Here is a 57,671-nt window from a genome sequence, read left to right on the forward strand (position 1 = left end):
GTATAGCCAATCAACTCGCCTGTTGTCTTATCAATAACCGCTCCACGTGTATATTTAGTTGTTTGGGTAACTTTAGTTGGTGCCTTTGGCGCATTTGGATCATCACTGGCAGCTACTTCATAACTAATTTCTCGACTGACACTTTGTGTCAAATCTGCTTCCGTAATCGTTGGCATCTTTGGCCCATCTGGATTAGCTGGATCCACTGGATCACTTGGATTGGTTGGTGTGGTTACGGTGACTCCATTAAAACTGTAAACAACATTAATACTTGTATTTGTATCAGTTAACGTTATTTCGTCAGCCCCGGAAACATATGTGTAATGATCGATCATCTTTTGTTCAGGTGTTACTTTATCACCTACATAATAACCGGTTCCACCAATAGTTCCATCTTCAACACCATCAATTGCATTTCCTTGCTCATCAACATAATGAACTGTGACTACCCCAGCTGCTTCACGTGCACTGTATACAAATGCAACTGAGTTATCACTATCAGAATCGCCTACAATAATCGTTGTCGAATTTTTTCCACTATCATTACCAGTGATAGAGTATCCCTTTTGGATATCTGGTGTGATAACAATCTCATCACCAAATTTAGCAGCAATAGAACCATTTGTTGCATAACAGCCCGTTATTGAATCTCCCCCATTAACTGTATAAGCAAATCCAGTATCACCAATATTACCAGTAGCTGTCACGGTGACCGTTTCATCATTAGCCACATAAGTGATGGTAATATCATCGGGAACTGTAGGAGTAGACAAAGTAGCACTATCAAAATCACTAGAATCAACGGGACTATAACTCCCGTCATCATTTTTCTTAACAGGAGTAGTGCCAATCATTGCGGTAAAGCCTGTAATGGCAGCAATAGCAACATTCTTAACGCTTTGAAGAGTGTATGCTGTCTCGTTTGTGACAGCATTTGTCACTGTCGCATAGGTTGCCGTTTGGGTAACATCTTCAGGCGTAGCAGAACCGGCACCTTCAAAGTGTACAGTCCTATTCACAGTAAAAGAACCATAAGTTAACTTGGGATTAACTTCCATATAAGGTTGAGTAGTCGCAGAAGGAACTGTCGAGTCTAAAGTAGCAGATGCAAAACTTAGAACGCCTGTTGTTGGCGAAACATTGAAGTTAAGACCAGTCGAAGTTGCTGTAATAACCCCACTTGCAGGATCACCACTCTCCACATATTTGTCCGAATCTAAAACATGTATAAGTGTGGAAACTGGTTGACCGGAGATTGCAGGACCATCATAACTTATCTTATCAGTTGCTGCATCATAACTTATAGTACCTTCACCGACATCAGTAAATGAACCATCAGTATTTTTAGTGAAGAACTCCGTCTTGAATGAAAAACTCTCCGGTGCATAATAGATAGTTAAGGTCGTTTTATCCTTATCCACATACGTGCCTGTAAGAGAACCAGTTTTATCAACATCAAGTTTAAACACATTAACTTGATTTAAAATGTCACTGCTAATTGTATCTTTCTCTACACCAGACACATAGTTAACCGTCAAATAGTCACTCGGAGTAACTTTGTATGTTCCACCGGTTACTCCCTTGAGTGTTGCACTGTCACCAAGTTGTTCACCAGTTGCTTCGTTAATGTACTTAACAGTAATTGCTTGTGGGACTGCTGTATAAACAAAATTAGCAGTGTTATTTGGACTAATAGTATCATCGATATTCTTATCATCTACTGTAATAGTCTTAGTTATCTCACTTTTATCTGTTCCAGTTAAAGAATATCCAGCCACCGTTAACGGCGTAATGACTACTACATCCCCAACATCTGCATCTATTAAAGCTGAACCATCAGTATACTCTCCTGTTTGAACTGCACCGTCATTTACTGTGTACGTAAAATCAGTACCATCTGGAGCGCCAGTCTCAGTAACCTGAACTTGGGCCGCAACTTCATCAGCTGTATAAACGACATCCACAACACCACCATCAACAACTGGAACATCGGGTATTGCATCAGTATCTGCATAAGTTGGTTTTGTATACCCATTCACATCGGGAATCTTTGTCGTATCAATATCTTGTCCAGGAGTCCCTGAGGCTGTTACAGCATTCGCAATACTCGTATAGATCGGAGCACCCGTTGTTGCATCAGTACCACTTTGATAAACTGGTTGAATCGTATAGTCTACTGGTGTCGTTGCAAATGTAAATGTTACCGTGCCACCCGAAGCCTCATAAGGAATCGTGTATGATTGAGTCGTCTTATCATAATTAACAGTAGTCGTATCAGCACCAACCACTACATAACCGGTATTATTTGTTTTCGCTGAAATAGTCAAAGTCTGGCCTGCATCCAAGTCGAATGTAACATCCGCAGCCTTCACACCAGTTCCAGTAGAAACAACAGTTCCGTTTTCATAAGTAATTGTATAATCATAGGTTGCGTCAGGATTTGCATTCACGAAATCCGCAGTTTCTGTACCGGCAGTTTGATCTGTATTTGTATAAGGTACATTCAAAATTCCACCATTTTCAGGAACATACAATTTCAGACCGTTCAACTCATCTTGAGTTGGTGTTTTATATCCTAACACATCTGGCAAAGTTGTCGCAGATACCACAGAACCTGGTGTTCCTTCAATATCACCAGAAACCGTTCCAATATTTTTATCGATCGTATTAATCACATTGCCGTCAGCATCTTTAATCGTCACTCGTGAAACTGGTTGAACCTGATAAGCAACTTGACTAGCATCATTCGAATTTAGTGCAGAATTATAGAAAGCAACTAAGTAAGCAATTGTCTGTGCACTCGTCTGAGTCTGATCATCATGAGGGTTGGCATCTGTTGAACCAGCATCATCAGTGGTTAAATCAACGACAGCCGCTGCTGACGTTTTTTTATCTGCATTATAGACTTGTATTGACCCATCACCTGTAACAGCATCTTTGCTGGCACGTGTCCATACAGCATTCAAAAAGTCATCATTATCGGTGTAACTTGATGACTGAATTCCTGTACCTGCAGCTTTGTCTTGCAATCCAGCCTCGTAGAATGGATAAATATAATGATAGGCATCCCAAATTCCCTGCTGATACATTTGTGTTTCAGTATCAGTTGTAAGGGTATTTGTAGTTGTTAAATTTAAGACCTTTGTTTCAAAGTCATTAATATCAATTTGGGATGGATCCGTAATATCCTTCATATAGCTAACAAATGCATCAGTATCATCATACATTGCTTGGATACCTTCAAATTTACCAAGCATTGCAGTTCCATAGAGAACTTTAACAAGTGCCTCTGAATAGGCTACATATAGATTGTTGAACAGTGAGAAATTCTTAAATCCAATACCATTACCATTTAAGGTACTATCGTTGTATGTTAGAGTGTTTCCATCGGTCGTCTTAGTTCGGTCAAACGCACCAACATAACGACCAAGAAAGCCACCAGATCCTGAATCCGTTAGTGTAAGTAAGTAATTTGTTTGATACAGCATCTTAATATGAGAAACAATACTCGTTAAATCAAACGTACCATCAATAGTCATCAAATCTTTGGCAGTCTGATAATTATCAGCACCTATTTGACTCAGAATTGAATCCAGACTCGTGTAATCTGTCAAGGCCGTAGTATCAGAAACTGTATCGATGGCTGGTAAAACAGTTTTTATTACATATGCTTCGGCACCTGGAACAATGGCTCCAATATAAAGTGAAACAATAGTGTTCACAAAATCAGAAAAGTTTTTAACTTCTGTTGTATCGGTGAACGGAATCTTCCAATAATTTCCCGCAGTACCAGTAGCTGCAGACGGGTTTTTAAATTCGTTCCCGCCAGATGTACTGACAGGTGATGATGTTCCAGCCGGATAAAAGGTGTGAAGAACGAAATCAGATGCCTGAGAAATTAACTGTGTCACATCCGAATTCTGACTTGCTGTATAAGCAGTTTGAGCTAAGGTTGCCAATTGTGCGGTACTTAAACCTTGCAAATAATCAATTAAATTGTTGACATAACTATCGTCAGAACCCAAAAAATAGTAGTAGTCAAAGGCGGCGGCATTGGCTTCAGCCTCTTTATCAGACTCGGAACCCGAACCATCAAACGTCTTTAATAAACTCAGTAGTCTATAATTCCCTTTATTATCGTTATACAATCCTTGGAAATAGCTATCTATTTCATCGAGTGTGGCCGCTTTACCATTTAACATACCAGTTCCAACAGCAGTCATCCATTCAAAATCACCCATAGTTACGGCATTTGCAATATTATACATGGCGTCATTGAAGACATCACCGCTTGAATCTCCGTCCCATGTTTTCGGACCTGTTTCCGCTGCAGCCTTAGCCGTAATCTCAACCGCACTCTTCAGTTGGGCGTCATCAATTGCTTGTTGTACCAAGGCCACATCATCGTAATCGGATGGTAACGCAATTAAGATGGTACCATCACTTTGCACGGTGACATCTGTACTTTCAGGTAATGCATCACTTAATGTGGCTATTTTTTCTTGATCTGTTTCACTAGTCACGGCTTCTGAACTAGCAACGCGAGGAGCCACGCGCGAATTTGCCGAACTAGCAGCACTCGTCGTGGTTTTTGAGGTAGCACTTGAAACATTGCTTGTCTGAAAAACAGCACTTGACGTATTAGTCATATCGCTAGTAGCAGTTTCGTCAGTCGCAGAACTCAATGCCTGTGTATCAGTCGCCGAAGTGGTCTGTGTATTGCTGTTTGAACTCGAAGCCGCTACTGAACTAACAGCAGATGAACTCGTATTTTCACTGGCACTTTGACTTGAACTCGTATCGCTACTTACTGAACTACTTGTCGCAGCAGCGGAACTCGTTGTCTCCGCACTGTTTGAGGCAACAGCTGCCTTCGTAGTCGTATTAGTTGCAGACGAATTATTTTGAGAAGTGGCCTCACTTTGGCTTGCAGCGGAACTCGCAAGTGCCGTAGATGAAGAACTATCTGCAGTTGTATCGGCAGACACAACTGGGGAGTTTAAATAGACACCCGCCCCAAAAATTAGAACAGTGATCCCGGCGAAAAACCAGTTTCGGCCAGCCTTATACATCTTAAAACGTTCTTTTCGTTGCGCACTATCCTGTAGCAGCTTTTGTCGCTTTTTATTTTGTTGCGAATTACTTAACATATTGCTCCTCCAATCTATCATTCAATAAATAATTGCAAATACTTGTAACCGCTTCGATTATAACACCTTTTTAGAAAAGAGTGAATGAAAAATAGGGCAAAAGCAAACCTACTTTTCACCGTCAACTTCACTAGCAACCAATTATATGTCTTAGAGCCCAAGATATATCAGGTTTATTCATTGCTATTCCTATAACACATAAAATTTTTAATACCATTATTTCATTTTTGGCTAAATTACATTCATGTATGCCTTTATAACTGCATTTTCATACAAAAAAGTAAGTTAAAATAGGATAAATTCGTTTGTATCCCAGTTCTAGGACATTTGGAGTACCAACCGTTTTTTTAATTTACCACCAACAATCCAGTATTTGATGATTTTTTCAGAAAAAAAAGAAAACTCAAATTGCGAGTTTCCTTTTCAAACTAATTTTCTATTTTTTTGAAGCTGTCTTACGACGTTTAGCCTCTTTTTCACGTTCGTTCGTATTCAAAATTTGTTTACGTAAGCGCACATGATCTGGTGTAATTTCACAATACTCATCCTCGTTGATGAATTCCAAGGATTCTTCAAGTGTTAAATGAGTTGGCGTCTTAATTTTAGCCATATCATCAGAACCAGCAGCACGAACATTGGTCTGGTTTTTACCACGTGTAATATTGACGGAAATGTCATTTTCACGACTATTTTGGCCGACAATCATTCCTTCGTAAACTTCTGTACCTGGATCTACGAAGATCGTTCCACGGCTTTCAATCCCCATGATGGCATAAGTGGTGGCTTTACCAGTATTAATTGAAACCAAAGTTCCGTTACGACGACCTGGGTTCCAGTTCTTGATCACTGGCATGTACTTTGCAAAGGTGTGGTTCATAATCCCATACCCACGTGTCATGGACAAGAAACCAGTTGAATAGCCAATCAAACCACGAGTTGGTGCTAAGAAAGTTAATCGTGTTTGACCATTATCCGTGGTCTCCATGTTTTGCATCTCGCCTTTACGTTGTGACAAACTATCAATGATTGAACCCGTATATTCATCGGGAGTATCGATCTGGACACTTTCGAAAGGCTCGCATAATTGACCGTCCACTTCCTTATAGATAACTTCTGGACGGGAAGCCTGTAATTCAAAGCCTTCACGACGCAAAGTTTCAATTAAAATGGACAAATGTAATTCTCCACGGCCAGACACAATCCAAGCACCTGGATCATCTGTGTCATCAACCCGTAAAGAAACATCGGTATGCAATTCTGATTTCAAACGTTGTTCCAACTGACGTGATGTCACAAACTTACCTTCACGACCTGCAAATGGCGAATCATTAGTTCTGAAAGTCATTTGCAACGTTGGCTCATCAATTCGCAATAACGGTAAAGCTTCCTGGTGTTCTGGGTCAGCCACAGTTTCCCCAACGAAAATGTCTTCCATACCAGAAACGGCAATCAAATCGCCAGCTTTAGCTTCATTAATTTCCAAACGTTTCAAACCAAAGAAACCAAATAACTTAGTGACACGGAAGTTCTTAACACTACCATCAAGTTTCAAAACTGAAACGTTGTCGCCTACCTTGATTTTGCCTCGGAAAATACGACCAATACCAACACGACCAACAAAGTCGTTATAATCTAACATGGCGACTTGGAACTGTAAAGGTTCGTCACTATTGTCAATTGGTGCTGGAATTGTCTTCACAATGGTATCAAATAAAGGCTTCATAGTGTGTTCCTGATCAGCAGGATCACTTGAATAACTAGATGTTCCATTCAAAGCACTTGCATAGACAACTGGGAAATCTAATTGATCCTCTTGGGCACCTAATTCAATGAAGAGATCCAAGACTTCATCAACAACTTCTTCAGGACGAGCACCAGGACGGTCAATTTTGTTAATGACTACGATTGGTGTTAAGTGCTGTTCCAAAGCCTTTTTAAGTACAAATCGGGTTTGGGGCATTGTCCCTTCAAATGCGTCAACAACTAACAAGACACCATCAACCATGCGCATGATACGTTCAACTTCACCACCGAAGTCAGCATGTCCTGGAGTATCCAAAATGTTAATTTGTTTGTCGCCGTATTTAACAGCTGTATTCTTAGAAAGAATCGTAATGCCTCGCTCACGTTCAATCGCATTGGTGTCCATAGCCCGATCCTCAATATGGGTATGTTCGTCCAATGTATCTGATTGCTTTAGCATTTCGTTCACCAAAGTGGTCTTACCATGGTCAACATGGGCAATAATTGCGATGTTTCGAATATCATCTCGTCGTTTCAAAAGTGTTTCTCCTTTTCCTGGGTATCTCCATAAAAAAACTGCAACTAGTTTGTCACAGTCAGACTACCTAATCATATTTACTATATCTTTATGTGTATCTTTAGTCGATACTAATACGTCATTTGATGATAGCATATCAACAGGGGTGCCGTCAACCTTTGTCACGCAAAGTTCCAACTGTTCAGCAAGAATTTTACCAGCTGCGAAGTCCCAAGGCATTAAATGGGAAATATACCCATTTTGTTTACCGGTCAAAACCTGAATAAACTCAATACCTGCACTACCAATAATCCGCACACCAGAACTAGCCGCATCAATAGCCTGCAAATGGTATTTATCGTGCACGAGCATCGGACCACTGACCCCTAGCAAGCCATCCCGTAAGCTTATATTTGGGGGAGATTCAAGTCTGCGTTCGTTTGCAAACACACCCAGCTTAGGACCACCACCATAAATTATATTACGCATGACATCCATAATATAGCCAAGGACTCCAACGCCGTCAATGTAGAGGCTGATCATCATGGCGAAATTATCACGTTGTTTGACAAAGTTTAGCGTGCCATCCAGCGGATCGATAATCCACACATGCCCCTTCATATCCGTCACGTGGTCACCTGATCCCTCTTCACCTAAGATCTTAGCCTGTGGATCAAACGCCCGAATTGCAGCTACCAGTCGTTTCTCATTGGCCTTATCTATGTTTGTAACTAGATCTTTACGACTTGTTTTTTCAGAGACTGATAGTGGGTCATGGAGATCTGCGATGACTGTTTGGCGGACATCACTAAGCCAGCCACGAATCAACTGATCAGTCTGTTTTAATTTTTCTCTTTCACTCATAATTCACCTTTTTACTAATGGTCCGACTCTTTTCTTTGATGTCGTTTGTGCAGCTTTAACTGCGATATACATATCGAAACCAGAACTTTTTAAAAATTTTTTTGTTAATTGTTTCTCTTCGGCTTTGCTTTTGACAATTTGTTTAAAGTCATGATACTGATTCAAAAACAACTGGCGATCAATGCCATTCACAAAAGCCGTTTCAACCGCCGTATAGAACGCCACCACGGTAGTAATGTCCTCGATTTCCCATTCCGGTTCCAAAGGGTATGCATAATTTAATTCCATCACAAGATCCTCTTTTCACACTCAGCTAGGTACAGTTTACCCCTTTTTAGATGTGTTTAAAAATGTTATCACTCGGTTTTATTAATTACAAGTATGGTAAAATAATTTTGAAGAAACATTTGGAGGTTTTTAACTTGATAAAAATGAAAGATATCACCCGTGATGGTGCCCCTGTTTTACGGACCCGCGCTCAAAAAGCCACTTTCCCGTTAACTGATGACCAACAAAAATTGGCAGATGACATGATGGCATATTTGATTAATAGCCAAGATCCAGAAATTGCCGAAAAATACCACTTACGTGCTGGCGTCGGACTAGCCGCCCCACAAGTTGGCGTTTCCTTACAAATGGCAGCTGTTTTGGTTCCTGGTGAAAAGGACCAGGCACCCCTTTTCAAGGAAGTGCTTGTGAACCCAGTGATTGTTAGTGAATCTGTTCAAGTCGCCGCACTTGAAGAAGGTGAAGGCTGTCTCTCTGTTGATAAAGAGATCCCTGGCTATGTACCACGGCATGACCGCATTACCATCAAATATCAAACGGTGGATGGTGAAGACAAAAAGATTCGCTTGAAAGATTATCCAGCTATTGTTTGCCAACACGAAATCGATCACTTAAAGGGTACTCTTTTTTATGATCACATCAATAAACAAGAACCCTTCAAGATTTCCGACGATGCTGTGATTATTGGTTAAACTTCAGCTTGCAAATCATGAATAACCAAGAAACGAGGCTTAAGTACAAATTCACATGTACTTGAGCCTCGTTTTTTACTCTACTTTTCTCAAATCTTCAATATACTCTCGTGTGGGTTCATTGACCACATTGGCCACATCCACATGTAGGGCATCATGATACAACCAAATATCGGTGACATAGAAAACTGGGTATTCATACTTACTAGCAATGTGCTCTTTTCGTGCATACGCTTCAATCAATTCATTAATCCGGATGCGCAGCGATTCCAATTGATCTTTTTTTAGGTCTGTGTGACCAAATGAAAATTCAAAAGCCAAAACGCCACGGCCCCATATATCAGAAACTAGCTTAGGTACAGCATTAGGCTCATTTGGCTCAACAATTTTCTTTGCTACTAACATTTCAGCAACGCTTACCATTGCTTGGTTCACAGCTTTTTTGCTGGCAGACTGAACCACTAACAGAGCTCGCTTACGTTTCCAACGACGTACGAGATATCCCGCGATTAAGGCAATGATAAGAAGTAAAATCACAATCTTTAAAATAATCATCGTCCAGCTCCTTACTTTGTACCCCCATTTTAGCATAATTTCCAGCATGAATCGCTTGATAGCCGTCCGATTCTATACTTCAAGCGGTCGGTATGCTAAAATAGTCTTGTTAGTCATTAGTGGCGCCTGCTTTTAGCTGGCAGGCCAACAAACTTTAAATTTTTTCAAAGGAGCACATACTATGATCTTTAAAGTCCTATACCAAACATCTGCAGAAACAACACCCAAGCGGGAGACAACTGAATCGCTTTATCTCGAAGCTGAGACAAAAGAAGATGCCATCCAACTAGTTGAAAACAACACGGATTACAACATTGAATTTGTTGAACCACTTGAAGGAAAAGCCTTGGAGTACGAACAACAAAGCGTAAATTACAAGTTAACTACCTTTTAGTTAGCCTTGTCCATTAAAGAGTCACAGACTGCCAAACAAAGATGTTTGGATAGTCTGTGGCTCTTTTTTTATTCAAAAACAAAAAAACATCGGTACCAAAGTACCGATGTCAATTGATTTTAAATTATTTAACTGTTCCTGCAAAGCTTGGAGCAAAGTAACTGCTGATTGTTTCGATATCAACATTTTGACCAGGCTGTGGTGCAGCAACGTATTGGTTATTACCAATATAAATGGCAACGTGATAAGTAGCGCCCTTGGCACCCCAGAATAATAGGTCTCCAGGTTGAGCTGCAGATACAGACTTTTGTGTAACTGAACTTTCAAGAGATACCGTGTAATGTGGTAAGCTAACGCCTTCTGCATGTTCGAAAACATAAGCAACTAATCCAGAACAATCCATTCCACTCAAGCTTGAACCACCCCAAACATATGGGATATTGGCATTTGCCAATTTAACAGCCAAACTCACAACAGAACCGGAAGTCAAATTACTATTCGTGGTGGTTGAAGTCTTCTGAGTTGTCGTAGCACTGCTGGCAGTTGCTTTGCTTGCTGTAGAAGAAGCTGTTACTGTCTTAGGCGCAGTTGCAGAGCTAGCTGCAGCGACGGTGCTTGCTTGACTAGAAGCTGCATAAACCGTCTTCTTTGCTGCTGTGCTTACCTGCTTAGGTGCAGTTGAGGCAGCACTTGAAGTTGCTTGTGCAACAACCGCTTTACTTGAACTTTCACTAGCTGGTGCCTGACTTGCAGGTGCTTGTGAAACGGCACTAGATGAAACTGCAGAAGAAGCACTTGAAGTACTTGTGCTAGCAACAGACTGGCTACTTGCTGAACTAGCACTAACTGCATCACTAGTTGCACTGACTTCACTGGAAACACTTTGAGAACTTGGTGCAACACTTGAGTCTTGACTAGCTGAACTTGCAACAGTGGCGCTAGTTGCCGTTTTAGCTTGGCTTGAGCTTTCAACTGAAGCTGAAGCAACTGAACTTTGCGCTACAGTTGAAGCTGCTGAACTTTGTGCAGTTGAGGCAGGTGCTTTATATTGAACCGTAGCTGCTGAACTAGAAACTTTAGCAGCATCACTCCCAGCAACGGGAACCTTCAATTTTTGGCCGACCAAAATCAAGTTGCTAGTCAAGTTGTTAGCTTTCTTAATAGCTGCAACTGAAACACCATGATCCTGGCTGATCTGCCAGAGACTGTCACCGCTCTTAGCCGTAACCGTTATGTACGCTTGAGAACTTACTTTACTTTCCTTTTCAACTTGAGTACCAGGAATTTCAAGCTGTTGGCCAACAAAGATTAAATGTGATTTTTGATCAATTTTATTTAGAGTTTCAATACTTTTAATTGAAACGTTATATTTTTGTGCAAAGCTCCAAACAGTATCATTTTTAGCAACCTTAACTGAATCAGCATTAACACTTTGTGTAGCTCCAGCAACGAACAAACCAGCCGCTCCAGCAACACCCGCTAGAACTACCTTTGCCTTCTTAGAATTACTGTGTGATTTAACCATATACCCCACTCCTTTAATTCATTTTCTAAAGCTATAAATACTCATTTTTTAAGACTTAGTATAATCTTATAGAATTTACTAGCTGTATTGTATCACGAAGTTTTTTAAAAAAATACCCCTTTTATGCATATATTTTTCAACCTAAATTAAAGAAAGCATGTGAAAGCTTGCTGCTAAAGTTGTTAAGGTATCCGTTTTCCTTAAAAGAAATTTAAACTTTTTTTTAGCAAAAGATCTAACAGAACGCCTGTTTTGGCTAGTGTTACAAACGTGTTACAGTTTTTTGCCATTATGACAAACACCCGTAACATTAGCTTGTTTTAGCAAATTATTCCAATAAACTTTTTATGTATAAAAAAATTCGTTTTATTTATTTTTATGTATAAAAATTCATTTACTGATTTAGAAAGCTTCTTAAAATTTTCGAAAAAAAGAGTGAATTCAACTTGTGAATTCACTCTTCGAACTTTTATTTTGTAACTTGTTTACGAGCTGGTCGCCAAATTCCAAGAATTGTACCGGCAACGACAGCACCAATCACAAGCGCTAACACATAGAACATCCAGTGGGTCGCCAACGGTGTTACCCAAAGACCACCATGAGGAGCAGGGACACTTACATGCCAGAGCTGTGTCAAACCGCCACCAATTGCGGCCCCAATGACACTAGAAACAATGACATGTAACGGGTCAGCTGTTGCAAATGGAATGACACCTTCTGTAATAAAGGAAATTCCCAAAACCCAGTTGGAGATTCCTGCTTGGCGTTCCTGTTCTGTAAACTTCTTTGGCCAGACTGCAGTGGCAATCGCAGTGGCTAATGGTGGCACCATGCCGCCAACCATAACAGCAGCCATCAACTTGCCATCTCCAGTTGAAGTATACGCTGCAATTGCAAATGTATACGCCGCCTTGTTGAAAGGACCTCCCATGTCGATCGCCATCATGCCACCGAGAATGGTACCTAGCAACACTTCATTTCCGGTTCCCATACCATTTAAGACGTGGGTAATCCAGGCATTTACTGCTGCAAAGATTGGATTAATGATAAAGAACATGGCCAATCCAACAATTAAAAGACTAATAATCGGATAAAGAAGCATTGGTTTTAAGCCTTCCAAACTTTTGGGAACACCTTTGAAGACTTTTTTAAGCCAGTTAACGACAACACCGGCCAGAAAACCAGCAATTAGGCCGCCAATAAAACCAGAAACACTGGTCGTTTTTAAGACATTAGCCGCGGCCGTATTGGCCATGAAGCCACCAACAATTCCGGGCATTAACGCGGGTAAATCGCCAATGGATTCGGCGATGTACCCTGCTAAAATTGGAACTAAGAAAGCAAACGCCCAATTACCAAGTTGGTTAGTAAATGTAAAGTAAATACTATTTGAGCCTGCAAAGCGTTCAATAATGAATGAGAACGCCATGATAATCCCACCACCAACAACGAATGGCAGCATGTGTGACACACCGTTCATTAAATCTTTATAGATTTCATTCCAGAAGCTGCCGCCTTGCGTATCATTACCAGCACTTTCTTGATCACCAGTCGCACGGTAAACAGGTGCGTTACCAGCTTCAATTTGGTCTAGTAATTCATCAGACTTATTAATGCCGTCAATAACAGGACGATTCAAAAGCTTCTTACCATCAAATCGGTTCATTTCAACTTTTTTATCTGCCGTAATCACAACACCATCAGCTCGGGCAATATCATCAGCCGTTAAGCGATGTTTAACTCCTTCAGAGCCGTTTGTTTCTACTTTAATTTCAATATTTTTCTCTTTAGCAGATTTCAGTAGTGCAGCTTCTGCCATGTACGTATGTGCAATTCCGTTTGGACAAGCAGAAACGGCAACAATATATGGTCGTTTCTCGTCACTGGTCACTTTTGTATCAGCTTTTTTCTTGGCTTCTGCCTCAGCATCTGCTTTATCTTGAGCCTCTTTAGCTGACTGGGCATCTGCAAATAACTGCTGAACCTCATCTGGTGTCTTGGCTTGTTTAAGTTGGGCAACCAAATCTGGATTAATCAAAAGACTTGATAATGCTGCCAGTGCCTGAAGATGGGTATTATTAGCCCCTTCTGGCGCAGCAATCATGAAGAATAAGTGGACCGGTTGGGCATCTAAAGCGTCAAAATCAACCCCCTGTTCACTTTTGGCAAACAGAACGGTGGCGCGTTTGACGGCTTTATCCTTGGCATGGGGCATAGCGATCCCATCACCAATACCAGTCGTTGATTCTTGTTCTCGTTTGATGATATCAGCTTTATAGAGTGCTTCATCATCAATAATGCCCTGCTCAAAGTATTTATGTACCATCTCATTAATGGCGTCATCTTTATTTTGAGCCTTTAAATCCATGATCATCACATCTTTGAGGAGTAGATCGCGAATATCCATGTGAATCCCTTCTTTCTAAAATTCTTCAATCTTGATTTGTGGTAATACTTCCTCAATCTTGGCTTTGGTTGCAATGTCAGCAGAAAATGCCGTAGCACTCCCACAAGCAAGACCGTATCGGAAACTCTCCATCGCATCATGAGTCGCATCAAAGGTCCCAGCAAAACCAGCAAGCATAGAATCACCAGCACCAACTGAATTTTGAACCGTTCCCTTAGGTGCAGCACTTCGGTAACAATGGTCTGGCGTAACTAGCATTCCGCCATCACCAGCCATCGAAATCATGACGTGCTGTGCACCCATTTCGATTAGCTTTTGCCCATAGGTTTTGATTTTTTCAAGACTATCAAGTTCCACATGGAATAAGTCAGCTAATTCATGATTATTAGGTTTTACGACTACCGGATGCGTTGGCAATGTTTTTTTCAAAGCTTCACCAGTTGTGTCAACCGCGTATTCTGCACCACGTTCCTTCACCTTTTGAATCAAATCAAAATAGAAGGTCTGGGGCAAACTACTTGGTACGCTTCCAGAGAAAATCACCATATCGTCAGCCTTTAACTGGTCAAATTGATCCAAAAAGGCTTGCTTTTCATCAGCCGCAATTGCGGGTCCCGCAGCATTCAGCTCCGTTTCCTGCTCAGCCTTTAGTTTGACATTAATTCTGGTATCTGCCGCAATTTTAGTAAAATGACTCTCAATGTGAAGTTCACGGAGCTTATCATGAACAAATTCACCCGTGAAGCCTCCTAAAAATCCCCATGCTTGATTCGGATAAGCCAACTCACTTAGAATTCTTGAGACATTAATCCCTTTGCCACCGGGAAACTTAAATGTCGTCTCCAATCGGTTTACTTCACCAAGATTTAAGTTGGGCAATTGAATCACGTAATCAATTGACGGATTCAAAGTCACCGTGTAAATCATTTTTCTGCCTCCATAATTTCTCCAATTTGCTCAAAACGTTGTAATACTTCGCTGTCCTGTTCATCTGTAATCAAAATACCAGCTTCTAAATCTGCTACTTTAGCAAACGAAACTTCATTTAGTTTACTGGTATCAGCTAAAAAATAACCCACTTCACTTTGCATCAAAACCGCGCGTTTAACGGCCGCTTCATTAGGATCAGGCGTTGTAAACCCAAATTTAGGGTGAACACCATTAACGCCCATAAATGCACGGTTAAAGCGAAAGTTCTTAATTGTTTCAACCACGTCAGCGCCAACAATCGCTTTAGTCGTATTCTTGAGTTCGCCGCCCACCAAGTACGTCTTAATATTGATATCGGCCAATTGTGAGGCTAACTGCACACCATTTGTGACCACCAAAACAGACCGCAAATTGGCCATATATGGAATCATCGCCTGTGTAGAAGTCCCGGCATCTAAGTAAATGACTTCATCAGCTTCAATTTGGTCTACTGCCAATTTAGCAATTTTTTGCTTACCTTGAACGTTTTTGGACGCTTTCTCTAAAACGCCAGGTTCGTTTTGCAACGTCGTAATGGCTTTAGCACCACCGTGAATACGGACGAGTTTTCCTTGATCCTCAAGTTCTTGAAGATCACGTCTTACTGTTGAAATTGAACAATCTAGCAGTTGTACTAACTCCTGTAGCTTAACAATACCGGATTTTTTCAGCTGCTCTAAAATTGCATTTTGCCTTTCTTCTGTAAGCACTTTCATTTCACCTGCCTATAGTAATATATCATTCAATTCAATCAAAATCAATCATAAAACGTCAAATTCTTCAAAAAAATCGTTTATTTTATATAAAAATTCTAGTTAATTATCAATTTCTGAATGGATACTTTGTTTGATAGTTTGCGGGCGTTTTTCGCGAACGTGCACACCCAATACATCAATGAAGAATGCCACAATCGGAATTCCCACAATTAATCCCCATGTTCCAAAAATTTCTTCACTAACAATTAAAGTGACAAATGTCACAAAAATTGGCAGTGCAGTGGCATTGGCCATTAAGCGTGGATGTAAGAAATAAGACTCAAAGGCGTGAATGACTATTACCAATAGCAAAACTTCTAAAACTGTCACGAAGCCATTCACCGAAAAACCAATAATCGAAAGTGGAATTAAGGAAATCAAGACGCCCGCAACAGGGATCAGCCCCAAAACAAACACAATCAAGGCCAATACCAAGAGGCTCGGCATCCCAATCAACCATAGTCCCAGTGTCATTAAGACTGTATTAATTGAACAAATAATCAGCTGGGTTTCAATCACAGTCCCCAAAATGGTAATAAATTTCGCAGCAAGCGTGTAAATATTAATGAAAACCTGTTGATAGCGACTATGCAAAAAAGCATGTCCAAAATGTTTTAGATGTGTATAGGTCAAATTAAAAATAAAACTTAAAAAAACCGCCAAAACAACGTGTTCAATGCCACGTCCCACATGTCCTAGCTTAACCAGCCCACTTACAGCAAGTTCTGAGCCGTGTTTTAAGATAGAAGAATTATGAATTCCCTTTTGCAACCAAGCGTACACTTGTTTATCGAAAACTGGGTGTTTATCAATGGTAGATTCAATCATTTTAGGTAGGCCACTAAACTGATCTGCTAGTAATGGCGCAGCTACGACCACCACCATCACAAACAACCCAATGGCCACAATGTAAAGTAGCACCGTTACCATTGGTTGATTCAAAGGGAGAAACTTGCGCAGGTTACGCGTCCCAACATGCCCTAGAAATGAAAATATCACCACAAATAAAATTAATGATAAAAATGGCTTCAAAAAAAATAAGATCACAATAATGATAGCTAACGTGGTATATAACGCCACATCATCCCGTTTAAAAAAGTTCACAATACGATCCAAATGACATCCCTCCAAAATAGTTGGTTTTAACATAACATGAACCGTCAAAGAATCAAACCGACTCTCGACAAATTTTACTTTAAAATATAAAAACCTCCCCAAATACTTTCAATTAAGCTAAGAAAGTATTTCGGAAGGCTTCGATTAAATTCGGTTAATCTTTAATTGAGCTTCTGAATAACGGCTCTAAAGGCTCGTTATTGTGAATCATTTTAATGGCATTACCCACTAAGGGCCCTACCGACATTTGAACTAATTTGGCAAACCTTTTGGATTCATCAATCCGAATTGAATCAGTCACCACAACTTTTTCTAATTGAGAGTTTTGGAGAATTTCAGGTGCATTCTTTGAAAAAATAGCATGGGTGGCACACCCATATACTTTTGTGGCTCCCGCATTCTTCAAAGCCGTCGCCGAAATTGTAATTCTTGTTCCGGTATCAATCATATCATCTACCACGATGCAGGTCTTACCTTCAACTTCTCCAATAATTTCGGTTGGAATTTCATCAAGTGATTCACTTGACTCCACGTTACGATTATCAATAATCGCAATTGGAGTTCCCAAAAGTTCCGCCATTGTTCGGGCACGTGAAACGCCAGCATGATCTGGTGAAACAACCACCAAGTTGTCCGTAATTTGATGATCTGTGAAGTAACTAGCCAATAATGGTGCCGCTACTAAATGATCTACTGGAACATCAAAGAATCCTTGAATTTGGGCAGCGTGCAGATCAATCGAGACGACCCGGGTGATTTTGTCCATTTCCAAAAGATCCGCAATTAATTTAGCAGTAATGGGTTCTCTTGAACGTGCTTTACGATCTTGACGTGAATATCCATAATAAGGGATCACCACGTTAATCTGGCTTGCACTGGCACGACGCAACGCATCCACCATAATCAGTAATTCCAGCAACATATCGTTTACGGGTTCTGAGATGGACTGAATGACGTACACCTCATCTCCCCGAATACTTTCATCAATATTGACCTGTATTTCGCCGTCACTAAAGTGCTTAACGGTGGCTTTTCCTAACGTAACCCCTGCTTCGCGTGCAATTTTTTCAGCTAGTGGGCGGTTCGAATTTAACGCAAATATTTTCATGCGTTGTTTAGCACTATCTGCTGTCATGACATCCTCCATTAAAAACTCTCAAATTTATCTCGTTACTATTATCGCAGTCTCTGAGAAAAAGCGCAATACCTTTAAGCCTTCATAAAGCTCGCTGGTGTAATCCCTTGCATACCGATCATCGGATCAATTTCTTTATTCAGTACTTTCTGAATAGTCAACTCATTGTCCGGCACATGTACTTCTTGCTTCGGTTGGGAAACAGGCGTCTCGGTTTCTTGAGAGAGTTCCTCTTTTGTTGCTTGGACTTTGTTAACAGTCGTTTGACCGGATATCACGGTAATCAACCGTTGCGTTAGGGTTGTTTTCCGGTTAACCGCTAAATTGTTGACGCAACGTTCAAAAGCTGTTTGATCCCCTAGCAAGATAAGCAAAGATTCTGCACGCGAAACAGCCGTGTACAACAAGTTTCGCTGCAACATACGTGCGTACTGCTGAACCATAGGTAAAATAACCATTTTAAACTCACTACCCTGTGACTTATGGATGGAGGTGCAATAGGCTAGCGTAATCTGCAACCAATCTTTACGCGTATACGCCACCTCATTTTCATCAAAATCAATCACCAGTTTATCCTGCTTATCAGTATTACCCTTATCTTTAGCTAAAATAATCCCTTTGACGATCCCCATATCCCCATTAAACACATTATTTTCTGGAACATTCACAAGCTGTAACACCTTGTCTCCAATGCGAAAATGTTGTCCGCGGAATTCCACTTCTTTTGTTCGGGCTGATTTTTTGGGATTCAAAATTTTCTGTAAGGATTCGTTCAGCCGATCAATCCCGGCAATGCCACGATACATAGGCGCTAAAACTTGAATATCTTGTGACGTGAACCCCTTTTGTTCTGCCTTTTTAACGACCTGTGTGATCACACTATCAACCTGATTGGGTGCACAGGCAATAAAGGAGCGATCTTTTTGATTTTGCGTAAAGTCATCCGGTAAATGACCTTCCTTGATGGCATGTGCTAAGGGTACAATGCTGGACTCATCATCCTGACGATAAATTTTAGTCAGTTCTATTTTGGGAATCATTTCACTTTTGAGCAAATCATTGAAAATTTGTCCAGCCCCCACTGAAGGTAACTGGTCTTTATCACCTACCAAGATCACTTTCATGTGATCAGGGATCGCACGGACTAGGGTACTAAACAAGGCGGTATCAACCATGGACATTTCATCCACAATCAACAAGCCACCATCAAGATCTTTGGTTTCCTGATCCGGATTAGTTTCTCGTCCCGTGAGCCCCAACATGCGGTGAATAGTACTAGCAGGTAAGCCCGTGACTTCACTCATGCGTTTTGCAGCTCTACCAGTAGGTGCGGCTAACAATATCGGAAATGGCGTATCATGATAGTCATTAACATCTAACGATAATTCATTTAAGCTGGCAAACGCTTTTACAATTCCATTAATAATAGTCGTTTTGCCTGTTCCAGGACCACCGGTTAACAGAAATAGTTTGGCTTGCATCGCTTTTAACAAGGCCTCACGCTGCGAGTCATCATATGTAATGCGAAATTGTTTTTGTGCGAAATCGATTGCGTGTTGAATTTCGGGTTGTTTAAAAGAATGGCTTTCATGCGCATCTTGTAAACGTTTGATGTGCTCTGCAATTTGCCACTCCGCCTCAAACAGACGTTTTAAATAGATACGTTTTTCTTCTCCCACAACCTTACCTAACTTTGCTAAATTCAAGAGCTCATCAGCTACTTTTTGTGGATCAATGGCTTGGTTACGACTCCCCTCCAGTAAGGCTAACGTCGCTTTTAGCAATGCTGAAGCGTCTGTATACGTGTCGCCATTTTCTCGACTTAAGTCACTTAACGCCGTCAAAATGGCACCATCGATCCTTGCTGGCGCATCAAATTCGATCCCCAACGTTTCGGCAATTTGGTCTGCTTTTTTGAATCCAATACCGTCAATATCTTCAATCAGCTGGTACGGATTCTTGTGCAAGACTTCCAACGTATCCTGTCGATAATGGTTATAGATACTAGCAGCTAATTGGCTCCCAAATCCGTAACCGTTTAAGCCGATAATAATTTGCTCCATCCCATTATTTTCTTTGAGTTTGGCAATTAAGTTAGCCGCAATTTCTTTTTTCAAATGGAGTGGCTGCAAGACACTGGTGTCTTGAATAATTTTATCAATAGCATCGGTTCCCAGTAAGGCGACAATTTTTTCGGCCGTTTTTTGGCCCACGCCTTTAAATTCATCACCAGCTAAATAAGCAATTAAGCCTTCTTTTGTCGTGGGAGTGGCATTTTCATAGTTGATGGCCTGAAACTGGGTGCCGTATTTCGGATGCGTCACCGTTTTCCCGACAAAACGATAGGCCTGTTCCTCTTTAATATCGGCAAAACTGCCCGTGACAACAATCTCGTCTTCATGCCAATCAATATTAGTTTCACTAACTTTAACTAACAATACCTTATAGAAACTGTCTGGACTGGAAAAAAAGACGGCGGAAACTTTTCCCACCACAAATGGACGCTCAGATACCCCACTCTTTGACTCATTCGGCTCCTCATCAAATAAATTAAGCGATTCGCTTTGCATTAGTCCTCATCCTTTTTTTCTGGTTTAGCATCCCTTGTCTGAATAAATCGTTCGATATCAGCTAATCTTTTTTGACCCTTTTCAAAATAATCTGGGTCATACTCTCGAGCCTTTCTAAAGTATTCTGGTTGTCTTTCACCGTTGGCCAAGGCAATTAGGCCGCGTTCAAATTGATATTTGCCGTTTTTTTCATCTGCATGCAGTGCTTGGTCATAGTAGATTCCTGCATTTTTGAAATCACCAAGTGCCAAAAAGATCTCACCAATCATCCCATTAATTGTTGGATCTTGCTGGTGCTTTGTCTGCGCTGTTAAGGCAAACGCCAAAGCCGTCTTGTAATCATGACTTGCCATATAGGTCTGCGCCATCATTAAATATGCATCACTCTTTAATCCAGCATCTTGAACGACCTGAAATTGAGCCAAAGCCTTCTGATATTCACCAGCTTCGTAATAGGTATTTCCTAACCCATAATGCAATAAATTCTGCGCCGATTTATTTGTTGCAAATCGTCCGAGGGCTTTCATATAAAGCTCTTCAGCCTGCTCGAAACTATTGGCCTGAGTTAAAAAAACGCCTAGGTTATAGTAACGTTTGAAATCATCTGGCTTGGCATCAATGGCTTTTACCAAGGCCGATGCTGCCTGTTGTGCTTTTTGTTTTGCCGCCTGTCGTTTAGAATCTTCTACTGTCATAGTTCCCCTCAAATTGTGTCCGTTGGATCAGCTGTACGTGCAATATAACTTGTATCATTCCACTTGATCAATGAAAATGTTTTGCCTAAATCTTCAGTTTCCAAGATTGTGGTACTCGTATTAGAGAGTCCCCCACGTTTGCGTAAATCATGTAAATCAGCGCCCAATAAAGAATTAACCAAGGCATTCAGGGCAGCTCCATGACTGACAATTAAGATATTGTCCGTGGGATCGCGATAAATATCCGTAATACGATGAATCGTGGGCATCATACGGGCAATCACCTGCTGAAACGTCTCACCGTGAATCGTACTGGGATCATAACGATCTGGATGGTTCTGAAAATCGTCAAATTCATGGGGATATTTGTGGGCAACATCCGTAAATTTCATGCCTTCCATTTTGCCTAAATTGAATTCGCGTAAGCGGCTAGCAATGGTTAATGGGGTGGGATGCCCCTGCAAGGTGTCCAACGTGTGTTGCAAAGTACTTCCCGTAACTCTTGCTCGGCGAACCGGACTGACATAAATATGACGAAAAGCTGTCAAACTTAGATGATGGGCTAATGCATCAATCTCTTCATAACTTTCTTTTAAAAGGGGCGAATCACCTTTAGCACCTTGATAACGTCCTTCTTGATTCCATTCAGTTTTTCCGTGACGGATAAAATATAATTTTGTCAATTTTCTCTTCCTTCTCATCTTTCGCTAAAACCATTATGCCAGTCTGACGCCTAAAATTCAAAAAATCGTCTGCTCAATAAGCAAACGATTTTATCGAAAATGTATTAAATATACTGAAGAACTTTCTCGTTACTGTAGGCTGCATCAATAATGCCGCCACCCAAGCACTCTTCACCGTCGTACAATACAACAGCCTGACCAGGTGTTATTGCACGAGCAGGATCATCAAAGTCCACGGTCATTTGAGTATGGTCCTCATTGAAATGTACAGTCACATCAACATCCATCGCACGGTAACGGAACTTAGCCGTGCAACGGAATGAATCACCGCGATCAGCTAAGTCGTTGACGAAATGTAAATCAGAAGCTACTAACCGATCTGCATATAAATGCTCGTTGTGGTAGCCCTGACCCACATACAAGATGTTTTTCTTCAAATCTTTGCCAATGACAAACCAAGGATCGTTATTCTGGCTGCCGCCGCCAATACCAAGGCCGCGACGCTGACCAATTGTATAATACATTAAACCAGCATGATCACCCTTAATTTCACCGTCAACGGTCATCATCTTACCTGGTTTAGCGGGTAAATAATTGCCTAAAAATTCTTTAAAATTCTTCTCGCCAATAAAGCAAATACCAACAGAGTCTTTTTTATTAGCCACTGCCAAGCCAGCTTTTTCAGCAATTTTACGAACCTTAGCCTTAACCATCCCACCTAATGGGAACATCACATGGTCTAACTGATCATGGGTTAACTGGTTTAAGAAATATGTTTGGTCCTTATTCATGTCTTCAGCACGTAACAAGTGTTGATGGCCTTGATCATCGCGCTCTAGCTTTGCGTAATGTCCTGTAGCTACATAATCAGCACCTAAACTAATGGCATAGTCTAAAAAGGCTTTAAATTTAATTTCATTATTGCAAATCACATCTGGATTTGGGGTTCGGCCCTTTTTATATTCATCCAAGAAATAAGTGAACACACGGTCCCAATATTCCTTTTCAAAATTTACAGAATAATAAGGAATTCCAATTTTAGAAGCCACTTTAGCGACATCCTTATAATCTTCTGTTGCCGTACAAAAACCATTTTCGTCAGTGTCATCCCAATTTTTCATGAAAACACCAACCACATCGTAGCCCTGTTGCTTGAGCAAATAAGCTACTACTGATGAATCAACACCACCACTCATGCCGACAACGACACGAGTTTTGCTATTGTCTGTCATCAAAATCACCATCATTTCTATCAGATTCTGGAGAATCTACGATTGAAGGTCGCAACATCCAGTAACGACCATTATAACAAAGTAAGCAAATTGAGAAAAGGATTTTCAACTTTCAAAAATGACTCTTCCATTAATAGCTTATTTTGATAGCGCCTATCATCCTCTGCATGAATTCACAGAACTACCCATTATAAAGTAAAAAGACGATGTTTCCATGCTCAAAGATGGCACTAATTCCTAAGCAAAAACATCGTCAAATTATTTTTTTACGTGAACACTATTAAGCTTTCACAAAAACTTTACGTGCAATCATATCATCTAAGATGTAATGATACTGTTCAACAAGCGGTTGGTCATTTTCTTTATTAAAGATATTTACCCGTTTTAACCCGTTGGCAGTTGTCACTGACATTTTGAACCCACTGAGATCCTTAGCAAAGATAATGCGTAACTTATTTCCTTGTTTATAAGGGGAAGTAGGATCTAACGAACGCTCAAAAATAAAGTTTCCACCATTAGAAAGAATGAAACCAAGATCACGTAACGTGTATTTTTTAACCTCAGGACTCATTTTATAAGTATCTGTATCACCGTCTACTTTTACTTCTGTTGTAAATGCCATTATTTAACACCCTCCTTAGTCTTTAACCGTTGGATAATTTGAACCAAATTATCTACTAAATAAGCGACGTCATCTTGAGTATTATATTTTCCAAAACTAATTCGAATTGATTCACCAATTCGTGGGGAATCTTCCCCATACATCGCAATTAAAACATGTGACGGTTCCAAACTGCCCGCTGTACATGCGGAGCCGCCTGAGACAGCAATGCCATTTAGGTCCAAATTGGTTTGCATGACATATGTTGAAACCCCTTTAATCCACAGGTTAAAGACATGCTGTAAATTATTGGGATCTAAGGACCCATTAACCTCAAAATCAATGTTTGCTTGTTGCAGACCGTCTACAATTTGTTGTTTGAAAGCTTGATACTTTTCTTGTAAAGCTGCCTTACTAGCCGGAGTCAAAAGAGATACAGCTTTCGCAAAACCTGCAATACCGGGTACATTTTCGGTACCGGCACGCCTTTTATCCTCCTGTTCGCCGCCCTTAAGAAAACTTGGAAAATTGATCCCATCTCGTTTATACAAAAAGCCTAAAAACTTGGGCCCATTCAATTTATGTGCAGAGGTGGACATCAAATCAATATGATCTCGTTTAACATCAATATCTAATAGGCCATACGCTTGAACGGCGTCGGTATGAAACCACGCTTGATGATCTTTCAACAATTCCCCAATTTCATGAATTGGCATGTGGCTACCAACTTCATTATTGCCAGTCATGACCGAAACTAGAATGGTATCATCGCGTAAAGCTGCCTTTAGGTCATCCATATTGATTAATCCATTTTGGTCAACTGGTAAATAGGTCACGTCATATCCAATTGACTCTAGATAAGCCATTGGTTTTAAAACCGCTGGATGTTCAATCGCTGTAGTAATGATGTGTTTTCCTAATTTTTTTCGAGCAATAGCTGTTTGCACAATGGCCGTATTATCGCTTTCGGTACCACCACTCGTAAAAATAATTTCATCCTCATTTGCATTGATGCTATCTGCAATTACCTGACGGCTTTGGTCAAGGACACTTCTTGCCTTTCTTCCAAATGCGTGGGTACTCGAAGCATTTCCAAAATCTTGGCTCATTTCGGCACTTATTTTTTCAACTACCTCTGGAGCCATTGGGGTAGTAGCTGCATTATCAAAATAAACTTGCTTCATTACTCATTCTCCTGTCAAAAATAGACTTAATTAAGCTTCAAACAAAGCTAACAACATTTTTGCAGAACGTTTGCCGGCATCGATAATGAAATCATCGAATGAAACGCCTGCATCTTCATCACCGACATCAGACATTGCCCGAATGACAACAAACGGCACGTTAAACTGATGTGCAACTTGGCCGATGGCACAGCCTTCCATCTCGCAGCAAAGGGCATCCGGAAAATTATTTAGAATGGTTTGAATTTTTTCAGTACTGCTAATAAACTGGTCACCAGTAACAATGAGCCCTTTTTTGATCTTTAGCCCTGTTTTAACGCCAGCCTGACTAATGTCCTCGATAAGACCTTTATCTGCATCAAATCGTGCGGGTTGTCCTGGCAGTTGGCCAAGGGCATAGCCAAACGCAGTGGCATCCACATCATGGTAAAGCGTCTGAGTGGAGACGACCACATCACCAACCGCTAAATCTTTACCAATGCCACCTGCTGAACCAGAATGAATAAGCGCATCAACCTTAAAGTTGGTAACCAACAAGGCCGCCGTAATTCCAGCTTCCACTTTACCTATTCCTGAACGAACTAAGACAACTTCCGTCTTATGAATGGTCCCTTCATAAAAAGTGATGCCATTAATTTTAGTCTCTTTCTCAATACTTAAAGCACTGTGCAAGCTTTTGATTTCTTCATCCATTGCACAAATCACACCATATTTCATTTGTTATCCTCATTTCACAAAAAATAATATTAAATACACAATTATAATGGCAATTACAAGGCCAAAAATAATCCAGTTAAGTCGGCGTGCAAGATTACGCCCCTTTCGTTCAGCCGTACTACGAACTTCAGGTTGCACCTCGTCTTGTTCATCTGCATGTTTACGAGCGTACTCTTTTTCAACTTGGACACGCTTGCGATCACGCTGGACAAAACGTTGATTTTCCGCCTGTTTTTGGCGTTGATAATCTTCCCGGGTTAACCCATCTTGTTGCTCATCCTTCACAGCTTCTCACCTACTTGTTGTTTAAGGTTTGCCAATAGTAAATGGCTAACACCGTCTTCGCATCTTCAATTGAACCATCAGCAATGCCAGCCAAAGCTTCATCAAGGGATAGCTCCAATAATTGCAAATTTTCATCCGCGTCCTGTGGCAGCTTTGTGGTAACAGGTTGCAAATCTGTTGCCATATATAACGTCATATATTCATTAGCAAACCCGGGTGTGGAATAAAATCCAGCCACTCGTTTCAAACTATTCGCCTGATAACGAGTCTCTTCATTCAATTCTCGAATGGCCGTTACTTCTGCTGATTCCCCATTTTCAACTTTACCAGCCGGAATTTCTAAAGTCACCTTTTTTACCGGTGCACGCCATTGTTTTTCAAAAATGGCCTTATTCTCTTTAGTAATAGCCAAAACACCAATGGCATCTTGATGTAACACAACATCCCGATTAGCTAAGTCACCATTAGGTAGTTTGACCGTTTGCTGGTAAACATCAATAATTGCCCCGTGATAACGAGGCTCATTTTTTACAACCTTTTCTTCAAAATCCATATTAACATCCTCTAGTTTTCGTGTTTATCTGCATTTATTATTGGCGTTTCCGAAGAATTTTGATCGTCAATGACACTGACCTTAACCGCCTGGAGGCCTTTAGCACCTTGCACAACCATTAAAGAAACCTGGTCGCCTGCTTTCAAGACCCTAAATCCTTCTCCTTCAATAGCAGAATAATGGACGAATACTTCTGTACCATCATCCAATACAATGAACCCAAAACCTCTATTTTCATCAAAACTCTTGACCGTTCCGTGTTCCATTCTGTCCACTCCCCACTTGTCAATTCATTATCCCATTTTCAGAGTGCTTCTTTTAATATCATACTGATAATTAATAAAAAAGTAAATTGTAAACCGTTTTTGCTGTTCATAAATAATCAAAAAAACAATCTAAAACAGGCCGATTGCATTTTCATGTAACCTTCTGTTCTAGATTGTTTTGTAACATATGCTTTAGGCTTCTAAACCTGTTTCAATCGTTTCTGGATAGTTTTCACGCACAATTTTAGCACAACGTGCACAAAGTTGTGGGTAGGCAGCATCCGTGCCCACGTCCGTCTTCGTCATTCGGCAGCGTGCACAAACTTCGCCCTGTGCAACTTCAACTTTGACAGCCATGCCATTGAACTGATCAGCATCTGCTGGTGCTTCGCTAAGGTCAGCGATGTCTAATTTGGAAACAATTAGCAATAGCCGGACATCCGTATGCAAATCGTCTAGCAATTGTTTTGTTGCTTGATCTACATACAAATGAACAGCGGCTTCCATCGATTTTCCAATCATTTTACTATCGCGGGCCTCTTCCAATGTCTTAAGCACATTAGAACGAACATTCTTAAACTGCTCCCAGTTATCAAAAATAACGTCTTGATTTTCAAACTGTTGTGCCTTTGGCATTTCAGAAAGCTGCACAAACGCTTCTGGTTCTTTCAGATATGGCCAAACTTCTTCAGTTGTATGTGGCAAAATTGGTGTCAAAAGCTTCGTCAAACCAACCAAAATTTCATAGAAAACAGTTTGCATAGAACGACGGGTGACACTCTTTTCAGAATCAATATAAACCACATCTTTAGCAAAATCGAGGTAAAAGGCTGACAGATCGGTAATTACAAAGTTCATAACACGTTTATAAATATTTAAGAAATCATAAGCTTCATAATCATCATGCAGCGTTTGTACCAATTTGTTGTATTTAATCAACATATACTTATCAGCAGATTGCAAATCTTGATAAGCAACTTTATCCACTTTTGGATCATAATCTGTAGTATTAGCCAATAAGTAACGTAAAGTATTACGCAACTTTTTGTAGCTATCAGAGATCTTACTGAAGTTGTCCATAGAGACCCGTACATCAGAAGAAGAATCTACTGAAGCTACCCACAAGCGGACAATTTCAGCTCCCATCTTTTTGATCACTTCATTTGGTGCAACAGCATTTCCCAGGGATTTACTCATCTTATGCCCTTGAGCGTTCAAGGTAAAGCCCTGTGAAACGACTTGCTTGTATGGGGCTTTACCAGAAACAGCGACACTGGTAATCAAACTTGAATTGAACCAGCCACGATACTGGTCTGAGCCTTCCAAATACAGATCGGCAGGATAAGTGAGATAATCACGTTCGGCTAACACCCCTTGATGAGAGGAACCCGAGTCAAACCAGACGTCCATAATGTCAGTTTCTTTGGTGAACTTTCCATTTGGAGAATGTTCACTTGTAAAACCATCTGGCAATAATTCCTTGGCTTCACGGTCAAACCAAATATCGGAACCGTACTTTTCAAACAGATCTGCAACATGATTAATCGTTTCTTTCGTCATGATTGCTTCCCCATCTTCACCATAAAAGATTGGTAATGGCACGCCCCAAACACGTTGGCGTGAGATGACCCAGTCACCGCGATCACGAATCATGTTATAAAGTCGTTTTTGACCCCAATCCGGTGAAAACTTAACATCATCAATTGCTGCCAAGATTTGGCTACGGATTTTATCAACAGACGCAAACCACTGTGGTGTGGCACGGAAAATAACTGGTTTTTTCGTCCGCCAATCAAATGGGTAACTATGCTTATATGGCATGTAATCCAGCAACAAATTCGCAGCCTTTAACTTATCTAATGCAATTTGGTTCGCATCTTCATAGAAAACACCGTTAAAATCGTCGCCAGCCTCTTCCGTCATGTACCCTTGGTCATTAACGGGTACTAAAATATCTAAGCCATATTGCATGCCGACACGGAAGTCATCTTCACCAAAACCAGGTGCCGTGTGAACCAAACCAGTTCCGGCATCTAAAGTAACAAAATCACCCAACATAACTACCAATTTGCGATCTGGATAGAAAGGATGTTGTGTCAAGACACGGTCTAAATCAGCACCTTTAACTGTTTTAAGTGTTTTAACGTCTTCCCAACCGAACTTTTCTGCAACGTTATTGACTAACTCTGCAGCAATCACAAATTTTCTTGTTTCCCCTTGGGGTTGCACAACTGAATATTCAAAGCTGGCATCAATTGTCACACCTTCAGAAGCAGGAATGGTCCAAGGTGTTGTTGTCCAAACCACTAAATAGGTATCTGTATCTAAAACACCTTTGCCATCGACAACTTGTTCAGCAAAGAAAGCAGATGGAGAAGTGACATCATGATATTCGACTTCGGCTTCCGCCATCGCTGATTCTGAAGACCAAGACCAAAATACAGGCTTTTTACCCTTATAAATCAAGCCTTGTTCTGCCATTTTACCGAATGTCCGAACTTCTTGAGCTTCGAATTCTGGTTTTAAGGTTAAATATGGATTGTCCCATTCGCCAGCCACACCGAGTCGTTTGAAATCAGCTTTCTGCAAGGCAACTTGCTTCAATGCATATTCCCGACAAAGCTTGCGAAATTCACTAGTGGACATCTTTTTACGATCGTAACCCTCTTTGGTTAACTGTTGTTCGATAGGTAATCCATGAGTATCCCATCCTGGCACGTAAGGGGCACGATAACCAGACATAGATTTATAACGTACAATCATGTCCTTTGAAATTTTATTCATCGCATGGCCCATGTGGATATTTCCATTTGCATATGGTGGTCCATCATGTAAAACAAAACTAGGTTTTCCCTCGTTTAATTTTTGCCGTTGCTCATAAACTTTATTTTCTTCCCATACTTGTTCTCTTTTGGCTTCGTTTACTGGTAAATTACCACGCATCTTGAATTTAGTTTTGCCCAAATTCAATGTGTCTTTAACTCGCATGTCTGATCACTCCTCATAATTTTATATAAAAAAAGACCTCGTCTTAAGGGACGAAGTCTTCGTGGTACCACCCAAATTCAAAAATGAAATTAATCCATTTTCCTTAAACTTAATAACGGCTTTGCAACCGACCAAATCTAATTGAATTCAACTTGGCACCTCTGAGATGATATTGTTAATGGAATCTGATTAGCCTCTCACCAAATCGCTAACTCGCTGCCAGTTGACCACCCACAATGTGTTCTCTTCATAGAAATTCTATTCACTTTTTGCGTTAACATGAAGACCAGATTCTTCTGAACTAGCCTTGGCATCATCAGGGAAAACAACCACTGTTTCATGAGATGTCTCTTGCTCATCAGCTGAACTTGCTTGTGGCTGAACAACTGTTGTCTCAGAAGTTGCAGATTTATCAGCTTCTGAACTCGGTTCAACTGCAGGTGTAATATCTTCAGGATCCTCTTCATCATCTGAGTTTACACTTGCCGCCTTCATCTTGTCAAGTGTTCCTGTATGCAACATGGCGTCTTTCAAATCACTGACTTGCACATCCTGATCTTCTTTTAAAAGACTATCCCATTCACTACCATTAATCATCTGCAATTGTGAATCAACCAAAACTTGAACCCGTTGACGATATAGGCGCGCGTTTTTGCGCAACTCATTAGTTGCTAATATAAGTTTTTTAGCCTTTTCAGCTTGTTCATCAATAACAGCTTCAGCACTCACCCGGGCCTTTTGAATCACACCATCCGCCTGTTTTTGTGCTTCTTCAGCTGTAAGTTCAGCTTCGCGCTTGGAACTACTTTTAACCTTATCAGCAGCATCTTGTGCAACTAAAATAGATTTGTTAAGCGCTTCTTTCATATCATCGAAGTATTCCAGCTTTGTTTCTGCATTTTCAACTTCTTTTTGTAAGGCTGAAATTTTGTCTAATGCCTGTCGATATTCAATGGCAACTTGTTGTAAAAACTCATCAACTTCATTTGGATTATATCCGCGCATTTTATTCGAAAACTGTTTATTTTGAATATCTACCGGATCTAAAGACATACTGATTCCTCCATCATTTTTTCTTTTTACTATTAATAATTGAAATTAAAATACGTGTTTTGCCCTTTTTTGTTTGTCCCTCAACCTCGTCCAAACGAATTCGCCCATATCCGCGAACAGAAATCATATCATTTGCGACCAATTCAAAGTCTGGTCGTTGATGTAACTTCCAATTTAATGTCACTTTACGTTCTTCAAGCAATAATTTGGCATGATTACGCGATAAGTGAAACCCTTCCGCAACTAAGGAATCAATTCTTAAAGAAGCAACCGTCGTGCCAACTGATTCCCAGTCATTTTCAGGTTCCACAACAGCGTCTAGGCTTTGATCTAGTAAACGAACTTTAATATTACCGATTTTTGTAACCTGTGTTAAAAAGAAATCTACCATTTCGGTTTTCACAAAGAACTGCCAAGTTTGTCCATCCGTAATAATGTCGCCAAAAGTACCTCTTTCAACACCCATATTAGCGAGTGTTCCGAGAACATTACGATGATGAATGGTGGCGAATTTAATTGGGTATTGGATTTCTAACAATGTGATATTAAAGTCGGTTTTTTCTGGCACAAAATAATCTGGGAAAATAATTGTTCGACTCATTTCGGCATTCGGATAGCCACCAAAACTTTGTGCTTTGATGTCATCAAGGCGGTTAACTAACGTGGTTAAGATGAAACGTTCTCTTGGATTAAGAAAGTTCGTCAGCACAAAGCGATTTTGATCACGTACTTCTTGAATCCAACCAGTCGCCTCTTCCACAAATGGCGCCTCTTCTGGACGAAAATGTTGTGTAATATTGTCCATTTTTAATACCCCTTAAAAAGATGCTAGACAGCCCATACACGTCAAGCGATTGAAGCCCCGTCAAAAAATCTCAGTAGAAAAATCTACTAAGCGCTGCGACACCATACTGGGCCATCTCAAGAACAACGAGGGCCAAGATTGGCGAAAAATCCAGTCCAAAAATTGGTGGAATAAACTGGAAGATTTTCAGGTACGGCACACAAATTTTTGCCAGCCATTGCCCTAATTTAGTTTGATAGGCACCTGGAAACCAGGACATCAAAACAAAAACAAAAATTAATAACATGTATAACTGAATAAGTCTACTTAAAATTGAAAATAAAAAGATCAAATGTTTACTCCTTATTTAGATCATCATTACTTAGATCACCATTTTGAATGTTTGCATACAAACTACCATTAATTTCAAAACTGTTAGGGGTGCACAAAAAGATTTGTGTCCCCACTTCTTCAATCGAACCATCAATTGCAAACAACGTCCCTGATAGGAAATCTACAATCCGTTTTGTTTGCGTATCATCAATACGCTCAAAATTTAGAATAACCGCTTGTCCGGCAATCAACTGCTTGGCTGCCTCCTTAGCATCACTAAAGATCCGCGGTTCAAATAGTGCAATCTTACTCTTGGAATCTGAAATGTTATCCATGGGAATCACCTTATTGTCAGTCGTTATTTGTGAATTTTCTTGAGAAGCAGGCGTATGCTGCTCATCTTCCAATCCAAATAATTTATTAAATCGATCACTCAATGCCATACAGACCGCCTCCTAATAATGACGCTGTATCAAAGAACTGGGACAAAACAGCTGTCTTGTTCCCAGTCCTTATGAATTGGTATTCAATTATTTACGACGACGTTTGAAGAATGGTGGTGTGTCTACACCCTTACCGTCATCATTATCTGAATCGTTAAAAACATTGAAATCTTTCTTTTCAATATCCTTAAATTCGTTATCGTCTTCTACAGAAGTTGGACGAACACCATTTGAGTTAGTTTGACGTAATTGCCAATCACCAAACGGATCATCCTTCTTTGCAGCCTTGTCTTCAACTTTAGGAGCTGGATTACTTGGTTGTGTTTCTGTAAAAGAAGGCGTTGTACTTGTAACATTGTTTGAGCTAGCATCAAAGCTAGTTCTTGCAGTTGCACGATGCAAAGGACGCTCGTTTTTCTTCTTATCAATTCCAGTTGCAATAACCGTAACGCGAACTTCATCCTTCATATTTTCGTCAATTGAAGTACCGAAAATAATATTAACATCATCAGTAGCTGCTTTAGCCACAATTTCTGAAGCGGCTTGTGCTTCAAATAAGGAAAGATCTGGTCCCCCAGTGATGTTCAAAAGAACTTGTTCAGCACCGTCAATTGAAACTTCTAATAATGGAGAAGAGATGGCTTTCTTAGTTGCTTCTTCGGTACGATTCTCGCCATTTGCAGAACCAATTCCCATCAAAGCAGAACCTTGGTTAGACATAACGGTTTTCACATCGGCAAAGTCAAGGTTTACGTATCCTGGTGACGTAATTAAATCAGAAATACCTTGAACCCCTTGACGTAAAACATTATCAGCTTCACTGAACGCTTCCATCATTGGTGTCTTTTTATCAACCATTTCTAACAAACGATTGTTTGCAATAATGATTAAAGTGTCTACGTGTTCTTTCATTTGTGCCACACCTTCTGCGGCAAAACGAGCACGTTTAGGACCCTCAAAACTAAATGGACGTGTCACAACGCCAACTGTCAATGCACCAGTTTCTTTAGCAATCTTTGAAACCAGTGGTGCAGCACCTGTACCAGTACCGCCACCCATGCCGGCTGTGACAAAGACCATATCAGCGCCTTCTAATGCAGAGGAAATGGTTTGTTCACTTTCCTGAGCTGCTTTTGACCCAACTTCTGGCGTTGAACCTGCACCTAATCCTTTAGTCAATTTCGGTCCTAATTGAATTTTTGTATCAGCTTTTGATTGTTTAAGTGCTTGAACATCAGTGTTTGCAACGATAAATTCAACACCTTTAACACCTTCAGCAATCATCCGATTAACGGCGTTACCGCCACCGCCACCAACACCGATTACTTTGATGTTTGCACCAGCATTTTGTTTGTCATCCATTGTAAATTCCATCCCTTTTTTCCTCCATAATTTTAAGTTAGTCAAAGAATTCGCTAAACCAACGTTTGATACTTGCCATCAGCCCGCTAAATGAGAACGAAGATTCCTTTTTAGACTTTGCCTTTTTAACAGACTGCTGTGTTGACGGTCGGTCGTTAGCTGTATTTTCATAAGTATCTTCAGTAGTTGGTTCATCCGCAAATGTTTGTTGTTCAGGAACTTTACGAGTCCCAGCAACCATTGCACTTTTGGCTAAGACATCCACTTCACTTAATGAAGCTTCATAATTCAACAATGCATAGGCTTGTGCAAAGGCAGGATGTCGCAGTCCCATTGGTTCAGGTACATACAACCTCACATTTGTTCCAAAGATATCCGCTGCTAAGCTTTGAATTCCTGGAATAGCGGCCGCACCTCCTGTGATCACGACGCCACCTGGCATATCCAATGCATCAATGTTCTCAAGATGATTATAAGCGTTGTTTAAGATTTGTTCTAGTCTCGCTTCAATGATTTCTGCTAAATATTTTTCGGTAATTTGTGAAGGCGCAGATTGCCCAACAACTTCTACCGGAAATCCATCTTCGCTCGCACCATCCGCAAACGCATAACCATACTCGCGTTTTAATTTCTCAGCATTACTTAATGACGTATTCAAAACAACTGAAATATCTTTGGTGACAAACTGACCGCCCTCTTGATCAACATATGTATATTTCAAGTGATGATCATGAACGATTGCGGTTGTGGTTTGTCCCGCACCCATATCGATTAAGATCGTACCAAAATCCTGTTCACCATCATTTAGGACTGTTCTTCCCAGTGCTAAAGGATTTAAGACCAAATCAGAAAGGTGCAATCCCGCTTGTTGAATGGCCCGTTTGGTGTTATGAATAATTGTTTTTGGCCCAGTCAGAACGGTGCCGTTCATTTCTAACCGAACCCCAACCATACCGCGGGGATCTTTAATCCCATCAAAGCCATCAACAACAAACTCATCTGGTAACACATCAATAACTTCTTGTTCTGGTGGTAAACTGTGAACCGACGCTGCATTAGCAACGTTAATAACATCTTGATTTGTAATCTCACGAGAGGTCTCGGCGATTGCAATCATACCACGACAAGGTTCAATTTTTAACAAATTAGCTGGAATACCAGCAACTACTTCATGAATCTTTAAATTTGCTTTATTTTCTGCAACTGAAATTGCTCTTTTAATCGCTGCCGAAGCTTTGTCAATATCAACAATGACACCACGATTCATTCCATCAGAGCGTTCACTTCCCACTCCAATAACACTCATTTGCCCATTTACATATTCAGCAACAATGACTTTTATTGAGGTGGTTCCTATATCAAGTCCAACATAAATTCCTGAATTATCCATAATAAAGGAACCTCCTAAACATACCCTATTTTAGACCTTTGTATATACTCTCAAGTTTACCATAACTTCAATGTATTTAAATAGCAAATTCTTGTAAAAAAATGCGTAAATAACATTAAAATTGAAAAAAGATAATAAATTTTACTTTTTTTACTCTTGTCCTGTCTGGTTGGTTGTGCTGACACTACTGGAAGCACTTACCACATTTGATTCTCTACTGGTCAGCTGAGAACTTGAGGAATTTGTTCGACTTACAGTTGATGAACTGGCCGAACTTGAAGTTTGCTGACTTTCCTTAGACCTATTTTTAAATGGATAAGAGTAGGCCCCCACTTCTAAATCAATAACCCCTTTTTGTTTCATAGCTGCAGCCATTTGTGGATAATATTGCATTTTTTCAGCAAAACTAGGCAACACTGCATACACTTCATTGCCATCATTCATGTAAAGATGCAACCGGTTAGGATTATCTTTGCTGGGTACATAATCAATTTCTGAAATGCCTGTGCGCACAACATTAGGTAATTTTTTATACTGTGTTAACAATGCTTTCAATACCGACGCTTCATGAAATTTTTTAAAAACTGGGTAGTTACCGGACGGTTGTTGTTTTGCTTTATCAATAACCTTTCCGTTGTCTAAAATAGTGTAGTAAGTATTGTTCCTAAATACTAATCCAGCAATAGGATTTTCTTTGACGACCACCTTTAGTTTATTCCAACCTTGACGTGAAACCTGGTAGCGAAGCAATTGAGGCTGTTTTTTATAAACCTGATCAGATCGATCCGATTTGCCAAACCAATACCTAAAAATCCAGTCATTTTTATTAACCTTACCCATTTTTAAAATCTGTGCGCGTGAAAATTGATGGTTTCCGACAACTTTTACGGATTGCACTTTACTTAAAGAGGAGCCCAAGTAGCCACCAACCAGCAATATAAGGAGTCCGCCCACGACTAACCACAAACGCATCTTGTGCCCAAAATGAAAAGAAGTTTTCGCTTTTGGCGTTGCACTTGTCTTAGCCGATTGCCTTTGAAGCTGCTGTGCCTTCTCCCAAGGGGTTAGTTCTTGCTTTTTTTGAGGAGTTTTCGTTTTCTTTTTTCCAAACACGATCGCCACCCCATTCTTTATTTTTTAATAACTGTTTGTAGAACATTGAGCAAATCGAAAGCTGCCCGCGGGCGTCCCATTGCTTTGGCAGCGACACTCATTTTTTGACGTTTTTTTCCATCCGTCATTAAAGCATCAACTTTTTCTAAAAGTGATGCTCCCGTCAAATCTGCTTCGGTCAGCAATTCAGCCGCACCATTATTTACCAAACTTTTTGCATTTTTAGTTTGATGATCATTTGTCACGTATGGACTAGGAACCAAAATGGACGGAATTCCTAAAGCCGTTATTTCAGCAATGCTTGTGGCTCCCGCCCGGCCTAAAATGGCTTGAAAGTTTGGCAACAATTCTGGCATCTGCTTAATATATGGTCGAATTACAATGTTTTGGCCAATTTCTTGTCCCCGTAGATCATCACTAATTTTCTGAAAATGAACACGGCCGGTCACAAACAAAACTTGATAATCACGCTTTTTCAATTCTGGTAATGCAGCCACAGTTGCGGAATTAATGCGTTCTGCGCCCCGGCTACCACCGAAAATTAATAATGTGGGTTGATCCGGCTTTAAGCCATATTTACTTAAAGCATCATTGGGTTTCATTGAAGCCACTTGAGTTGCGCGTGGATTACCCGTAAACACGACCTTTTTAGCTGGGAATTGAGCGCGAGCATCTTCAAAAGATATCCCAATTTTAGTCACAAAGTAACTCAAAAACTTATTTGTTACCCCAACCACACTATTTTGTTCGTGAATCACGGTCGGAATTCCTTGTAGGCTGGCTGCAAAAACAACTGCCCCACTGACATAACCGCCAGTCCCCACGACAACATCTGGATGGAAATCCTTAATCATTTTATGTGCATCTGCAACACTTTTTATAAATAATCCAATCGTTTTGAAATTTTGTAAGGAAAGGGATCTCTTAAAGCCTTGAATCCGAATAGTTTTAAATGCAATGCCCTGGTCAGGTACAATGCGACTTTCCAATCCTTTTTCCGTACCAACGTAGAGTACTTCTGAATCTGGATTTTTTTCTTTCAATGCTTCAATCAGAGCTAATGCAGGATAAATATGACCGCCAGTTCCACCACCTGAAATCATCAAACGCATGATTAAGCCTTCTTTCCTTGTTGCAGGTTGTTTACCGCCGTAATAAATTCATCCCCACGAATCTCAAAGTTAGGATACTGATCCCAACTCGCATTAGCTGGTGACAAGAGCACAATATCATTTTCTGTGCTTTGTTGGTAAGCCATTGGTACGGCATCTTTAATTTTATCGGCAAATTTAATCACCGGCACGCCTGCAGTTTTAGCAGCATCTGCAAGTAACTGACTAGTTTGACCAACCAATATAATTGCTTTGACATGTGCTTTAAAATCAGGTACTAATCTTTCAAAAGTATAACCTCGATCAAGCCCACCTGCAATTAAAACCACAGGTCGTTTGAAAGAGCGCAACGCCACTTGAGTCGCCTCAATATCAGTTGCCTTAGAATCATTATAGAAATCACGTTGTTCAAACGTTGTCACGTACTGCACACGATGTTTTACACCACCAAAGGTTTTTAAAACCGATACAATTGCTTCATTTGGCGTGCCACTAATTTTAGCAACTGCAATCGCCGCTAATGCATTTTCGACATTCTGGACACCTGGCACCTTAATATCGTCAACCGCAATAATTTTCTCACCTTTAAAGTAAAGAAAATCGCCTTGTTGGTAAGCTCCGTTTGTTGATAGTCCCTTTCTTGAAAAAGGAATAACCTGCGCATTTGTCTGCTGACTCAACTTTTGCCATTCTTCATTGTCCCAATTGATAACAAGATAATCTTGCGCCGTTTGATTTTTGGTAATGTGCATCTTATCACGAACATAATTTTCTCGGCTACCATGCCAATCAAGATGATTCGAAAAAATATTGGTAATGACTGCAATATGTGGTCTTAAGGTCGAAATGCTTGCGAGCATAAAGCTAGAGAGCTCTGTCACCATCACATCATCATCCTGCACTTTTTGGACAACTGTTGTAGCTGGGATCCCAATATTTCCAGCTAAATACGCATGTCCTGCGCCACTATTCTTGTCTAACATGAGTTGAATTAAAGTGGTTGTCGTGGTTTTCCCATTGCTTCCGGTAATTCCAATTAATTCACCACTTAAAACTTGATAAGCTAATTCTGGTTCTGAAATAACCGGAATTTTTTTAGATAACGCACCCTTAATAATTGGATTCGTGTATGGAATACCTGGGTTCTTAACAATTAATGCAAAACCCTCATCCAATAAAGTGAGTGGATGGCCGCCCGTCACAACCTTGATACCATCCTCCAATAAGGCTTGTGCATCCGGATTTTCATCAAATGGTTTCGCATCATTAACCGTTACTAATGCTCCCAGCTTTTGAAGCAGTTTGGCTGCACTCACACCACTTTTTGCTAATCCCAAAACTAATATTTTCTTATCTTGATAGTTCGTAATATCCTTCATGATTCGTTTCCCTTCAAAACTTAAATTTTCATCAAATGGTTACTTTAAAATACCAACCAAAGCGATCACCGCTCCGATTAACCCGACAGTCCAAAACACAAGATCAATTTTCCATTCGCTCCATCCTAACATTTCAAAATGATGGTGGATAGGACTCATTTTAAAGATCCGATGCCCTGTCAACTTAAAGGACAGCACTTGTAAAATGACACTTGCTGTTTCACAAACAAACACAATCCCAATCAAAAGCAATGCCACTTCATGATGCACTAGAATGGATACCGCTGCCAGAGCACCGCCCAATGCCAGCGAACCCATATCTCCCATAAAAATTCGTGCTGGTTTATGGTTGAAGAGAAAGAAACCAACTAAAGCACCAATAATTGCCAAACAAAAAATCAAAACGTCAAACTGATTTTGAACCGCTGCAATAATTGCATACGCTCCGAATGCAATGATGGCAAGCCCGCTTACCAGACCATCTAAGCCATCGGATAAGTTAACCGCATTTGAAAACCCAGTTAGCCAAAAGACAACAAATAGCACAAACCAAATCCCTAAATGCCAATCTCCAAAACCAGGAATACTTAAAACTTGAGCAAATCCTTCATGAACATAGACGGCATAAAAGATAACCGCACCAATAATTTGACCTAGAAACTTCTGCCAAGCTTTTAGGCCTTCATTTTGTTTCTTCATTAACTTGATGCTGTCATCCCAAAAACCAAGCACACCATACATAATCAAAATAAAGATCAAAATTAACCCTGTTGCGTTCAATTGATGGCTAATGATTTCAAACAGTAAACTACTGATACTGATTGCGATAATGAAAATCAAGCCCCCCATGGTCGGTGTGCCTGACTTTTTTTCGTGCCATTTGGGTCCTTCTTCACGAATCATCTGGCCTTCATTACGTTCCCGAAAATAATTAATAAAGGACGGCATTGCCAGTACGGTAATGAAAAAGCTGACCAGTGCAGTTCCAATTTGCTCTAATGCATTCATATCTATACTCCATTCTCTTTCTCTTACTTTTCTTTCAACTTAACCGTTAATGTTTGACCACTTTGAATCAGAGCGCCACTCTTAATGGACTGAGACTTCACAAATCCTGTGCCAGAAAAATCAGCTTGCAACCCCACTAATTTTGTTAATTTCAAGACATCATTTCTGGACCATCCAGACAGATTGGGCATCTTCATTTGTCCACTAGTAACCAGAATCACACGTTGTCCGGCCAACATTTCTGTATTGGCTACTGGTAATTGCTGACTAACCGTATCACCACTGCCAAGAACCGTGGTCGCAATATTTTTCTTACCAAGTTCTTTGGTAGCTTCTGTCGCAGATTGCCCAATGACATTGTCAATCTTAATTTTTCCAGATAACTGATTCTTAGCCGTAGCTGGATTTTCACCTAAGGCCTGTTTCATGACCGGCCCAAAAATCTCGTTCAACAACTGAGTTGCCGTTTTGGTCCCCGGCAGAGTTGGTTGTTTCATTGTAATATACATAATATATTTGGGCTTGTTTGCTGGCACCATCCCGACAACAGAATAAAGGTAGCTATCATCGCCATTTAAGTAGGTACCTCCGGATCCAACGACTTGTGCAGTTCCTGTCTTGGCGGCTACACGGTAACCTGAAATTTTAAAGTCTTGACCAATTCCGTAATGCTTATACACAACATCTTGCATCAAGCCACGAACCTTTTTTGCAGTCGAACTTTTAATCGGATGCCCAACCGTCTTCGTTTTCATTTTGTAAACAACTTTACCATCAGTATCAACAACTTTTTTGATGAACTGAGGTTTTATCATCTTACCATTATTTGCAATCGCCGTGAATCCCTGCAGCATTTGCATGTTAGTCACATCAATTCCCTGGCCAAAAGCCGTGTCAGCCTGATCAATCGGATAACTGAATTGCATATTTCCTTTGGCTTCTCCATTAAGCCCAGAATTAGTACTCTTTAGAAAATGAAATTTATTAATGTATTTTTTCCAGGTTGCTGCTCCCATTTTTCGCTCCAAATGGGCCATCGCTACGTTACTTGAACGCGCAAATCCTTCCTCATAGGTAATTAAGCCCCACCCAGAAGTTTGCCAATCAGGGACGATTTGTCCATCAATGGTATACGTTCCTGACTTATATCTTTCCTTTGCATTAAAATGACCGCTATTAATGGCTGCTGCCGTTGTAAAAACTTTCATCGTTGATCCAGGTTCAAATGTATCTTGCACAATCGCATTATTCCAAGACTTGCTAATCCCACTTTTGGTAGTGGGGTTAAAGGTTGGTCGTTGTGACGTCGCTAAAATGGCTCCGGTTTTGGCATTGAGAATAGTAGCTGTCATTGATTTGGCATGTACTTGCCCTTGCACTTTAGACATCTCAGATTCAAGGAGCGTTTGTAAACGTGTATCCAGCGTGGTATACACATTTTCCCCATTAATCGCTGCTTTTTCTTCTTGTGAAGCGGGTAATTGATAACCAAACTTGTCTTTTTGAATAGAACGCTGCCCGTCACTACCTGTAAGTTGCTTATTAAAGGCACTTTCGATTCCCATTACGCCGTTTAACTGAGTAATATCAGAATTTTTCTTTTGTGTTTGCGACGTGATTCCAATCAAATTAGATGCAAAAATTCCGTTAGGATATAAACGTGCCTCTGATTGAATGAAGTTAATTCCCGTCAACTTGTATGATTCAATTTTTTCTTTTGTGGCAACAGAAAGATTTTTCCCTGCGGTTCCAAACTCCACCTGAAAAGATTTTCCGTTACTAGGATTAAGTGCCTTAAACACTTTATTCTCACTAATAGGCAAATACTTTGCCAACACTTTAGCTGTTTTTCGTTTATTTGTGACGTAAAGCGGCTTTTTATTTGCACCAACTTGTGATTTATCCAGCACAGCATAAATTGAATACGTACTTGTATCTTCCGCAATTGGCTGTCCAGATGCATCCAGAATTGAGCCTCGTTGCGCTTTTAAAACTTTATTATCTGTATACAAACGACGGGCCTGTGAACTCAAATTGATGTGTTCTACAGTCCCGCCAATTGCAATATAGGAAAAGCGTAGAATCAAGATAACAAAGAGGGCAATTGCTATGAAAAAAAGCCACTGACCGAACGCTCTTCGATTTTGGCTTGATTTATTATTGTCGTTTTCTTTTGAACGTTTTTCTTTATTGTTCATTTATTAACATTCCTTATATTCTGAGTTGTCAAGCTTAATCCAAACTGTTTGGCAATCTTGTTCAAACGGGTTCGGCTGGAAAGCTGATTAACTTCTTGCTTTAAATTACTATTATCAGAAGTTATCTTTGTGACCTGCGCCTGCGAGCTTGAAAGATTGTGTTCAGCACTTGATAATGCAATTTTACCAGAAATTACAAAAATCATTAAGCCTGTCAAAATTATACCGCAGAATGTTATCAATATTTTTTCGAATTTTGAAAATGGCAAAGACTTTGGAATTACAACCGTTTTTGCCTTATGTAATGTTTCCTCCTTAAGATCCGGTATACGCCGCTTTACCGGTTTACTCGCTGGAAATGCTTCTGCTAAATTGTTTTGTGCCATTAAAATCAGTCCCTATTTTATTTTTTCAATAACGCGAAGTCTTGCGCTGTGAGCACGATGATTTTGTGTAAGTTCGTCTTTGCTTGGCAAAATGGGTTTTCGTGTGACTAATTTAAAATGTGGTTCAAGTTCCTTTGGAATGACTGGCAGGCCTGGAGGAAGTTCAGGCAAATTAGCATTTTCTTTAAAAATATTTTTAACGAGGCGATCCTCTAAAGACTGAAACGTAATAACACTTACACGGCCGTCAACCTTTAATAAATCTAAAGCCTGTTCTAGTGAGGTCTCCAAGACGCCCAATTCATTGTTAACCGCAATCCGGATAGCCTGGAAAACTCTTTTAGCCGGATGACCACCTGTCCTTCTTGCAGCTGCTGGAATTGCCTTTTTGATAATCTCTACTAGTTCTCCCGTCGTCTCAATGGGAGCAATATCACGTCTACGTTCAATCTCTCGAGCAACCTGTTTTGAATAACGTTCCTCACCATAGCGGAAAAATATTTTGACCAAGTTTTCATAAGACCACTCATTCACCACTATCTGGGCCGTTAACTCAGCTGACTGGTCCATCCGCATATCTAGCGGAGCGTCGTGCTGGTAACTAAACCCTCTTTTGGCATCATCTAATTGTGGCGAAGATACACCCAAATCATACACAATGCCATCAACTTCTGAAATGCCGTACGCATTTAAGTCTTTTTTGATATTTTTAAAATTATCTTCAATAAATGTAACTTGCTTACGATCTAAGTACGTTTTTAAGTGGGTTTGATTATATTCAATCGCTGCCACATCTTGATCAAAGGCATACAAATGTCCCTTTTCGCTTAATTGGCTCAAAATTAATTGACTATGGCCACCGCCACCAAGTGTACAGTCAACATATATGCCATCCGGATCAATTTTTAATTCATCAACTGCTTGACTCAGTAACACCGTCGTGTGTTGAAATTCACTCATTTTTCATACTCCTACAGGCCAAAATCAATTAAATTTTCGGCAATATCGTCAAAATTTTCCTCAGTATCTGCGGTAACTTCATTCCATTGGGCTTCATCCCAAATTTCAAATCGGTTAGATACACCAACTAAAACACATTTTTTTGTCAATTTTGCATGTTCTCGTAATTGTTTAGGAATGTTAATTCGTCCTTGTTTATCAAAATTACATTGCGTCGCATCCGCAAATAAAAATCTAACAAATGCTCGGTTGTTACGTTTATTTAACGGTAATTTTTTGAGATTATCCTGAATATGTTGCCACTCCGTTAATGGATAGCCAAACAAACAGCCATCTAACCCCCGTGTGATTACAAAATCAGTTCCCAGGTCCTCTCTAAACTTGGCCGGCACAATTAGTCGTCCTTTTGAATCAAGTGAATGCTGATATTCGCCCATGAACATCCTAATTGCCCCTTTCCTTCCGATTACAAATTCAGTTTACCACTTTGTACCACTACCTACCACCAATTTTAAAAACATTTTTGAAATGCTTAATTTTTGAAAAAAATAAATAGATTAAGCGGTTTTTTAGATTAGCTAAAATCGATTACAAAACCCATTATAACAAGATTTATAAACGTAATGCGAGTTAAGTGGTTAAATGGTGGGGATTTTTTTTAGAATTTCAAAAAAAGAAGGCTAATTTTGGGGGATTAGAAAAAAATTTGAAAAGTTAAAATTAACACGTTAGAATAGTGTGTAACATTTCAGAAAGTGGTGCCAGTATGAAGAAAAAGAAAAGTACGTTCCAAAAGGTTACGATGATTGTTGTTTGGATCATGATTATCACAATGGTTGGTTCAGTTGTTTTAACTGCCCTATCTTCACTTAATTTATTGGGTTAAAAAAATCACAAGTTTGATTACCTTATTTTAGGGTAATCAAACTTGTGATTTTTTATAGCTAATCTTCTTTTTTAGTAAAAACCTGCCGTGGTTTACTACCTTCTTGAGGGCCAACCACACCATTAGCTTCTAACTGGTCAATAATTCTTGCGGCACGATTGTACCCAATTCTGAATCGCCGCTGTAACATAGATGTACTTGCTTTTTGGAGTTCTGTCACCAAGGCCACAGCCTGATCATACAACTCGTCTTTTTCATCCACACTAGCTTGCTCATCAGCTTGTGCCTCTTCATCCGTCACAATCAAGGATTCATCATAAGCAGCTTTTTGTTGGTGTTTTACAAAGTTGACTACAGCTTTAACATCTTTATCCGAAATAAAAGCTCCTTGAACACGCTCCGGTTTGCTTTTTCCCATTGGATAATACAACATGTCACCACGTCCCAATAGTTTTTCGGCTCCATTTGAATCAATAATGGTCCGTGAGTCTGTACCACTCGCAACTGCAAACGCAATTCGTGAAGGAACATTAGCTTTAATTAATCCGGTAACAACATCCACTGAGGGTCGTTGTGTAGCGATGATCATGTGAATTCCAGCAGCACGCGCCAATTGTGCCAAACGAATAATCGCATCTTCAACTGCATTTTGTGCAACCATCATCAAATCTGCTAATTCATCAACCACAACCACGATATAAGGAAGATGCGGACGATTTTTACCATCTTTCTGATTTTCTTCACTAATATATTGATTATAAGTTTTTATATTTTTTTGACCACTTTCAGCAAAGAGGTCATAACGATGTTGCATCTCTGCCACCACTTTATGCAGTGCCCGCGCTGCTTTTTTAGGATCAGTCACAACAGGCGTAAGCAAATGAGGAATATCTTTGTAGATGCCCAATTCAACCTTCTTTGGATCAATCAAAATAAACTTAACCTGGTCCGGTCTTGCGTTCATTAGTAAGCTAGTGATGATCACGTTAATCATGACTGACTTACCACTACCTGTTGCCCCGGCAATAAGCAAATGCTGCATACGAACTAAATCTGCCAAAACTAAATTACCAGAAACATCACGGCCAATTGGCACCTGCAAAATTGCATCTGGATGTGACGGTTGCGCTTCAATAATGTCTCGGAATGATACGGTCGCAATTTCTGTGTTAGGCACCTCAATTCCGATTAAGGATTTTCCTGGAATCGGCGCTTCTATCCGAATATCTTTTGCAGCCAATGCTAATGCAATATCATCAGCCAAACCCACAATTTTGCTCACTTTCACCCCAATATCAGGATGTAATTCGTATTCAGTTACAGATGGACCCAAACTCACACTTTTGACAGTAGCTTTAACACCAAAGCTAGTTAAAGTTTGTTGTAAAATTTTCGTATTTTTTTGAATAGTCTTGTACTCCTGACTTTGATCCGTTTGTGGGATTGTCGTCAAAAGACTGGACTTCGGTAACTGATAATCCGGATTAGCCAAAGTCTCGGTATTTTGAAATGCCGTTTCTTTGACCTCCTCAGCCTTGGGTTGTACATGATTTTGCTCTTGCTCCGAGGCCACACGAATCGATGGCTCACGCGGCGTTTTAGTGACCGGCTTTTGTGAAGCCATTAGCTCAGGCCCAGTCATCTTAATTTCAGGCTCGACGGGAGTTTTCTTGATTTCTTGACGTTTTTTTTCAGATTTGATTTGTGTGTGCGCGTGCTGCTGCCATTTGGCTTGAACGAAGCGTTTTCCCTGCTCAAATCCATTTTGCGCCAGCTTCACCAAGTTACCAGCAAACACTGCAATCATCTGCAAAATTTTATCGACCGGGATCCCAAAGAAAACCGCAATCCCAAATACGATAAGCAACCAGCCCAAAAACAAGCTACCAATTTCGGCAAACCCGAAATCCGTTACTGTATAGAGCACGCTACCAATTAAGCCACCGCCCACAGGCTCGCCAATTGAGGCATAACGAAAAGCATCAGCTAGCGCATGCCATGTCGTCACAATAAAATGATTATGTTGGTTACTTTGTTCAAAGAAGCGTGTGGTTACAATCAAAATGGCACCTAAATAAACCAAACTGCCGCCCAATATGTAGTGAAAAAATCCCTTCAGCTTTGGTTCTTTGCCTGTGAAAAGCAAAACTAAACCATACAGGCCAAACAAAAGAATCAAAAATTGAAAAGTATCACCGACCAACAACCGAAATACGTTAGCAACTAAAACGCCAACGTAACCCACTGAAAAATAACCGATTAACGCCAGTAAAACAAAAATACCGCCTAAGAAGTATTTTGACTGAAAGAACTTTTGCCAATCACCTTTTTTCGCATATTTTTTTCTGCGATGCGTTGTTTTCTTCCTTTTGGTTGCCAAAAATTTCCCTCCTTTCTTCAAAGAATAATAAAAATTTTATTTTAATTTATCATTGTCGTAATGATGAACCCGTTGTAAATTCGGAAAATTTTGCTGTCGTAAAGCTTCATAGATTACGATTGCAACACTATTTGACAAATTAAGTGCCCGAATATGATCATCATCTTGCGGAATACGAATTGCCTTTTCTGGGTATTGACGCATAAACGGCTCTGGTAACCCCGTTGTTTCTTTACCAAACAAAAAATAATGATCCTGTTGATCATCACGATAATCAACATCCGTATAATCATGATCAGCAAATTTAGATACTAAATACAAGTAATCTAGATTAGGTACGGAATCAATAAATGCTGGTAAATTTTCGTGATATACCAGATCTACATCCTTCCAATAGTCTAATCCGGCGCGTTTCAGATGCTTGTCGTCCACAGAAAATCCTAAAGGTTTAATTAAATGAAGTACAGTATCAGTTCCTGCACAAGTCCGTGCAATATTACCCGTATTGGCAGGCATTAACGGTTCAAAAAGTACAATGTGATTTGCCATTTTTAGTCCCACTCTCATAATTTAATAACTACTCAAAAGTAATCATACTGCTATAACTTTGTCCAAACAACAAAAAAAGCGTAGATACTCGGTGTAGGCACGGCGAGCTTCTACGTTAGATGAAGTACAACTTGCTAACTGCCAACGATTTCTCGATGTCACCTAGCAACCGATTTCTTATAGAATGTTAACACCAAAAAGTAATTTTTGCAAATTTTCAAATTGGTGTAACTTAAGCAACCACGCCTTTTAGCAAGGTTACATCTACCGAAATATGAGTTAAACCTGAATTTTTTGCTTTTTCAATGGTGGCTTGACTAGCTCCCCAATGTAATGGTGTCATCTGAATTAAATCAGGAAGAAGTTGCGGTGAGAATTCGAAAGTATAGCGGATACGCTTGTTTTCAGAATTGGGGAAATGTTTTTCAAAGAGTTCCACAACCTGATCATTCTCATAGGCGGCATGTTGACTCGATTGATCGTACAGCAAGTGACGTAACTCCACCAAATAATCGGCATTAGGCACTACTTTAAGCACCTGTGCACCAGGCTTTAATACGCGATGAAATTCAGCATATGCTGACGGTGAAAATAAATCTAAAATAGTTGTAAACGAATCGTTGTTAAATGGCAAGTTAGCAAGATCTGCTACGCAAAAGAAAGCAGGACTCATTAATTGCGTAGCCAAATTGATACCTGCGGTCGAAATATCAAAACCAATGGCAGTTGGCGCTTGTAAAAAAGAAAGTGTTTTTTGTAAGGGGGTTCCCTCTCCGGATCCCACATCCAGCACAATTTCATCAGCCTGCATATTTTGTGCAAAGACCTGGCAAATTGGATCGAATAACCCAGCAGTTAGAATTCGTCGTCTTGAAGCTAGCATTTCTGCATCGTATTCACTTTTCACTGCATGATTCAAAAAATAAAGGGTTCCTTTTTTGGCAATATCAATACTATGTTGATTTGGGCAACGGACACTCCCATTCTCAACCGTTACAAAACCTTGCTGACAAACAGGGCACCGAAACAAGTTTAGGTGTTGTTTAACAAACTGAATCGCTTTTTCTCTTTTTTTCAACTTGTTGAGCTCCCCTTTTAATTTTTAATGATTATTTTAAATATACCATGCCAAAATAAAAAAAAGCCAATTTTCTAAAGATTTCCAGAAAATCGGCTTTCTTCATTCTCCACCATCTTCATAGCCACCGTTTTGACGTTTATACCACCGAAAAAGATGCGTTAAAATCACTTTAGAAACTGCATACACAGGGATCCCAAAGATAACACCTAACACACCAAACATACGTCCAGAAGCAAGCAACACGATCAAAATGGTGACCGGATGAATTCCAAGATTGGTTCCTAAAATTAATGGCGAAATCAAACGGCCCTCAATCGTCTGTTCAACGGCAAATACAATCAAGACTTTAACTAGCATCCAAGGTGAAATAAATGCGGCAAGCACAATAGAAGGAATCATTGCAAGGAATGAACCCAAATATGGAATTAAGTTAAGGACACCAGCGACAATTCCTAACGTTAAGGCAAACTTGAGACCAGCAATTGCATAACCTACAAAAAACATCACTGCCACACAGAATGCTACAATCAATTGACCACGGATATAGCCACTTAACTTACCATTAATTTCTCCTAAAGTCGCAATGAACCCTGCACGTTTACGAATTGGAAGAAAATGGGCCAAATATTTTGGTAGTCGATGCCCATCTTTCAGCAAATAAAAAAGAATAAAGGGCATGGTAATAATTCCTACAATAATCTTCGTAATTAAACTGATCACACCACTTACTGAACTAAACGTTTGATTAGCAAAGGAGCTTGCCCACTTTGAAAACGAATTTGTGGTTGTTTTGCTGATTTCATCAAACTCTTTTTGAAACTGGCCTAAACGCGGATCGTTTAACCAAGCCTCTAATTGATTGACCAAATGATTCCAGTACGACGGCCAATTGTTCAAAAAATCTGTGGCCTGGTTACGAATAACCGGGATCAGTGCCACAATTCCCCATACCACTAAAAGGATGACCACCACGAACAAAGCACTAATTGTCCACACACGATTGATGTGATATTTTTTTTCAAGTCGGTCAACTAGTGGGTTGAATAAGTAAAATAAAACACCTGCTAAAACCACCGGAAGTGCCACAATGTCGGCAAAATCACTTACTGGTTGAAAAAACCAAGTCACTTTGGAAAATGTCCAAATAATTAATAAGCACAAGAGGACAATCATTAAATTAACGACAACGCGATTATTTAGAACTAATTTTGAAAACCAGCTTCGCCAAGCTTCTTTTGTTGTTTTCAAAAAATCACCACCGCTCTTTAAAAAATATAAGTTATTTTATCACCAACTGAAAAGCCGGGGAACTTTTCCGGTGATAAGTAGATCGCACTTTGTAAAGGTGTGTCTGGTACGGGCTCAAAACATAAAGTGGCATGACCCACTCCGCTTAAATTGGCATTTACCAACTTACCACAAAATGTAATTTCATATTCATGCTCACGAATCCGAATACGAGCCCCGCGTTTTAAGTTAAATTTAGGCGCTTTTTGATCAAACTTTTGAATAAGCGCCACGTCTTTTAAACTGTTTGTGGCTTCTGGACCAAATAAAATGACCAAGGGATCATTTTCGACAATGGAATTTTTACCAATTGCAACAATTTCAGATGTTATCATTTACTATCCTCTCCTCATGATTAATGGTTGCTTACATTGTAGCATAGTCATCTTCGAGATATAAAGAAAATGGAAGCGTGCCCATGACTGCAAAAAACTGTGCTATACTTTTTTATTAGAGATCACAAGGAGGTCCTTATATTGAAAGAATCATTTTTTATTGGCACATATACTAAAAAGACAAGTCATGGCGTTTACAAAATGACTTTAGATACAGAGAAAAAATCTTTAGACCACTTAGAATTAGTTGCTGAACTAGGCAATCCTACCTATTTGGCAAAATCTAAACGTCAATTCCTTTATACGGTTGACCAAAAAGGCGAAAACGGCGGTGTGGGTGTCGTCGACCTTAACCAGGATCCCGCAAAAGTTGTGCAACATGCGGTGACACCAGGCAATTCACCTGCCTATGTAGCTGTTGATGAAGCACGGCAATTGCTTTACAGCTCTAACTATCACTTAGCAACCGTCACAGTATACAAAATTCAAGCTGATGGTACCTTGCAACAAACAGATGTGGTCACTCACTCAGGAAAAGGGCCCAAACCTGAACAGGCTGACGGTGCTCACGTACACTTTAGTGATTTAACTCCTGACAATCGTCTTGTTGTTTGCGATTTGGGAACCGATGAAGTATACACTTACGACGTTTCAAAAACCGGTCAGCTTTCTGAAGTGGCGCGTTATAAGACAGCGCCAGGATTTGGCCCTCGCCATATTGTCTTTGCTCCCCAAGGCACTAAAGCTTATTTAGCAGGTGAATTAGGAAGTGGCGTTGATGTTTTAGATTACGATGCAAAAACTGGCAAGTTCAGCCGTGTTCAATCTATCAGTACCATCCCCTCAACATGGGATAAACATAACGGTGCTGCCGCCATTAAAATTAGCCGTGATGGTCACTTCCTTTATGTTTCTAATCGAGGCTATGATTCACTAGCCGTATTTGAAATCAATCAAGATGGCACCTTAAATCTAATCCAAAACATTTCGGTAGAAGGTAGTTTTCCTAGAGACTTTGCCTTAGATCCAAGTGAAGAATTTGTGGTTTGTGTAAATCAGAACACGGACAACGCAACCTTATTTGCACGCTCACTAAAAACTGGTAAACTGAGCTTATTACAAAAGGACGTTGCTGTTCCCGAGGGAGTTTGTGTTTTGTTTAACCAAAAGTAAGCAATAAGGAGTTCTCACATGATTATAAAAGAAGTGGCTGTAGAAAATTTTACCAAAATTCCGGATGCAATTCGCGCAGGTGCTAGTCGCATTGAGCTTTGTGACAACTTAGCCGTCGGTGGTACCACCGTTAGCAAAGGTGTGATGGCTGAAACTCAAAAGTATGCGGGTGAACATCATGTGCCCGTTATGGCAATGATTCGACCTCGTGGTGGTAATTTTGTTTATACGGATACTGAATTAAAAATTATGGAAGCTGATGTTTTTCAAGCTCAAGAATTAGGCGTTGATGGCGTTGTTTTTGGTGTCCTAACCAAACAAGGTGATCTAGATACAGACGCACTAGAAATGTTGATTGCAGCAGCTGGGGGTATGCAAATTACTTTTCACATGGCATTTGATGCGATTCCCCAAGATAAGCAAGCCACTGCCATTGATTGGCTCGCAAATGCTGGTGTAGACCGCATTTTGACCCATGGTGGTGAGTTAAGCACACCCATAGCTGCAAACTATGAACACCTAAAACAAACGATTGCTTATGCAAACCACCGATTGATCATTTTACCCGGCGGTGGCATCACCGCCCAAAATCTGGCCGAAGTTACGGAAACTCTTAAAGTTAAAGAAGCACACGGAACTAAAATCGTTGGACGGCTCTAAGCCATAAAAATAATATTTACACTAAATAAGCTCCCAGTACTGGATTGTAATCCAATACTGAGGGCCTATTTTTTGCATACTTTATTCAATTCAGGATCCACAAATCATTATTGCGAGGTCAATTCTCTCTAATGAATAAACATCTGCAAAAAATATTGTGCGATACTGAAATAAATTAAAACACTCGTTAAATCACTAAGTGTCGAGATAAATGGTCCGCTGGCTACAGCAGGATCTACCCCAATCTTTTCCATCCCAATTGGAATTAGGCTACCGGCTAAATTTGCCACGAAAATAGCACTTGCCATCGCTATGCCCACAATGCCGCCAAGAACTAAATCGTGTTTCCAAATTCCCACCATTAGCCACACACAAAGACCAGTTACCACACCAATAATGACACCAGTCGCGATTTCGTTTAATAACAGTCGCCAAATTTTAAGATGACTATTCATAGCTAAGCGACGAACCGCCACCGCCAGGCTTTGGGTACCTGCGTTTCCTGCCGTTCCCGTAATCAGGGAAATAAAAACGGCCAATACACTCACCTGAGCCAGCAAGCCTTCAAAATGGTTAATTAAAGTGGCCGTAATCATCCCCATGAAAAGTAGTGTGATCAACCACGGAAGTCGCTTAAAGGCCGTTTTAAACGGGTTACGTGTCACATCTTGTGTATCAACACCAGCTAAATGTGAATAGTCTTCTGCGGACTCCTCATCAATAACGTCGATGATATCATCAACCGTAATAATTCCCACGATTTTTTCACTTTGATTTACAACTGGAATCGCCACGAAATTGTAATCACGCACTTGCTCTGCAATCTGCGCTTGGTCTTCATTGACATCCACGGCTAAAACACGTGACGTCATAATTGTGGCAATGGCTTCCTCGTCAGAGTGCGTGATCAGATCACGTACTGACAAAACGCCAACTAAAATGCCATAATCATCAGTCACATAAATATACGTAATAATTTCGGCTTCCTGTGCCCCTTGTTTAACCTGTTGCATGGCCTTTCCGACTGTAAGATTCTGATTGATTGCAATAAATTCAGTGGTCATTAAGGAACCGGCTGTCTGATCCTCATAATGAATTAAATTGCGAACTTTATTAGCATCCTCTGCCCGTAGTAAATTCAAGTATTTACGTCGTGCCAGCGGTCGCATATCAGCCAAGATATCCACAACGTTATCAGTGTACATCTCAGTCAACAGCCGCGCCGCGTATGCTGGGGGCATCTCATCTAAGTATTTGCCAGCTTCAACTGGATCTTCTTCGGTATCATCGAAAACATTTGCAAGTTCTTCTGGAGTTAGAAAGGTATAAACCAGTTTTCGTTGGGACAAATCGAATTCTGCAAAAAGTTGACTTTGCTCGTAACCATGTAAACTCAAAAACAGTTTACGAAACCTTTTTCGACTATTTTTGTTTAAAAGCGTTTCAAGTTCAACTTCAATGTTTTCTAATTCTTCCGTCATGATTTACCCCTCCATTACCTTAAAGATTGCGAATTTCTTGTTCCAAATATGCTGCGAAGTCTTTTGGTAAAGGTGCCATCACCGTAATTTGTTGATTTAAAAATGGATTATAAAATGAAACCGACGCACAATGTAACGCTTGTCGTTGCATATAGCCACTGCCAGAACCACCGTATAAAACGTCACCCACTAATGGATGCCTTAGCCCTGCAAAGTGAACTCTAATTTGATGTGTTCTGCCCGTATGCAACCGTACTTTAATTAAAGTAGCTTGTCGAAGTGATTTACTCACCCAGTACTCAGTTACCGAACGACGTCCCTGACCACTTTCAGCAATTTGACGTCTTATAAAAGAACTTGGATCACGGTTAATTGGCAAATCAATCACGCCATGACGCTGATTCAAATGACCACTCACCACTGCGACATAGCTCTTTTTCAATTGTCGTGCCTTTAATTGTTTATCTAAAACAGAATGTGCGAAATGGTGTTTCGCAAAAATAACCAAACCGGAAGTATCTCGATCAAGCCTCGTCACCACATGAGTGACTTGGCTTTCATAGTTCTGGCGTTGGTAATAGCCCTTCACACGATTGACCAAAGTATCATTCGGATACAAATGCGATGGCACAGTAGCTAAATAGGCCGGCTTGTTAACGACCAAAAAATGCGCATCTTCATAACAGATATCAATGGGGCCATCGGACGCGCTCACATGGTCATTTGCAATTTCAGGAGGTAGCGTTAATGTCACTAAATCACCAGTCACTACTTCTGCTAAAACACGTACTGGTTCATGGTTTCGTTCAATTTGACCACCGTGAAATTTAATTCCCTTCAACAAGGTCCGTGAAACACCCTTTTGATACAAAAAAGTTCGGATCTTCTCCGGACTTTCTACCTTTACTTGCCAACTAATCTTCATTACCATCACCAATAAACGCATTTCTGACACGGTTCCAAAATCCCGTATGTCGATATTTCGCAAAATTAATTTTTTGTTCTCCAATTCGGTACTCGATTTGTTCAATTGGCGTATTAAATACATTCACTTGATCTGCTGTAAAATTAAAATTACCGCCGTGAGCCGGACGAATGGTAATCCATTCGTCCGGTGCTAGGATGATAGACGCACCTAAAGTTCGGAACACACGATTATTAATAGAGGCAATCTCAGCCATTTGTAGCACCTCAAGTTGCGGATGTACAACCGCGCCACCTACTGAACGGTTATAAGCTGTTGATCCCGTTGGTGTGGAAATACAAAGTCCATCTCCACGAAAACGTTCAAACAACTTATCCTTCAAGTAGACATCTGCAACTAATGTTGACGAGACCTTTTTAATAGTGGACTCGTTCACCGCATGATAACGCTTCGGACGAGTCTCACCAACAAACAGCACGTCTGCGTCTAAGATTGGATAACTGATACATTCGCCGTTATCTGCTTTAATAGCTTTAATTAAATCGTCTAGCTCATAGTCACGCCAGTCCGTATAAAATCCCAAATGTCCCGTGTGCACACCGATAAACCGAATGTGTGCCAGTTGACTTTGGTAGTATTGAAAGGCAGATAACAATGTGCCATCGCCACCTACCGACACCACAATATCTGGTTGTGCATTATCAACGGTAATTTGATTTTCTTGTAATTTTTTTGTCAGTTGATCGGCAACATTTTGTGCGTTATTCGCACGTGTACTATAAACTGCTACTTTCATTCTTATCAGTCCTTATGTGATCCATACATATTATGATCTGAACGCTCACGCGAAAACAACTTTTGTGCTTCTTGAATTTCTTCACGAATCTCTGACATTTCTTCATCCAAAGAAAACGCCGCTTCTGAAGCGCGCTGCAAACGTTCACTTAATTCCTTAGGAAATTCACCCTGATATTTATAATTTAAAGAATGTTCAATCGTAGCCCAAAAATTCATGGCTAATGTGCGGATTTGAATTTCAGCTAAAATTTTCTTCTCTCCTGAAATCAACTGCACCGGATATTCGACAACGATATGATAAGAACGATACCCGCTAGGCTTTTCATTATTGATATAATCACGTTCCTCAATAATAGTCATATCCGTGCGTTTTCGCAGTAAGTCCACCACTTGATAGATGTCTTCCACAAACTGGCACATCACACGGACACCCGCGATATCTTGCATATCTTTTTCTAAACGATCTTCACGTACTTGACGGCGAACCATTTTTTCTTTAATACTTGAAACCGGTTTGACGCGTCCCGTAACAAATTCAATGGGACTTTGTTGATCATGATTTTGAAATTGTTTGCGAATACCACGTAATTTAATTTTTAATTCATCAACAGTTTGTTTATATGGTAATAGGAATTGATCCCAATTAGTTATCACGTCTCTTGCCTCACTTTACACAACACTAACTTTAATTTTAGCATAAAAGACCCGTTTAATCTGCTTGAAAGACCGTGCAAATTTTCACACGTTTCCTACAGGCCATTTTTCTTTACCTTTCACCCATTTATGAGCTAAGATACAGCTGAAATCAAAATTAAGAAAACAATTTATTTGATATTTTTTCAAAATTTGGTAAAGTCAATACTGTTGTCTTTTAAAAAAAATAAAAAAACATATAAAAACGGTTTGTTGGAGGAAAGTCTAATGCTTGATGTCTATTTGTTTGTAGCGCCATTAGGGAAACCTTGTATGCGCTCGGAAAAAGTGATGATGGAATTTGTCCATAACGTGGATCAAAAGGTGAGTTTCCAAATTATCCCTATGTTAAATATGCAACTTGTTCAAGACTACCTGCATAGTAATGATAATCAGTCGTATGAAAACTATAACGCGTTGGCCGAAGACATGTATCATCTGATTTTGGACTATAAGGCCGCACTATTCCAATGTAAACGTGATGGACGGACGTTTTTGAAATTAATGCAAACTGAACTGAATCAAAAAGGTATCGTTTACTCTCAAAGCTTAGGTTCCGAAATTGCTAGGCAAGCTCATCTGGATTTAGAAATGTTTGAAGTCGACCGTCGTTCTCAATTAGCAAAAGACTCTTTTAAAGCTGATCAGCAAACCGCTTTAGAGATGAACGTCACTTCTTCGCCATCTGCTGTAATTTTCGACGACCAAGCTGATGAATGCGGGATTTTAGTTGAAAATTTTAGCGATGATGTCTTGCAACAAATTTGTCAAGACACCGATTGTCCATTGTCCTCTTCAATTAGTTTCACCCATCCAACCATCTCATTTCCACATGTTTTATAAAATATAGTTATTGTTCAAAAAGATAAAGGATTTCTCAACTGTCACGATATTCATCGTTATTGTTAAGAAATCCTTTATTTTTTATAGTAGTGCTTCAAATTCATTCAAACGTTTTTCAAACATCGCAAATGCATCTTCTAAATAGTCTGTTTTAGTCATATCGACCCCTGCTTTTTTCATCACATTTAATGGAAAATCTGAACTCCCAGACTTCAGATAATTCAGATATTTTTCACGAGCCTGTGATCGTTGACTAGTCATACCATTTGCTAGGGACGAAGCCGCTGCAAAGCCAGTTGCATACTGATAAACATAATAATTATAGTAAAAATGTGGAATTCGTGTCCATTCAGACTTAATTTGCGGATCATTAATCACCGCATCCCCATAGTAACGATGATTCAGTTTACCATAAAAATCAGACATCATCTCCGCAGTCAAGGCCTCCCCGTTAGCATCTGCTTCATGAATAAACTGTTCAAATTCAGCAAACTGAGTCTGCCGATAAACCGTACCCTTGAAGCCATCCAGATAATGATTCAACACATACAGTTTAATCTGGGGATCGTCATACTTATCTAACAAGAATTGTGTTAACAGATTTTCATTTGTGGTAGATGCAATTTCAGCCACAAAAATGGCATAGTCCCCATACTGATAAGGCTGATTATGAGTCGTGTAATAACTATGCATGCTGTGACCCATCTCATGTACCAATGTAAACAAGTTTTCTAAGTCATCTTGCCAGTTCAGAAGCATAAAAGGATTCGTCCCATACACGCCAGAAGAATACGCGCCACTCCGTTTCCCCTGATTTTCAACAACATCAATCCAGCGGTTGTCAAAAGCTTCTTGAACATGGCTGACATAATCTTCACCTAAAATTTGTAAAGCCTGTTTGGCTTCTTTTTTTGCCTCGGAATAAGAATAGCTGAGTGGCGACTTTCCCGTGATAGGTGTATATAAATCATACATATGCAATTCTTTTAGATTTAAGATTTTTTTACGTAAACTGACATAGCGATGCAATAAGTCGAGATGACTATTCACTTCTGAAACTAAATTTGTATAAACCGTTTCGGGAATTGCATTTTGGCTCATTGCAGCTTGTCGTGCATCTTTAAAGCCACGAATTTGAGCGGTAAAATTATGAACTTTTACTTCACCGGATAGCG

Annotated in this window: 51 protein-coding genes, 1 pseudogene and 1 other annotated feature (1 of these 53 running past the window's edge); of the genes and pseudogenes, 6 read left to right on the plus strand and 46 right to left on the minus strand. The window is 40.1% G+C overall.

The genetic code is table 11. The features are described from left to right. The 4 genes from IV80_RS08345 to IV80_RS08360 form a co-directional block, all read right to left on the minus strand. Positions 1 to 5,150 (minus strand): KxYKxGKxW signal peptide domain-containing protein (locus tag IV80_RS08345; RefSeq protein ID WP_057752148.1); only part of this gene is annotated, 5,150 nt, incomplete at its 3' end. Positions 5,151 to 5,586: 436 nt separating this feature from the next. Further along, entirely contained in the window at positions 5,587 to 7,431 is a 1,845-nt protein-coding gene (gene typA, locus IV80_RS08350; protein WP_057752151.1) for a translational GTPase TypA, read from the minus strand. A 63-nt stretch (positions 7,432 to 7,494) separates the two neighbouring features. Beyond that, positions 7,495 to 8,274 carry an inositol monophosphatase family protein gene (locus tag IV80_RS08355; RefSeq protein WP_057752154.1) on the minus strand — a complete coding sequence of 260 codons (780 nt, stop codon included), beginning with the start codon at positions 8,272 to 8,274 and terminating at the stop codon, positions 7,495 to 7,497. Positions 8,275 to 8,277: 3 nt separating this feature from the next. Then, positions 8,278 to 8,562, minus strand: coding sequence for a UPF0223 family protein (locus tag IV80_RS08360; protein WP_057752158.1), 285 nt, complete (start codon positions 8,560 to 8,562; stop codon positions 8,278 to 8,280). Between the two features lie 134 nt (positions 8,563 to 8,696). Between IV80_RS08360 and def the strand changes: the two genes are divergently transcribed. Continuing rightward, complete coding sequence (gene def / locus IV80_RS08365; protein ID WP_057752161.1) at positions 8,697 to 9,254, plus strand: peptide deformylase; 558 nt, start codon at positions 8,697 to 8,699, stop codon at positions 9,252 to 9,254. A gap of 75 nt (positions 9,255 to 9,329) precedes the next feature. Here the strand turns inward: def and IV80_RS08370 are convergent, their stop codons facing one another. Further along, positions 9,330 to 9,809: a hypothetical protein gene (locus IV80_RS08370; RefSeq protein ID WP_057752164.1), complete on the minus strand. Its 480-nt coding sequence runs from the start codon at positions 9,807 to 9,809 to the stop codon at positions 9,330 to 9,332. 181 nt (positions 9,810 to 9,990) lie between these two features. Here IV80_RS08370 and IV80_RS08375 point away from each other — a divergent pair, with 181 nt between their 5' ends. Beyond that, positions 9,991 to 10,203, plus strand: a complete 213-nt coding sequence (locus IV80_RS08375; protein WP_057752167.1) for a DNA-directed RNA polymerase subunit epsilon — start codon at positions 9,991 to 9,993, stop codon at positions 10,201 to 10,203. Between the two features lie 124 nt (positions 10,204 to 10,327). Here IV80_RS08375 and IV80_RS08380 read toward each other — a convergent pair whose 3' ends face one another. The 31 genes and pseudogenes from IV80_RS08380 to mraZ form a co-directional block, all read right to left on the minus strand. Then, the gene (locus tag IV80_RS08380; RefSeq protein ID WP_057752170.1) at positions 10,328 to 11,728 is read right to left on the minus strand and encodes a C40 family peptidase; all 1,401 of its coding nucleotides are present in this window, start codon (positions 11,726 to 11,728) and stop codon (positions 10,328 to 10,330) included. Between the two features lie 469 nt (positions 11,729 to 12,197). Next, complete coding sequence (locus IV80_RS08385; protein ID WP_057752173.1) at positions 12,198 to 14,135, minus strand: PTS fructose transporter subunit IIABC; 1,938 nt, start codon at positions 14,133 to 14,135, stop codon at positions 12,198 to 12,200. A gap of 15 nt (positions 14,136 to 14,150) precedes the next feature. Further along, on the minus strand, positions 14,151 to 15,062 hold the full coding sequence (gene pfkB / locus IV80_RS08390; protein ID WP_057752175.1) for a 1-phosphofructokinase: 912 nt from the start codon (positions 15,060 to 15,062) through the stop codon (positions 14,151 to 14,153). Then, entirely contained in the window at positions 15,059 to 15,814 is a 756-nt protein-coding gene (locus IV80_RS08395; protein WP_057752330.1) for a DeoR/GlpR family DNA-binding transcription regulator, read from the minus strand. The genes pfkB and IV80_RS08395 overlap by 4 nt, the downstream gene beginning before the upstream one ends. A gap of 105 nt (positions 15,815 to 15,919) precedes the next feature. After that, positions 15,920 to 16,975: an AI-2E family transporter gene (locus IV80_RS08400; RefSeq protein WP_057752178.1), complete on the minus strand. Its 1,056-nt coding sequence runs from the start codon at positions 16,973 to 16,975 to the stop codon at positions 15,920 to 15,922. A 154-nt stretch (positions 16,976 to 17,129) separates the two neighbouring features. Further along, positions 17,130 to 18,110 carry a ribose-phosphate diphosphokinase gene (locus IV80_RS08405; RefSeq protein WP_057752180.1) on the minus strand — a complete coding sequence of 327 codons (981 nt, stop codon included), beginning with the start codon at positions 18,108 to 18,110 and terminating at the stop codon, positions 17,130 to 17,132. A gap of 74 nt (positions 18,111 to 18,184) precedes the next feature. After that, entirely contained in the window at positions 18,185 to 20,680 is a 2,496-nt protein-coding gene (gene recD2 / locus IV80_RS08410) for an SF1B family DNA helicase RecD2 (RefSeq protein WP_057752185.1), read from the minus strand. Further along, entirely contained in the window at positions 20,680 to 21,375 is a 696-nt protein-coding gene (locus IV80_RS08415; RefSeq protein WP_057752188.1) for a tetratricopeptide repeat protein, read from the minus strand. The genes recD2 and IV80_RS08415 overlap by 1 nt, the downstream gene beginning before the upstream one ends. Positions 21,376 to 21,383: 8 nt before the next feature. Beyond that, complete coding sequence (locus tag IV80_RS08420; protein ID WP_057752192.1) at positions 21,384 to 22,058, minus strand: histidine phosphatase family protein; 675 nt, start codon at positions 22,056 to 22,058, stop codon at positions 21,384 to 21,386. Positions 22,059 to 22,162: 104 nt separating this feature from the next. After that, the gene (gene mnmA, locus IV80_RS08425) at positions 22,163 to 23,290 is read right to left on the minus strand and encodes a tRNA 2-thiouridine(34) synthase MnmA (protein WP_057752197.1); all 1,128 of its coding nucleotides are present in this window, start codon (positions 23,288 to 23,290) and stop codon (positions 22,163 to 22,165) included. Between the two features lie 280 nt (positions 23,291 to 23,570). Next, positions 23,571 to 23,912 carry a DUF1831 domain-containing protein gene (locus tag IV80_RS08430; RefSeq protein WP_057752200.1) on the minus strand — a complete coding sequence of 114 codons (342 nt, stop codon included), beginning with the start codon at positions 23,910 to 23,912 and terminating at the stop codon, positions 23,571 to 23,573. Then, positions 23,912 to 25,075: a cysteine desulfurase family protein gene (locus IV80_RS08435; RefSeq protein WP_057752203.1), complete on the minus strand. Its 1,164-nt coding sequence runs from the start codon at positions 25,073 to 25,075 to the stop codon at positions 23,912 to 23,914. Before IV80_RS08435 ends, IV80_RS08430 begins: the two co-directional genes overlap by 1 nt. 30 nt (positions 25,076 to 25,105) lie before the next feature. Further along, positions 25,106 to 25,792, minus strand: coding sequence for a 5'-methylthioadenosine/adenosylhomocysteine nucleosidase (locus IV80_RS08440; protein WP_057752206.1), 687 nt, complete (start codon positions 25,790 to 25,792; stop codon positions 25,106 to 25,108). A gap of 9 nt (positions 25,793 to 25,801) precedes the next feature. Beyond that, positions 25,802 to 26,077, minus strand: a complete 276-nt coding sequence (locus IV80_RS08445; protein WP_057752209.1) for a hypothetical protein — start codon at positions 26,075 to 26,077, stop codon at positions 25,802 to 25,804. Positions 26,078 to 26,087: 10 nt separating this feature from the next. Beyond that, positions 26,088 to 26,630 carry an NUDIX hydrolase gene (locus IV80_RS08450; RefSeq protein ID WP_057752213.1) on the minus strand — a complete coding sequence of 181 codons (543 nt, stop codon included), beginning with the start codon at positions 26,628 to 26,630 and terminating at the stop codon, positions 26,088 to 26,090. 74 nt (positions 26,631 to 26,704) lie between these two features. Further along, a pseudogene (locus IV80_RS08455) lies at positions 26,705 to 26,896 on the minus strand (cold-shock protein); the annotation flags it as partial. 192 nt (positions 26,897 to 27,088) lie between these two features. Continuing rightward, on the minus strand, positions 27,089 to 29,884 hold the full coding sequence (gene ileS, locus IV80_RS08460; protein WP_057752219.1) for an isoleucine--tRNA ligase: 2,796 nt from the start codon (positions 29,882 to 29,884) through the stop codon (positions 27,089 to 27,091). A 43-nt stretch (positions 29,885 to 29,927) separates the two neighbouring features. Beyond that, positions 29,928 to 30,144 (minus strand) — a binding site (T-box leader). After that, positions 30,143 to 30,937: a DivIVA domain-containing protein gene (locus tag IV80_RS08465; protein ID WP_057752223.1), complete on the minus strand. Its 795-nt coding sequence runs from the start codon at positions 30,935 to 30,937 to the stop codon at positions 30,143 to 30,145. It overlaps the preceding feature by 2 nt. 13 nt (positions 30,938 to 30,950) lie before the next feature. Beyond that, positions 30,951 to 31,742, minus strand: coding sequence for a YlmH family RNA-binding protein (locus IV80_RS08470; RefSeq protein WP_057752225.1), 792 nt, complete (start codon positions 31,740 to 31,742; stop codon positions 30,951 to 30,953). 70 nt (positions 31,743 to 31,812) lie between these two features. Next, on the minus strand, positions 31,813 to 32,073 hold the full coding sequence (locus IV80_RS08475; protein ID WP_261763751.1) for a YggT family protein: 261 nt from the start codon (positions 32,071 to 32,073) through the stop codon (positions 31,813 to 31,815). Between the two features lie 4 nt (positions 32,074 to 32,077). Then, on the minus strand, positions 32,078 to 32,497 hold the full coding sequence (locus tag IV80_RS08480; RefSeq protein ID WP_057752229.1) for a cell division protein SepF: 420 nt from the start codon (positions 32,495 to 32,497) through the stop codon (positions 32,078 to 32,080). Positions 32,498 to 32,584: 87 nt separating this feature from the next. Beyond that, on the minus strand, positions 32,585 to 33,871 hold the full coding sequence (gene ftsZ, locus IV80_RS08485; protein WP_057752232.1) for a cell division protein FtsZ: 1,287 nt from the start codon (positions 33,869 to 33,871) through the stop codon (positions 32,585 to 32,587). 25 nt (positions 33,872 to 33,896) lie between these two features. Next, positions 33,897 to 35,249, minus strand: a complete 1,353-nt coding sequence (ftsA, locus tag IV80_RS08490; protein ID WP_057752235.1) for a cell division protein FtsA — start codon at positions 35,247 to 35,249, stop codon at positions 33,897 to 33,899. Between the two features lie 150 nt (positions 35,250 to 35,399). After that, a complete protein-coding gene (locus IV80_RS08495) occupies positions 35,400 to 36,362 on the minus strand; it encodes a cell division protein FtsQ/DivIB (RefSeq protein WP_057752239.1) in 963 nt (320 codons plus the stop codon). Between the two features lie 17 nt (positions 36,363 to 36,379). Beyond that, a complete protein-coding gene (gene murG / locus IV80_RS08500) occupies positions 36,380 to 37,474 on the minus strand; it encodes an undecaprenyldiphospho-muramoylpentapeptide beta-N-acetylglucosaminyltransferase (RefSeq protein ID WP_057752241.1) in 1,095 nt (364 codons plus the stop codon). A gap of 2 nt (positions 37,475 to 37,476) precedes the next feature. After that, a complete protein-coding gene (gene murD / locus IV80_RS08505; RefSeq protein ID WP_057752244.1) occupies positions 37,477 to 38,853 on the minus strand; it encodes a UDP-N-acetylmuramoyl-L-alanine--D-glutamate ligase in 1,377 nt (458 codons plus the stop codon). A 39-nt stretch (positions 38,854 to 38,892) separates the two neighbouring features. Continuing rightward, positions 38,893 to 39,861, minus strand: a complete 969-nt coding sequence (gene mraY / locus IV80_RS08510) for a phospho-N-acetylmuramoyl-pentapeptide-transferase (RefSeq protein ID WP_057752247.1) — start codon at positions 39,859 to 39,861, stop codon at positions 38,893 to 38,895. Positions 39,862 to 39,884: 23 nt separating this feature from the next. Next, a complete protein-coding gene (locus IV80_RS08515; protein WP_057752250.1) occupies positions 39,885 to 42,059 on the minus strand; it encodes a penicillin-binding transpeptidase domain-containing protein in 2,175 nt (724 codons plus the stop codon). After that, the gene (gene ftsL, locus IV80_RS08520; RefSeq protein ID WP_057752253.1) at positions 42,056 to 42,445 is read right to left on the minus strand and encodes a cell division protein FtsL; all 390 of its coding nucleotides are present in this window, start codon (positions 42,443 to 42,445) and stop codon (positions 42,056 to 42,058) included. Before ftsL ends, IV80_RS08515 begins: the two co-directional genes overlap by 4 nt. A gap of 12 nt (positions 42,446 to 42,457) precedes the next feature. Continuing rightward, positions 42,458 to 43,405, minus strand: a complete 948-nt coding sequence (gene rsmH / locus IV80_RS08525; RefSeq protein WP_057752256.1) for a 16S rRNA (cytosine(1402)-N(4))-methyltransferase RsmH — start codon at positions 43,403 to 43,405, stop codon at positions 42,458 to 42,460. Positions 43,406 to 43,416: 11 nt separating this feature from the next. Continuing rightward, a complete protein-coding gene (mraZ, locus tag IV80_RS08530; protein WP_057752258.1) occupies positions 43,417 to 43,848 on the minus strand; it encodes a division/cell wall cluster transcriptional repressor MraZ in 432 nt (143 codons plus the stop codon). Between the two features lie 323 nt (positions 43,849 to 44,171). Between mraZ and IV80_RS10020 the strand changes: the two genes are divergently transcribed. Beyond that, complete coding sequence (locus IV80_RS10020) at positions 44,172 to 44,291, plus strand: DUF4044 domain-containing protein (RefSeq protein WP_083490576.1); 120 nt, start codon at positions 44,172 to 44,174, stop codon at positions 44,289 to 44,291. Positions 44,292 to 44,349: 58 nt separating this feature from the next. Here IV80_RS10020 and IV80_RS08535 read toward each other — a convergent pair whose 3' ends face one another. The 5 genes from IV80_RS08535 to IV80_RS08555 all read right to left on the minus strand — a co-directional run bounded on the left by IV80_RS08535 (position 44,350) and on the right by IV80_RS08555 (position 49,923). After that, positions 44,350 to 46,671 carry an FtsK/SpoIIIE family DNA translocase gene (locus tag IV80_RS08535; protein ID WP_057752262.1) on the minus strand — a complete coding sequence of 774 codons (2,322 nt, stop codon included), beginning with the start codon at positions 46,669 to 46,671 and terminating at the stop codon, positions 44,350 to 44,352. A gap of 36 nt (positions 46,672 to 46,707) precedes the next feature. Continuing rightward, positions 46,708 to 47,220 carry a tRNA (cytidine(34)-2'-O)-methyltransferase gene (locus IV80_RS08540; protein WP_057752265.1) on the minus strand — a complete coding sequence of 171 codons (513 nt, stop codon included), beginning with the start codon at positions 47,218 to 47,220 and terminating at the stop codon, positions 46,708 to 46,710. A gap of 232 nt (positions 47,221 to 47,452) precedes the next feature. Beyond that, positions 47,453 to 48,298 carry a methyltransferase domain-containing protein gene (locus IV80_RS08545; protein WP_057752268.1) on the minus strand — a complete coding sequence of 282 codons (846 nt, stop codon included), beginning with the start codon at positions 48,296 to 48,298 and terminating at the stop codon, positions 47,453 to 47,455. Between the two features lie 102 nt (positions 48,299 to 48,400). After that, positions 48,401 to 49,474: an AI-2E family transporter gene (locus IV80_RS08550; protein ID WP_083490579.1), complete on the minus strand. Its 1,074-nt coding sequence runs from the start codon at positions 49,472 to 49,474 to the stop codon at positions 48,401 to 48,403. A gap of 92 nt (positions 49,475 to 49,566) precedes the next feature. After that, entirely contained in the window at positions 49,567 to 49,923 is a 357-nt protein-coding gene (locus IV80_RS08555) for a PTS glucitol/sorbitol transporter subunit IIA (RefSeq protein WP_057752274.1), read from the minus strand. Positions 49,924 to 50,064: 141 nt separating this feature from the next. Between IV80_RS08555 and IV80_RS08560 the strand changes: the two genes are divergently transcribed. Continuing rightward, positions 50,065 to 51,096: a lactonase family protein gene (locus tag IV80_RS08560; RefSeq protein WP_057752277.1), complete on the plus strand. Its 1,032-nt coding sequence runs from the start codon at positions 50,065 to 50,067 to the stop codon at positions 51,094 to 51,096. Between the two features lie 21 nt (positions 51,097 to 51,117). Beyond that, positions 51,118 to 51,756, plus strand: a complete 639-nt coding sequence (locus tag IV80_RS08565) for a copper homeostasis protein CutC (RefSeq protein ID WP_186806043.1) — start codon at positions 51,118 to 51,120, stop codon at positions 51,754 to 51,756. Between the two features lie 128 nt (positions 51,757 to 51,884). On the opposite strand, the gene mgtE is transcribed toward IV80_RS08565, so the two are convergent. Genes mgtE through yjbM form a run of 4 tightly spaced genes read right to left on the minus strand, consistent with a single transcriptional unit; the run spans position 51,885 to position 55,614 of the window. Next, positions 51,885 to 53,237 (minus strand): magnesium transporter, encoded by a 1,353-nt coding sequence (mgtE, locus tag IV80_RS08570; protein ID WP_057752283.1) that lies wholly within the window; start codon positions 53,235 to 53,237, stop codon positions 51,885 to 51,887. Positions 53,238 to 53,256: 19 nt separating this feature from the next. Further along, on the minus strand, positions 53,257 to 54,162 hold the full coding sequence (locus IV80_RS08575) for an RluA family pseudouridine synthase (protein WP_057752286.1): 906 nt from the start codon (positions 54,160 to 54,162) through the stop codon (positions 53,257 to 53,259). Continuing rightward, complete coding sequence (locus tag IV80_RS08580) at positions 54,152 to 54,958, minus strand: NAD kinase (protein ID WP_057752289.1); 807 nt, start codon at positions 54,956 to 54,958, stop codon at positions 54,152 to 54,154. The genes IV80_RS08575 and IV80_RS08580 overlap by 11 nt, the downstream gene beginning before the upstream one ends. 5 nt (positions 54,959 to 54,963) lie before the next feature. Continuing rightward, positions 54,964 to 55,614, minus strand: coding sequence for a GTP diphosphokinase (gene yjbM, locus IV80_RS08585; protein ID WP_057752292.1), 651 nt, complete (start codon positions 55,612 to 55,614; stop codon positions 54,964 to 54,966). 267 nt (positions 55,615 to 55,881) lie between these two features. On the opposite strand from yjbM, the gene IV80_RS08590 reads away from it, so the two are divergent. Continuing rightward, a complete protein-coding gene (locus IV80_RS08590) occupies positions 55,882 to 56,496 on the plus strand; it encodes a DsbA family protein (RefSeq protein ID WP_057752295.1) in 615 nt (204 codons plus the stop codon). 81 nt (positions 56,497 to 56,577) lie between these two features. Here IV80_RS08590 and pepF read toward each other — a convergent pair whose 3' ends face one another. Beyond that, a protein-coding gene (gene pepF, locus IV80_RS08595; protein WP_057752298.1) for an oligoendopeptidase F crosses the window boundary here: on the minus strand, positions 56,578 to 57,671 show its 3' portion. It continues 709 nt past the right edge of the window; 1,094 of the gene's 1,803 nt are visible here — the last part of the coding sequence; its start codon lies off the right edge, out of view; its stop codon occupies positions 56,578 to 56,580.

The sequence above is a fragment of the Pediococcus cellicola genome (assembly GCF_001438655.1).
In the GTDB taxonomy this organism is placed as follows: Bacteria; Bacillota; Bacilli; order Lactobacillales; family Lactobacillaceae; genus Pediococcus; species Pediococcus cellicola.

Coding starts and splice junctions, on each gene's coding strand:
- IV80_RS08355 (WP_057752154.1), bottom strand. CDS start 8,274: ATGAGTGAAAGAGAAAAATTAAAACAGACTGATCAGTTGATTCGTGGC.
- IV80_RS08360 (WP_057752158.1), bottom strand. CDS start 8,562: ATGGAATTAAATTATGCATACCCTTTGGAACCGGAATGGGAAATCGAG.
- IV80_RS08370 (WP_057752164.1), bottom strand. CDS start 9,809: ATGATTATTTTAAAGATTGTGATTTTACTTCTTATCATTGCCTTAATC.
- IV80_RS08375 (WP_057752167.1), top strand. CDS start 9,991: ATGATCTTTAAAGTCCTATACCAAACATCTGCAGAAACAACACCCAAG.
- IV80_RS08380 (WP_057752170.1), bottom strand. CDS start 11,728: ATGGTTAAATCACACAGTAATTCTAAGAAGGCAAAGGTAGTTCTAGCG.
- IV80_RS08385 (WP_057752173.1), bottom strand. CDS start 14,135: ATGGATATTCGCGATCTACTCCTCAAAGATGTGATGATCATGGATTTA.
- pfkB (WP_057752175.1), bottom strand. CDS start 15,062: ATGATTTACACGGTGACTTTGAATCCGTCAATTGATTACGTGATTCAA.
- IV80_RS08405 (WP_057752180.1), bottom strand. CDS start 18,110: ATGACAGCAGATAGTGCTAAACAACGCATGAAAATATTTGCGTTAAAT.
- recD2 (WP_057752185.1), bottom strand. CDS start 20,680: ATGCAAAGCGAATCGCTTAATTTATTTGATGAGGAGCCGAATGAGTCA.
- IV80_RS08415 (WP_057752188.1), bottom strand. CDS start 21,375: ATGACAGTAGAAGATTCTAAACGACAGGCGGCAAAACAAAAAGCACAA.
- mnmA (WP_057752197.1), bottom strand. CDS start 23,290: ATGACAGACAATAGCAAAACTCGTGTCGTTGTCGGCATGAGTGGTGGT.
- IV80_RS08430 (WP_057752200.1), bottom strand. CDS start 23,912: ATGGCATTTACAACAGAAGTAAAAGTAGACGGTGATACAGATACTTAT.
- IV80_RS08435 (WP_057752203.1), bottom strand. CDS start 25,075: ATGAAGCAAGTTTATTTTGATAATGCAGCTACTACCCCAATGGCTCCA.
- IV80_RS08440 (WP_057752206.1), bottom strand. CDS start 25,792: ATGAAATATGGTGTGATTTGTGCAATGGATGAAGAAATCAAAAGCTTG.
- IV80_RS08450 (WP_057752213.1), bottom strand. CDS start 26,630: ATGGATTTTGAAGAAAAGGTTGTAAAAAATGAGCCTCGTTATCACGGG.
- ileS (WP_057752219.1), bottom strand. CDS start 29,884: ATGCGAGTTAAAGACACATTGAATTTGGGCAAAACTAAATTCAAGATG.
- IV80_RS08465 (WP_057752223.1), bottom strand. CDS start 30,937: ATGTCTTTAGATCCGGTAGATATTCAAAATAAACAGTTTTCGAATAAA.
- IV80_RS08470 (WP_057752225.1), bottom strand. CDS start 31,742: ATGGACAATATTACACAACATTTTCGTCCAGAAGAGGCGCCATTTGTG.
- IV80_RS08480 (WP_057752229.1), bottom strand. CDS start 32,497: ATGGCATTGAGTGATCGATTTAATAAATTATTTGGATTGGAAGATGAG.
- ftsZ (WP_057752232.1), bottom strand. CDS start 33,871: ATGGAATTTACAATGGATGACAAACAAAATGCTGGTGCAAACATCAAA.
- ftsA (WP_057752235.1), bottom strand. CDS start 35,249: ATGGATAATTCAGGAATTTATGTTGGACTTGATATAGGAACCACCTCA.
- murG (WP_057752241.1), bottom strand. CDS start 37,474: ATGCGTTTGATGATTTCAGGTGGTGGAACTGGCGGTCATATTTATCCT.
- murD (WP_057752244.1), bottom strand. CDS start 38,853: ATGAAGGATATTACGAACTATCAAGATAAGAAAATATTAGTTTTGGGA.
- mraY (WP_057752247.1), bottom strand. CDS start 39,861: ATGAATGCATTAGAGCAAATTGGAACTGCACTGGTCAGCTTTTTCATT.
- IV80_RS08515 (WP_057752250.1), bottom strand. CDS start 42,059: ATGAACAATAAAGAAAAACGTTCAAAAGAAAACGACAATAATAAATCA.
- ftsL (WP_057752253.1), bottom strand. CDS start 42,445: ATGGCACAAAACAATTTAGCAGAAGCATTTCCAGCGAGTAAACCGGTA.
- rsmH (WP_057752256.1), bottom strand. CDS start 43,405: ATGAGTGAATTTCAACACACGACGGTGTTACTGAGTCAAGCAGTTGAT.
- mraZ (WP_057752258.1), bottom strand. CDS start 43,848: ATGTTCATGGGCGAATATCAGCATTCACTTGATTCAAAAGGACGACTA.
- IV80_RS10020 (WP_083490576.1), top strand. CDS start 44,172: ATGAAGAAAAAGAAAAGTACGTTCCAAAAGGTTACGATGATTGTTGTT.
- IV80_RS08540 (WP_057752265.1), bottom strand. CDS start 47,220: ATGGCAAATCACATTGTACTTTTTGAACCGTTAATGCCTGCCAATACG.
- IV80_RS08550 (WP_083490579.1), bottom strand. CDS start 49,474: ATGATTGTCCTCTTGTGCTTATTAATTATTTGGACATTTTCCAAAGTG.
- IV80_RS08555 (WP_057752274.1), bottom strand. CDS start 49,923: ATGATAACATCTGAAATTGTTGCAATTGGTAAAAATTCCATTGTCGAA.
- mgtE (WP_057752283.1), bottom strand. CDS start 53,237: ATGACGGAAGAATTAGAAAACATTGAAGTTGAACTTGAAACGCTTTTA.
- IV80_RS08575 (WP_057752286.1), bottom strand. CDS start 54,162: ATGAAGATTAGTTGGCAAGTAAAGGTAGAAAGTCCGGAGAAGATCCGA.
- IV80_RS08580 (WP_057752289.1), bottom strand. CDS start 54,958: ATGAAAGTAGCAGTTTATAGTACACGTGCGAATAACGCACAAAATGTT.
- IV80_RS08590 (WP_057752295.1), top strand. CDS start 55,882: ATGCTTGATGTCTATTTGTTTGTAGCGCCATTAGGGAAACCTTGTATG.